Here is a 57,280-nt window from a genome sequence, read left to right as displayed (position 1 = left end):
GAGGGCAAGGGTTTCGCCTATCTGCTGCACGGCCTGAACCCCGAGCGGGTCCTGTTCGGCGTCGAGGCCATCGGCCTGGGCCGCGCCGCTCTGGCCAAGGCCACGACCTACGCCAACGAGCGGATCGTGTTCGGCCGGCCGATCGGCAAGAACCAGGGCGTGGCCCATCCGCTGGCCAAGTCGTGGGCCGAGCTTGAGGCCGCCAACCTCTTGGCTTTCAAGGCCGCCGCACTCTACGACATGGGCAAGGACTGCGGGGCCGAGGCCAACGCCGCCAAGTACCTGGGGGCCGAGGCCGGCTTCCACGCCTGCGAGAACGCGGTCCTGGCCCATGGCGGCATGGGCTACGCCAAGGAATATGACGTCGAGCGCTATTTCCGCGAGGCGATGATCGCCCGCATCGCGCCCGTTAGCCGCGAGATGATCCTGAACTTCATCGCCGAGCGCGTGCTGGGCCTGCCGAAGAGCTACTGATCAAGGATATGGCCGGGTCGCGGGAAGGCTGCTGCGACCCGGCCACCGTCTCAACGCCGGAGGGATGGGCTTTAGGCGCCCGCGTTGAACCGGATCGGGATGCGGACGGTCGCGCCATCGACGGCACGGCCATCTTCCATCTGTGGCTTCATCTTGAAGAAGCGCGAGATCTTCAGGGCTGCATTGCCGAAACCCTCGTCGACAGGCGTTTCGGCCGCCACCACGCACTCGCGGACCGTTCCGTTGAGGGCGACCGTGCAACTCAGCGTCGCCGAGCCGGACAGGCCGCGCCGCTGGGCGCTTTCCGGATAGTAGCGTGAGACCTCGTCCGCCGACGGGGTGCGCAGCCAGTTGGCGCGGGTGATCACCTTGGGCTGCGGGGGCGTCGGGATGGCTGGCGGCGTGGCCGGCACGGTCGGAAGGGTGATCGGTCCGGGCGTCGGCGGTCCTTCGGAGATGTCCAGGGGCTTGATCGGCAACGGGTCCGGCGCGGGAATCGGCGTCGGGACGGGGGTGTGAAGCCGCATCTGGTTCGGCGGCGGATCCTTTGACGGCGGGGGCGGCGGGGGCGGCTTCGGTGTCAGCGGAATCGTTTCAATCTCGATCCCCTTGTCGGGCGTCATCGGCGGCATCGGCGTGACGTACTTCTGAAAGTACAGGTAGCCGATCAGGGCGATGTGCGCGGCGGCCGAGACACTCAAGCCGATCAGCAGCACCTTTGAAGGCTTGCGCGGCGTTTCGTCCAGGCCGGGGATGCCGGAGCCGTGAGGGTGGAGAGCCAGGTTCATGTCGATCTCCTACGCGGAATTACATCTGTAGGATTAGGTCAGCATGGGCGCTCGTTCCTGTAAATTGACAATCGTAATCTAGTTGTCGATTTTTCTTACAACTGTAAGACTGGGTGCGACATCTCGCCTCCCGGCGGGGCGCGGGGAACGTGGTTAATCGTGAATTAACCATAGTCCGTCAGGCATGAAGGCCATGCCCGCCGTCAGTTCCATTCGCAGCGTCGTCGAGTCGGCGATCCAGCGCGCTTCCAGCGCGACGGGGGTAGACTTCACGTTCCTGATGGGCGCGGCTAAGCGCGAGAGCGGCTTCAACCCCGCCGCCAAGGCTCGGACCTCCTCGGCCTCGGGCCTCTTCCAGTTCGTCGACCAGACCTGGCTGTCCACGCTCAAGAAGCATGGCGCCAAGTACGGCTACGCCCGCTATGCCGACCTGATCAGCCAGGGCTCCGACGGGCGTTACCGCGTCCAGGGCGACGAGGCCCGCAAGGCGGTTCTGGGTCTGAAGATGGACCCGCACGCGGCCTCATTGATGGCTGGCGAACTGGCCTCGGACCACGCCTCGTACCTGCGTGGTCGGGTCGGACGCACGCCCACGGCCGGCGAGCTCTACGCCGCGCACTTCCTGGGCCCACAGGGCTCGGCCCGCCTGATCCAGGCAGCGACCGCCTCGCCGACGGCCAGCGCCGCCGCCATGTTCCCGGAGGCCGCCCAGGCCAACAAGTCGATCTTCTACAGGGAAGGCCGCGCCGCCACGGTGGGCGAGGTCTATGCCAACCTGACTAAGACCGGCGGCGCCACGCGCATCACCGAACCGGCCGTGGTTCGCCAGACGGAGAACGTCGACCAGGGCTTCATGCAGTACGCCAGCGGCCGTCGCCTTGAGCGCATCCGCCAGCAGGAGGCGATGGTCGACCTGATCCTGCGCGGCTCGCAGGACGCCGGCAGCCCGTTCAGCGGCTCCAGCGGCAGCGGCGTCAATGTCGGCTCGGGCCAGCGGCTGGCCAGCTCGATGTTCTCGGCCGAGATGCTGCGCGTGCTGGCCGACGCCAACGACAAGGTCAAGCAGCGCTAGCAGCCGTCAGCGCTTCTACCTGCTCGTCCGACCACCCCAATTCCCTGAACACCGCCGCCGTATCCGCGCCTAGCTTGGGCGCTGGGCCACGGGGACCGTCCTGCGCGCCCGGAAACCGGGCGGGAGCGGCCGGCGCCTTGAACGTGCCGCCCGCGCCGTCCGGCGTGTCGACGAAGCAGCCGGCCGCCTCCGCCTGGGCGTCGACGGCCAGTTCGCGCGGCGTCTGATAGGGCGCCCAGGTGATGTCGCCGGCGTCCAGCGCCTCGGCGGCGTCCGCATAGGCCATGGCGCCGAAGGCCTCGTCCAGGATGTCGACCAGGGCCTGGCCGTGCTCGCGGCGGGCCTTGGCGGACAAAAAGCGCGGGTCGTCGACCAGTTCGGGCTTGCCGGCGGCGGCGGCGATGCGCGGCCAGTCGACCGAACCCTGGCGCGGCAGTAGGCAGATCCAACGGCCGTCGGCGGTCTTGTAGAAGTTGGCCAGCGGCTGAATCGCCTCGCGTCGGCCGCGTGTGGAGGCCAGCTTCCCGAAGCGCAGCTGGATGGCCATGTCCGAACCGATCGCATAGACGCCCGCGCGCAGCAGCGAGGTCTCGACCAGGCGACCGACGCCCGTGCGTTCGCGCTCATAGACGGCGGCCAGGATCGCCGAGACCGTGGCCAGCGAGGTGACATGGTCGCCCATGCCGGTGCGGATCGGGAAGGGCTCGGACCCCTTGGGCGCGGTGATCGACCCGACCCCGGCCCGCGACCAGAAAGCCGCCACGTCCATGCCGGGCTTGTCGGCGTCCGGCCCGGTCAGGCCATAGCCGGTCAGGCTGCAATAGATCAGGCGCGGATTGACCGCCCTGAGCGTCTCGTGGTCGAGGCCGGCGCGGGCCAGGGCGGCCGGGCGGACATTGGTCAGGAAGACGTCGGCGGTCGCCGCCAGCGCCATCAGCGCCTCGCGGCCCAGGTCCGAGCGGATGTCCAGCACCACCGCCTTCTTGCCCCGGTTGTCGAGCTCGAAGATCGGGTTGGCGTCCTGGTCGGAGCCGATGGTGTCGAAGAAGCGCCGCATCGGATCGCCCTCGGGCGACTCGACCTTGATCACCTCGGCGCCCCAATCGGCCATGATCCCGGCCGCGCCGGGGGCGGCGATGTAGGTCGCCAGTTCGATGACGCGCAGTCCCTCGAGCATCGCACCCTCCCACCTTTTCTCGTTGGCGGGAGCATGGGGGAGGGCGGCCGTCGGGGGAAGGCTTACCCTACGGTATCGAGTTGCTGGTCAGGCTCTAGGCGGCCTTGGCCGTGTCGGTGCGGACCAGGGCGGCGGCGTCGGCCAGAGCGCGGGCCACGCCGGCCACGCTGACCGGTTTGCGCAGGATGATGTCCGCGCCGGCTTCGAGGAATTCCGACGCCTCCTCTGCGTCGCCGTCGATGATCGCGACGATCGGCGTGTGACGGTTGGGGCCGTCGGCGCCGCGCAGCAAGGCGGCGGCGGCCGGTCCGTCCATCAGCGGCATGCGGTGGTCGAACATCAGCAGGTCGAACTCGGCGATCTTGGCGAGGTCGGCGGCGCGGCGACCGTTCTGGGCGTGGACCACCTGGTGGCCCAACTGCTCCAGGACGGCGCGCAGCATGGCCGCGTTCAGGGCGTCGTCCTCGGCGATCAGCACGCGCAGGGTGCGTGGCGCGCCGGGGGTCTCGGTGGTGAAGGTTTCCAGCTCCTCCTCGATTTCGCACTCAACGGCGTGATCGAACGGGAGGGTCAGGGTGAAGCAGCTGCCGACGCCCACGGCGCTTCGGGCCTCCAGCGCGCCGCCCATCAGGCGGGCCAGCTGACGCGACAGCGACAGGCCAAGGCCCGCTCCGTTGACGCCGGCGCCGGTGCGCTCGATGCGGCGGAAGGGCTCGAAGGCCTGCTCCATTTCCTCGGCCGACAGGCCAGGACCGGTGTCGGCAACCTCGACGGCGACATGGTCGCCGCGCAGCTCGACGCGGATCTCGATGCGGCCGCGGACCGTGTACTTGACCGCGTTGCCCAGCAGGTTGGCGATGATCTGGCGGGTCCGCAGGGCGTCGGCGACCGTCGCGCCCTTGTCGCGACCGCGCAGCAGCGGATCGACGTGGACGGCCAGTTCGAGGCCCTTGGTCGCCGCGTGCGGCTTCTCCAGTACGACGAGGTCCTGAATCAGGCGCACCGGATCGAACGGATGGGTGTCGACGTTCAGGCGGCCGGCTTCGGCGGTCTCGGAATCGAGGGTGGCGTTCAGGACCGAGATCAGGTCCTGGGCGGCGTCGAGGGCGGCGTTCAGCTGCTCGCGCGACGGCGCGGCGCGACCGCCCCGGCCGGCGGCGGCGGCCAGCACGTGGGTGACGCCGGTCAGGCCGTTGCGGATTTCATGGCTGAGCGTGGCGACGATATCGGACTTCGAGCGCGCCGTGCGTTCGGCCGCTTCCAGCACACGCAGGCGTTCGTCCACCAGGCGCTCGTGCGCGACGGTCAGGTCGTGCTGGCGACGGAACATGCGGTTGAGGATCATGGCCAGGGTCAGGGCCAGGGCGGTCGCGCCCCAAGTCAGTTCGCCGGCCTGGCGGCTGTCCGGATGCGAGAACTGGGCGATCAGCGGGCCGGCGGCGGCGATCGGCGCGACGATCAGCAGCGCGGGCAGGTAGGGCGCGGAGAAGAAGGCGCACAGCACCGCTCCGCCGGTGGCCATCAGCAACAGGGTGTCGCGCGCCGGTCCCGCGCCTTCGGCGAAGGCGGCGATCTGGGCCACGGCCAGCGCCCAGAGCACGCCGCAAAGGATGTGAACCCGGGCCCTACGGTTAAGATCTTGCGACCCTTCGTCGCGCAACCAGTTCACGGCGGCGTAGAAGGCGCCCAAGTTGATCGCGAACACGGCGAAGCTGGCGGTCATCCACACGCGGTTGGCGGCGAACGATCCGACCCAGACGAACAGCGGCAAGGTGACCGCGAAAACCCCAAGCGCGTAAGGCAGAAGCGCTGCCTGGGCGTCCAGCGCCTTGGACACGTGGGCGCCGTCCATCGGATTATCTTTAGGGCGGCGCTCGGCGAGCAAGGGTGGCGCTCCTCTCGGTTGAGCGGGCACCGTAATCGAGCGTGGTTTGCACTAGGTTACGGGGTATCGTTAATCCACAGGCTTCTGGCGCAAACAATCATTAAGCCTAACCGTGGAGGATGCGACTCCACGCATAGACCCCGGCAGGCGACCCATGGCCACCACACGCGCTGCACTGACCGACTCCGACATCCGCATGCTCGTGAAGGGCGCGACGCCTGACGAGCGCGCTCTCGCGGCCCACAAGCTGTGTCGGAACATCGACCGCACCGTCCTCACCGACGAGGAGCGACAGGTCGCGCACGACATCCTGCGCGTCATGGCCGCCGACGCCGCCGAGCTGGTCCGACGGGCCCTGGCCGTCACGCTCAAGAATTCCACGGCTCTGCCGGCCGACGTCGCCAACCGCCTGGCGCGCGACGTCGAGAGCGTCAGCCTGCCGATCATCAGCTTCTCGCCGGTCTTCACCGACACCGACCTGGCCGAGATCGTCCGCGTGGGCGGTCCGGTGCGCCAGATGGCGGTGGCCAAGCGTCCGAAGCTCTCCAGCCGCATCACCTCGATGCTGGTCGAGCAGGGCGGCGAGGACGTGGTCGCCACGGCTTGCGCCAACGACAACGCCCGCTTCTCGGAAGTGACCCTGCAGAAGGCCCTGGACCGGTTCGCCAAGTCCGAGCAGGTGCTGCAGGCCGTCGCCTATCGTACCGCCCTGCCGCTGGCGATCAGCGAGCGCCTGATCGACATGGTCGGCGAACAGCTGCGCGACCACATCCTGACCAACCATGCTCTGTCGGCCGAACGGGCCCTGGAGCTGATCATCGGCGCCAAGGAACGGGCGACGATCGACCTGGTGGACCAAGCCGGGCGTTCGACCGATCCCAAGGGGTTCGTCGCGCACCTGAACAAGATGGGGCGCCTGTCGCCGTCGCTGGTCCTGCGCGCCCTGGCCCATGGCCACATGACCTTCTTCGAGTGGGCCGTCGCCGAACTGGCCGGCGTGCCGCATCACCGTACCTGGCTGATGATCCACGACGCGGGCCAGCTGGGTCTGAAGGCGATCTGCGAGCGCGCGGGCCTGCCCTCGCGCCTCTACTCGGCCTTCCGCGCGGGCGTTGACGCCTATCACGGCCTGGAATTCGATGGCGGCGCGCATGATCGCCAGCGCTTCCAGGAGCACATGATCCAGCGCTTCCTGACCTCGTCGCACATCGCCTCGCGCGAGGACAGCGAGTACCTGCTGGAGCGGATGGACCGCAGCGCGAACAAGCGCCGGGCGCAATCGGCCTAGCCGAGGCCGCCGGGCGTCCAGCCGAACGGATGTTCGAAAGAAGTCTGGGCAAGGCCGCGCGCCGGCGCCAGACTTGCCTCCATGTCTGACTCATCGCCGGGCGCGATCCGTCCCGCCGCCACCATACTGCTGCTTCGAGACGCGCCTTCGTTCGAGGTGTTGATGGTCAAGCGGCATCACCAGATCGACTTCGCGGGCGGGGCCCTGGTCTTTCCCGGCGGCAAGAGCCACCAGGGCGACAGTGATCCGCGCTGGAGCGAGCTGGCCATCGGCTTCGACGTCGCCGGTCAGGACGGCGTGGCCCTGCGCATCGCCGCCATCCGCGAAGCCTATGAAGAAGCCGGTGTGCTGCTGGCCCGCGACAAGAACGGCGCCTTCTACGCCGGTGAGGCCGCCAAGGACGTCCGCGAGGCGGTGGCCGAGGACAAGGTGGCCTTCATCGACGTGGTCGAGGACCTGGGCTTGAAGCTGGACCTCTCGGCCCTGACCGTCTTCGCCCGCTGGATCACGCCCAAGCTGATGCCCAAACGGTTCGACACCTGGTTCTACGTCGCCCACGCGCCCCTGGCCCAGCAGGCCATCTGTGATGGCCACGAAGCGGTCGACGCCGAATGGATCGGGCCCGGTCAGGCGCTGGAACTGGCGGCGATCGGCGAGCGCAAGGTGATCTTTCCCACGCGAATGAACCTGCAGCTGCTGGCCGAGAGCGCCAGTCCCGCCGACGCGGTGGCGCGAGCCTCGGCGCGCGAACTGGTCACCGTCGAGCCCTGGATCGACGGTCAAGTCCTGCGGATTCAGGAAAACGCCGGCTACGGCCCGGTGACGGAGCCCATGTCGGCGCTTTGAGCCTTCGCCCTAGCTCTTGATGCCCGGACCGGCGGCGTTGACCCACCCCACGACGTCACCGAGCACCTTGGCCACGGCCTGGTCGTAGGCGGGAACGATGGCCGAAACGCGGTTGTCGGCGGCCTTCACGCGGGCCTCGAACACCTGGTCGCCGACCAGGGCGCGGTCCTGGTTGCGGTTCAGCACGCCGCGAACCCGGACCACGACTTCCGGCGCGGCCTTGGGGCCGTCCACATAGTCGGTCTCGAAGGTTCGCACCTCCAGGCGCAGGACCAGATCGACCTTGGCCACCTCGCCGCGGCCGATCAGACGCGCGCGACCCGGATCGTTCTGGAAGGCGCGGGCGACCGCCTCCTCGAACAGCACGAAGGCCGGCGAGACCCAGCGCGCGTCGGCGACATAGGCGACCTCGCCGTTGGCGCTGGTCAGGATGCGGTCGCCGGCGGCCGCGCGGGTGAAGGCGGACGGCGCCTTGAGCACGCCGAACATCGCGCCGGGCGGCCCCTTTTGCGCGCTGATGTTGGCCTCGCCGAAGCGATAGAGCGTGGAGGGCTTGGACTTCGGAAAGACGCTGATGCAGCCCGACAGGCTGAGCGCCAGGGCGGTTACCGCCAGGACGCGGCAGGCTGTCCGGGCGGTGTTGCGGATCGGGCTCACGGCTTGACCTCCACTTCCTTGGCGGGCGGCTTGCCGACCACGCCACGGGGGTTTTGTTCGACGTCGGCGACCAGACGGTCGAGGGATTCCGCGGCCGACTGCAGGGTGACGATCGCCGCCGACAGTTGCGGCAGGCCGGTGGTGGCGAAATCGCTGGTCGGGCCTTCCAGCTTCGAGACCATGCCGCGCGCGTCCTTGGCGGCGGCCTTGAGCTCGGCGGCGGCGTCGCCCAGTTCCTTCATGGTGCGCTTGGCGTCGCCCTCGACCAGGCCGTTGGCGCTCTTGGTGAGTTCGGTGATCGACTGGGCGGTCGCGTCGATGCTCTGCAGCGCCTTCTGGGCGTCGGCGATGATCTCCTTGCGCTCGCGCAGCTCGGCGGTGACCGCCTGGACGTCGCTGAGCGAGGCGCTGAAGGTCTTGATGTTCTTGTCGGACAGCACGCGATTGACGCGGTCCAGGGCCTCGATCGTCCGGGTCAGCACCGTGCCGCCGCCTTCCAGCAGGTCGGAAAGGGCGCTGCGCTGGCTGCGCAGCACCGGCACCTTGCCGTTCTTGACGGTGTCCTTCAGCAGCTCCTTGTTCGGTGAGCCAGCGGTGATCTGGACGTAGTTGACGCCGGTGATGCCCTGCGGCTCCAGCGTCGCGTAGCTGTCGATCTTGATCGGCACGTCCGAGGTGACCCGGGCGCGGGCGATCACCCGGTTGGGGTCGCTCTTGTCCAGCTCGATGCGGGCGACCTCGCCGACCTTGATGCCGTTGAAGTGGACCTCGCCGCCCTCGGACAGGCCGCGGACCGGACCCACGAACAGGATGTCGTAGAGGTCGTAGTCGCGGCTGAAGCTGAGCTTGGCCAGCCAGACGACGAAGATGACCAGGCCCATGAACAGCGCCAGGGATATGGCTCCGACCAGGGCGTAGTTGGCGTTTCTTTCCATCAGAAGTCGGTCCTCGCCTCGGCCGGATCCTCGGGGGTCGCGGCGGCGCGTCCCCGGGGGCCCAGGAAGTACTGTTTGATCCAGGGGTGATCCGAACGCTCGAGTTCGCGCACGGGCGCCACGGCCACCACCTTCTTGTCGGCCAGAACGGCGACTCGGTCGGTGACGGCGTAGAGGCTGTCCAGGTCGTGGGTGATCATGAACACGGTCAGGTCCAGGCTGTCCGACAGATCCTTGATCAGGGCGTCGAAGGCCTCGGCGGCGATCGGGTCGAGGCCCGCCGTGGGCTCGTCCAGGAACAGCAGCTCGGGGTCCATGGCCAGGGCGCGGGCCAGGCCGGCGCGTTTGCGCATGCCACCCGACAGCTCGGCGGGCTTCAAGGTCGCGGCGCGGGCGGGCAGGCCGACCATCGCGATCTTGAGCTCGGCCAGTTCCTCGACCTCGCGCCGAGGCAGGCGGGTGTGCTCGTAGAGCGGGGCGGAGACGTTCTCGCGAACGGTGAGGTTCGAAAACAGCGCGCCCTGCTGGAACAGCACGCCCCAGCGTCGCTCGACGGACGACCAGCGGCGGCGCGAGGCCGTGCGCATGTCGCCGCCGAACAGCCGCACCGTGCCGCCGTCGGGCGCCTTCAGGCCGATGATGGTGTTGAGCAGCACCGACTTGCCGGTGCCCGAACCGCCCACGACACCCAGGACTTCACCGCGCTCGACCTTCAGGTCCAGGCCGTCATGGATGACGTTGTCGCCGAAGCAGGACACCAGTCCCCGGACGTCGATCGGATGCTTCTCGGCCTCGGCGGTGTCGATGGCGGCTGTAGGAGCGGCTGCGGGGGCGGGGCCGGTCATATGTCCAGCTCCATGTAGATCAGGGCGAAGATCGCATCGATCAGGATGATGGCGAAGATGGCGTGGACCACCGCCGCCGTCACGCGCCGCCCCAGGGATTCGACGTCGTTGCCGACCTCCATGCCTTGCCGGCAGCCGATTGCGGCCACCACGGCGGCCATCACGGGCGCCTTTGAGAGGCCGATCCAGAAGTGCGTCGCGCCGACATAGTCGATGATCCGCTGCAGGAAGAAGGTCGGTGACAGGTCCAGCACGGCCCAGACGACCAGTATGCCGCCGGCCAGGCCCGCGATGGTGGCCACGAAGGTCAGCAGGGGGATCGTGACGAGCAGCGCGGCGAACCTCGGCAACACCAGGGCCTCGTACGGATCGACGCCCATGACCTGCATGGCGTCGATTTCCTGGTTCATCTTCATCGAGCCGATCTCGGCCGCGAAGCTGGACGCCGAGCGGCCGGCCAGCAGGATGGCGGTGATGAGGATGTTGAACTCGCGCATGACGGAGATGCCGATCAGCTCGACCGAATACACTTGCGCCCCGAAGTCGGTGAGCATGTTGGCGCCCAGCAGGGCCACCACCGCGCCGATGAAGAAGGTGGTCGTCGCCACGATCGGCATGGCGTCCAGCCCCGCGCGCTCGCACTGGGCGACGATGGGCGCCCAGCGGATACGGCGCGGATCGATGATGCTGCGTCCGAGGGCCACCAGCAGGTGTCCCAGGAACACCATGGTGTTGTAGGCGTCGGAGAACAGGCCGAAGACGCCGCGCCCGATCCGCTCCAGCAGCGCCTGGAAGCCGCCCGGACGCACCATGGGCTCGGGCTCGACCTGGATGGCGGCGCGGACCAGCTCCAGCAGGCGCAGGACCTCGCGGCGCGCCTCGACATGCTCCTGCTGGAGGCGCTCGCCGCCCGCGCGGATGATGGCGTAGGCGCCGGCCGTGTCGCAGCGATTGACGCCGGTGAGATCGAGGGTCAGGGCGCTGGCCGCGGCTAACGCCTTGTCCAGACGCAGGCCAGCGTCGAACAGACCTCGGGCGGTCCAATCACCCGACAGGACCGCCGTGGTCCGGCCGTCCTGATCGGTCAAGGTGAAGTCCGCCGGAAGCGCCATGAAGTCCTTGGGGTTCTTACCCGGTTATATCCAAGCCCGGCCGTGGACCTGACAAGTCCTAAACGCGCCAAGGCGCAGCTTGTTTCTATTCAAGGCGCGAGCGTGGCCGGGCGGTCCGAAAACTCGGCCGTTCCGGGTCGTCCTCGAGACCGGTGCGTCCACGGGGCGCATCGTCTTGAGCTTCAATCTTGGTTAACAGATTCCAGTCACGAACATGGTCAACCAATCCTTACCATCGAGTCGGAGTTCCGAAGGCATGACCGCGCAAGCGAAGCTGGACAAGCGGATGGCCTTCATGCGCTTCGACGAGCGCTCCCGCTCGGCTCTGCGCGCGATCAAGCCGGTGATCGACGCCGAAATCTCGGCCGCTCTGGGCAAGTTCTATGGTCAGGTTCGCCTGTTTCCCGAGACGCGCGGCAAGTTCGACGAGGCCCAGCTGGCCGGCGCCGAGCGCGCCCAGGCGGCCCAATGGCGCCAGATCGCTCAGGCTGACTACGGCGACACCTATGTCCGGGACGTCGAACGGATCAGCCGCGCCTATGCTGACGCCGACCTGGAACCCCAGTGGTACATCGGCGGCTACGCCCTGGTGGCCGAAGACCTGATCCGGGCCGTGGTCGCCAAGCGCGCCAAGGGTCTGTTCAGCAACGCCGCCAAGTCCGACGCCGAGCTGGCCGACGGTCTTTCGGCCCTGACCAAGGCCGTGTTCCTGGACATGGAACTGGCCATCTCCTGCTATCTCGACCTGCTGCAGGAAGAGCGCGATGCGCTCGAGGCCGAGCGCGAAGCGGCTGAGCAGCGCCAGGCCCAGGCCGTGAAGGCCATCGGCGAGGCCCTGTCGCGCCTGGCCGCCGGCGATCTCGCCACCCGCGTCGAGGGCGACCTGGCGCCTGAGTTCCAAGGCCTGAAGGCCGATTTCGAACAAGCCGCCGGCGCCCTGGCCGAGGCCATGCGCGCGGTCGAGCACTCGGCTGGCGGCATCCGCGCCGGGGCGGACGAGATCGCGCGCAGCGCCGTGGATCTCTCGCAGCGCACCGAGCAGCAGGCGGCCACGCTGGAGGAGACGGCCGCGGCCGTCGAGGAACTGACCAGCGCCGTCGGCAAGACCGCCCAGAGCGCCCGCGAGGTCTCCTCGCGCGTCGGTGAAGCTTCGGCCGAGGCCGAGCGCTCGGGCCAGATCGTCACCCGCGCCGCCGAGGCCATGACCAAGATCGAGGCCCAGTCGCAGCAGGTGAACCAGATCCTGGGCATGATCGACGAGATCGCCTTCCAGACCAATCTGCTGGCTCTGAACGCCGGGGTCGAGGCCGCCCGGGCCGGGGACTCCGGCAAGGGCTTTGCCGTCGTCGCGCAGGAAGTCCGGGCCCTGGCTCAGCGTTCGTCTCAGGCGGCGAGCGAGATCAAGTCGCTGATCACCGAGAGCAGCCGCCAGGTCAAGGAAGGCGTGGATCTGGTTGGCCAGACGGGGGAAGCCCTGCGCGGCATCCACGAGAAAGTCGGCGGCATCGATAGCCTAGTGAACGCAATCGCCGCCTCGGCCAGCGAGCAGGCGACGGCCCTGGGCCAGGTCAATTCGGCCGTGAACCAGCTCGATCAAGTGACCCAGCGCAACGCCGCCATGGTCTCGCAATCGACCGAGGCCACCCACGCCCTGCGCGTCGAGGCCGCGGACCTGTCGAACCGCGTCGGCGCGTTCCGCCTGGGCTCGCGTCCGCAGACCCAGACCTTCCAGTCGACCTATCAGGAACGTCCGGCCGAAAACCCGGTGCACGCCGCCCGAGCCCGCGTGGCCGCCTTCGCTCGCCCGGGGCGCTAGCCGGTCTCACCTCTGCGCGTGATGGCCGCCGAAACCGGCGTCCACTTTCGACTGTCACGCGCCTAGCGCGGCGGCGGGGCCGTCGAGGCGCGGTGGATCAGTTCGAACGGCAGCAACTCGTCCACCAGCTTCTCGGGCGCCTCGTTGCTCTTGGCCCGGGCGATCAGCAGCTTGGCCGCCACCGAGGACATTTCCGCCACCGGCTGACGCACCGTCGTCAGCTGCGGTCGGCTGAAGCGCGAGCTGGGGCTGTCATCGAAGCCGGCCACCGAGATGTCGCCAGGGATCATCAGGCCGGCTTCCGCGATCGCGGCGATGCAGCCCAGCGCCATGTCGTCATTGCTGGCGAAGATGGCCGTCGGACGGTCGGGCAGGGCCAGCAGGGCCTTGGCCTGCTCCAGACCGGAGTGGAACGTGAAGTCGCCCTGGCCCACCAAGCCGTCGGCGACGGGCAGGCCGCGAGCCTTCATGGCCTGCAGATAGCCTTCGCGTCGGGCCTGGCTGGCGCCGTAGCGCGGTTCGCCGACGATGAAGCCGATGCGCTTGTGACCCAGATTGGCCAGGTGATCGGTCATCTCGCGGGCGGCCGCGACGTCGTCCATGTGCACGCGGGGGCCCAGGCCGTCGGCGCGTTCGGGGCCGACGCGGACATAGGGGGTGCCGGCCTTGTCGAGCAGTTCCAGCACCACTTCGTTGTCCGAGGACGGTGGCGTGAGGATCACGCCGTCCGGCTTCAAGGCGGCGAGGAAGGCGGCGACGTCCTGCCGGACCTGCGGGCCTTCGTGGTCCACCAGCTCGATCAGCAGATGATAGCCGGCCTCGCGACACTCCAGCGTCGCGCCCAGCTGGATGCGGCTGAGGTAATCGGCGCCGCGCTCGCTCTGCCAGTGGTCGATGGTCAGGGCGGCGTCGACGAAGACCGCGATGACGAACGAGCGCGAACCGGCCAGGCTGCGTGCCGACAGGTTCGGGCTGTAGCCGAGCTCGCCCGCCGCCTCCAAGACGCGGTCGCGCATGGCGGGCCGAACGTTCGGCTCCTTGTTCATCACCCGCGAAACGGTCTTGATCGAGACGCCCGCCTTCGCGGCGACGTCGTAGATCGTCACCGAAGCCATCAAACCGCCCCGACTATTTTCAGACTCACGCCCATTCGCACAACCTAGAGCCTGTCGGCGTCCGAGGGAAACTCCCTGCTTCACCATACTGGGCCCCTTGTGTCGCAAGGAAGGCCCGGCCACTGTGCCTTCGAACGCGGCGCAGACCGCGTAAGGGGAGGTGAGATGCGGCCTGATGATGGGGCGCGGCCCAAGGAGCCGGTGCGCGCGAGCTTCATCGCCGCCTATACCCTGGCCCAGATCGGGGCCTTCGTTTCGTTTCAGCCGCTGCTGCAGGTCCTGCTGCCCTTGAAGGCGGCGGCCATCGACCCTGCCTCCAAGGCCGTGGTCCTGAGCCAGGTCGCCTTCTGGGGCGCGCTCGTCGCCAGCATCGCCAATCTGCTGGCCGGGGCGATCAGCGACCGAACCACCTCGCGCTTCGGCCGCCGGCGTCCCTGGATGGTGGTCGGCGCCATCGGCGCGTCTCTGGCCTATCTCGCCATCATGCACGCCAAGACTCCGCTGGCGCTGATCGGCGGGGTGATCCTTTTCCAACTGACCTTCAATCTCTGCTTCTCGGCGCTGGTGGCGGTGATGCCCGACCGGGTGCCCGATAATCAGAAGGGCATGGTCGCCGCCTTCCAGAGCCTGGGAAACCCCATCGGCACGGCCGCCGGGGCGGTGCTGATCGGCGGGTTCCTGGTGGTCGAGTGGCAGCGCTATGCGACCATCTCGGCGGCGCTGCTGCTGGGCCTGGCGCCGTTCGTCATCAAGCTGCGCGATCCGCCGCTGTCCAAGGCGGACGTGCCGCCGTTCAAGCTGCGGGAGTTCATCGCGGGGCTCTGGGTCAGTCCTCGCAAGCATCCGGACTTCGCCTTCGCCTGGGCCGGCCGGTTCATGGTGCTGGTCGCCCTGAGCCTGGTGCAGTGCTACATGCTCTACTTCCTCCAGGACGTGATGGACTATCCTAAGCTGTTCCCCGGCCGCCGCGCCGAGGAGGGGCTGGCGATCCTGACGACGGTCTCGACCATCTCCAACGTCGCCCTGGCCATGCTGGGCGGTATGCTGTCAGACCGACTGCAGCGTCGGAAGCTGTTCGCCTTCGGAGCGGCGACGGTGATCGCCGCGTCCATGGTGGTGTTCTCGCTGTCGCCCAGCTGGCCGGTGCTGGTGGCGGCCTATGTCGTGTTCGGCTGTGGGGCCGGGTGCTTCTGCGCCGTCGATATCGCGCTGGTGACCCAGGTGCTGCCCTCGCAGCGCGACGCGGGCAAGGACCTGGGCGTGATCAACCTGGCCAATACCCTGCCTCAGGCCCTGGCCCCGGCGCTGGCGGTCTGGAGCCTGGGACCGAGCCACGAGAACTTCCATGTGTTCTTCCTGATGGCCGCGGGCCTGGCCTTGGCTGGCGGTCTGGCGATCCTGCCGATACGAGGGGTGCGCTAAGCCTCTCCGAGATTTGTCGTGCCTCAGTTCCACATCGTCACCGATCCCGACGATCCCGCCGTCGCCCCGTTCCGGGCGATCAAGGAGCGCGACCTGGTGGGGCGCGAGGGCCTGTTCATCGCCGAGGGCGAGACGGTGTTGCGGGCCTTCGTACGCGACGCGCCCGAGCGGGTGGTCTCGCTGCTGATCGATCCCAAACGCCGGGACAAGCTGGAGGAGGTCTTCGCCGGGCTGCCGAAGGATACGCCTGTTCACTTGGCCGAGCAGGCCGTGGTCGACGCGATCGCCGGCTTCCACCTGCATCGCGGCGTGCTGGCCGTGGGCCGGAAGCCCGAGCCGGTCGCCGCGCGGGACCTGCTGGCCAGCCTGCCGGCGCGCGCCGTCGTGCTCGTGCTATGCGGCATCGCCAATCACGACAACATCGGCGGCATCTATCGCAACGCCGCCGCGTTCGGGGCCGATGCGGTGGTCCTCGACGCCGACTGCTGTGATCCGCTGTACCGCAAGGCCATCCGGGTCTCGGTCGGCGCGGCGCTCTCGGTTCCCACGGCGCGGCTGGCGCGGGGCGAGGACATCGCTGAACTTCTGGCGGCGACCGGCTTCGAGGGCCTGGCTCTCAGCCCCTCGGCGACCGAAATCCTGGCGCATCTAAAGCCCGCGCCGCGCACGGCGGTGCTGCTGGGCGCCGAAGGGCCGGGCCTGACGCCGGAGGTGATGGCGCAAGCGCGGACGATCGGCATCCCGATGGCCGGCGGTTTCGACTCGTTGAATGTCGCCACGACCAGCGGGATCGTGCTGCACCATCTTCGGTTCTCTCCCGGTTAGGAAACCGGTTTCCAAATCGCCCGAACCGGCCTTAGGGTCCCGCGGAGAACAACCCGTTAGAAGGCTCGAACCCATGCTGAACCGTCGCGGCGCCCTGGCCGTCTTCGTCACCGGTGTCCTGGGTTCGCTGACCGCGCGCAAGGCCGAGGCCGCCGTGGACAAGGCGCCCAAAGCCCCCAAGTCGCTGCCGGATCCCACCGAGATCATCACCCTCTGGCCGGACGGCGCGCCGGGCGGGGAGGGCGTCACGGCTGAAGAGAAGATCGTCGATCGCACCACGCCAGACGGTCCGCGCGATCGGGCCCAGGTCCACACCCGCACGCCGACGCTGGTGGTCTTCCGTCCGAAGAAGCCGAACGGCGCGGCGGTGATGCTGATGCCGGGCGGTGGCTACGAGCGCGTGGTGGTCGACAAGGAAGGCTACGAGATGGGCCGGTGGCTGGCCGATCGCGGCTACACCTGCTTCGTCCTGTTCTACCGCATGCCCGGCGACGGCTGGGCGGCCGGTGGCGATGCGCCGCTACAGGACGCCCAGCGCGGCGTCCGCGTGATCCGCTCCAAGGCTAAGGCGATGGGATTCTCGCCGGACCGCGTGGCGATCATGGGCTTCTCGGCCGGTGGTCACCTGGGGGCCAACCTGACTGTCCGTTTCGACGCCCCGACCTATGCGCCGATCGACGCCGCCGACCAGCTCCCGGCCAAGCCGAATTTGTCCGCCCTCATCTATCCGGTCGTCAGCCTGGACCCGGCCTTCGCCCACGGCGGCTCGCGCAAGCAGTTGCTGAAAGAGGCCGACGGGCCGGAACGCGTCCTGGAGCTTTCGCCCGAGACGCAGGTGAGGGAAGGGCTCTCGCCGGTGTTCCTGCTGCACGCCGTCGACGACAAGACGGTGCCGGTCGCCAACACCCTGGCCATGTTCGCCGCCCTGAAGGCCAAGGCCGTGCCGACCGAGATGCATGTCTTCGAGGAAGGCGGCCACGGCTTTGGCCTGCGCTTCACGGTCGACAAGCCGGTGGCGGCCTGGCCGGGCCTGTTCGAAGCCTTCGCCAAGCGCCACGGGCTCTAGGTCAGCACGCGGCCTTTTCCTTGGCCTTCCAGGCGGCGATCTCGGCGTCGCGGAACTTGATCCACTCGCCGCGCAGAACCGCCGGGCGCTTGCCGTGGCGCTCTTCCAGGAACTCGGCGCCGACCACGCGGTCGGTGCGGAAGGTGCGGAAGGCCGTGCGCAGCTCGCACCAGGCGATGATCATGCGGATGGTCTCGCGGTAGCCGACGGTGACCGGCCAGATCACGCGCTCGCTGACCGCTCCCGCCTCGTCGCTGTAGTTCAGGCGGATCTTGCGGCCGGCGTGAATCCAGGCGCGGACCTGGGCGACGTCGATGCGGTCGGTCTGCGGCCTCCAGGCCGGCGCGGCGCCGGTCGCGGGTTCCAGCACATACGGGCGCAGGCGATCCGGCACGGCCGAGGCGATCTTGCTGATCAGGTCGCTCGCGGCCTTGGCCAGGACCGGATCGCCCCGTCCGGCCACCCACTGCGCGCCCAGAACCGCCGCCTCGATCTCGTCAGGGGTCAGCATCAGGGGCGGCATGTCGAAGCCGGCCTCCAGCACATAGCCCACCCCGGCCTCGCCGCGGATAGGCGCCCGCTGGCCGACCAGGGCGGCGATGTCGCGATAGACGCTGCGTTTCGAGGTCTCGAGCTCGGCGGCGATGGCGTCGGCGGTCACCGGCGCGCGGCTGCGGCGCAGGATCTGGATGATCTGGAAAAGGCGTTCGGCGCGTCTCATGGGCTTCACTATCCAGGATCGATGCTGACAGCATGCTGGCAGTAGCCTGGCGGTAGCAAGTCGTCACCACGACATTCGGGATGGAGAGGGATGATGATCACGCTATTCGCCGCCGGGGCCGGGTTCGGGCTACCCGAGATCAGCCCCTATGTGACCAAGACCGAAGTCCAGCTCATGATGGCCGGCCTGCGGTTCAGGAAGACCAAGGGCAGCCGCGAGACCGCGCCCAAGGGGCAGTTGCCGTGGATCGAGGACGCCGCCCAGGCGATCGGCGACTCCACCTTCATCCGCGCTCACATCGAGCAGAAGTACAATGTCGACCTCGATATCGGCCTGACCGGCAAGGAGCGGGCCCAGGCCTGGGCGATCGAGCGCATGATCGAGAACCAGCTGGGCTGGGTGTCGAGCTACTTCCGGTTCCTGGATTCGGCCAACTTCGCCAAGGGGCCGGGGCGCTGGTTCGACCAGGCGCCCGAGCATCTTCGCGACGAGCTGCGCAACGGCCTGCTTGACGCGGTGGCGACCAATGTCCGGGCTGTCGGGGTCGGTCGGCACCTGCGCGAGGAGGTGGCCTGGCTGGGCAGCCTGTCGCTGCGGTCGCTGGACGAACTGCTGGAGGACAAGGCCTACCTGATGCGCGACAGCCATCCGGTCGGCGTCGACGCCACGGCCTTCGCCATGCTGGCCGCGATCATGACGCCCTTCTTCGACTCGGCGCTCCGCCGCGAAGCGGAGAGCTATCCGCGGCTGGTCGACTATGTCGGCCGGATGATGGCCCAGTTCTATCCGGCCCATCCCTGGGGGCTTCGCCAAGCGGCCTAGGGTGGCGATAGCGCTGTCAAATTGGTCGTACAAGTGGTCGCGATTTGAGTGGATTGGTCAGGCCATTTTTCGTTGCATGGCTGGCCAATTTCGTTAGTGTGCTTGAGCGCGACGGAATGGAGCTTGTGCTCCGTTAAATCGTTTGCTCGTCGACCACAGGCGCTGCGTACCTTGCGCCAACCTCCTCCCGGGGCGGACGACGATGGCGGCCGGAGTCCTTACCCTCCGGCCGCACCGCACCTTGGTAAGGCCACTTGTTCGCGGCGCCTTGTGACGGGGCGGGACGCGCGCTAGTCCTTGGGACGCGCCGATCCTCGCGCCTGTCTGTGGCCCCGTAAGATGTCGACCCTCTCGCAGGACACCCCGTCCACGGACTCCACCCGGCTCTATCAGCAGGTGGCGGCGTCCATCAGCGGCACGATCGCCGACGGGACGTATCAGCCGGGTCAGCGCCTGCCGTCGGAGCGGGATCTAGCCGACGAATTCGGCGTCAGCCGTCCGACCGTGCGGCGCGCCGTCATCGCTCTGGAAATGCGCGGTCTGCTGGAAGCGCGCCAGGGTTCCGGCGTCTATGTGAAGCTCGATCAACCGCCGCCGCCGGCCAAGGACCTCGACATCGGGGCCTTCGAGCAGGCCGAGGCGCGCCGCCTGTTCGAGGGCGAGGCCGCGGCCCTGGCCGCGACCCTGATCACCGACGACGAGCTGGCCTATCTCGAGGCGCTGGTCGCCGAGATGAATAGCGAGGAGTCCACCAAGGAGCAGAGCGAGCTGGCCGACCGCCAGTTCCACATCTCCATCGCCCAGGCGACGCGCAACAACGCGGTGGTGCGCATTGTCGAAGGCACCTGGGACCTGCGCTATCGTTCGCGGCTGTGCATGCAGATGCTGGAAAAGGCCCGGCACGTTCGCAAGCGTCCGCTGAAGGACGAGCACCAGGAGATCATCGAGGCGTTGCGGACACGCGATCCCAAGGCCGCGCGGGGCGCCATGCAGGCTCACCTGGGCGGACTGATCGAGAACCTGCTGCTGACCGCCGAACTGGAAGCGATCGAACGCACCCGCGAGAGCTTGGCGGCCAAGCGCGAGGAAATCGCCCTCCGCGCGGCCAGCGCGGCGAAGTAGTCCCCCGTCTCCTCCCCAAAAAAGAGGCCGGATCCCCGAAGGGACCCGGCCAGCAGGAGGGGACCGAATGATGGGGAGGGCGAGGCCTAGAAGTTCACGTCCAGGCGGGCGCCGAAGTAGCGGAAGGCGTCGCGGCCCGGGAACCAGGTCCGTCCCAGCGCCGTCGGAATGGCCGGGTTGCTGTAGCCGGACGTGCCGTTACCCAGGCCCTGAGCGTAGCGCTTGTCGAACAGGTTGTTGGCGAAGACCGAGACCTTGTAGCGATCGCTAAGGGCGTTGATCCCCAGCTTCAGGTCGACGATCCCGTAGGCCTTCTGCACCTGGCGCGGGTCCTGGCTGAGGCCGAAATTGATGTCGTCCTGCCAGCGATAGGTCGCACCGACGAAGCCCTTGAACGGCATGCCCGGCAGCGCGATGTCATATTGGCCGCCGATATTGAACTTGAACTTGGGCACGTTGTTCAGGCGCTTGCCGTGCAGGTTCTGCACGCGGCCGTTGGTGCGCGGGGTCGTGTAGCACTCGCCCGGTGCGCCGACGAAGTTAGGGTCCGTGCTGGTGGTCGTGACCTGGCCGCTGAAACACGGACCATTGGGGAAGTCGATCACCGTGGCGTCGGTATAGGCGAAGGCGCCGTTGATGCGGAGGTTCGAGGTCAGGCGCGCCACGCCGTCCAGCTCGATCCCCTGCGTGCGCAGATGGCCGACACTGTTCAGGAAGGTCAGGAAGGTGCCGTCGGGCAGGAACGAGGTCACCGAGGTCTGGAAGCCGCGATAGTCGGCGCGGAAGGCGGTGGCGTTGAAATAGACGCGGCGGTCGAACAGGCTGCTCTTGAAGCCCAGCTCATAGTTCTTGGCCGTCTCGGGCGGCACCGGCATCTGGGCGGCGATCCGCGCGTCGAAGGTGCTGACCAGGTCGTAGGCCTGGCCCTTGTAGCCCGTCGAATAGGTCGCGAACGTCATGATGTCCGGCGTGACCTTGTACTGCACGCCGATCTTGCCGGTGAGGGCGTCGTCCTGGTCGGACTTGCCGAACAGCAGGTGGCTGGTCGCCGCGCCCGGGGTGGTGCTGGCGAAGACGGTCTTGTCGAACCTGTAGCTGATCTTCTGCCGGTTGATCCGCGCGCCGCCGGTGACGCTGAGCTTCTCGGTCAGGTCCAGGGTGCCGTTGGCGTAGGCCGAATAGTTCTCGTTGGTGCTTTGCGCCAGATAGCGGGCCAGCTGCAGCACCGGGCCGCGATCCAGGAACCGGTCGAGGTCGTTCTTGGCGTACCAAAGACCCGCCACATAGCGGAGCCGCGAACCGCCCGGGGAGGTCAGGCGGAACTCGTGGGTCCACGAGTCGGCGTGGAAGTAGCCGTTGATATGCGCGCCGCTGTTGATCCCCGACGGATTGGCGACCGGAAAGCCGAGCAGGAAGGGCTGGTCGGTGCCGTCGATGTCCTGGAAGTCCACCATCTTCCAGCGGTCGTGCGAGGTGATCGACGAGAAGGTATGGCCCTGCAGGAACGAGCCGTCGCCGAAGTCGTAGTCGAGGCGTGCCGTCGTGCCGAACACGTCCGAATTGCCGCCGCCGATCCGGTCGTCGGCGCGGATGAAGTGATTGTTCTTGTCGATCGTGACGCCGCGTAGCGTCAGGGTGGCCGGGAAGGCCGGTTCGCCCTGGTAGAGCAGGCCTGGCGTCAGTTCGCTGATCGGGCTGGTGCAGCAGGTCGAGACATTGTGGTTGTAGCGCGGGGCGACGCTGAGGGTCAGGTTCTCGGTCGGGGTCCAGACGAACTTGGCGGTGGCGGTGAAGCCCGAGCTGCCGTTGACGTTCTTGCCCGTGGTCAGGTTCTTGACGTTGCCGTCGTAGTCGCTCTTGGCGACCGTCAGGCGCACCAGAAGGTCGTCGTTGATCGGGCCCGAGACGGTGAAGCCGATCCGCTTCTCGGCGTCGTCCGTGGCCAGCAGCATGGCCTTACCGGAGAACGTCTTGGTTGGGGCGGCCGTGGCGATGTTGAGCACGCCGGCGATGGCGCTCTTGCCGAACAGGGTGCTCTGCGGTCCACGCAGGACTTCCACCCGTTCGACGTCGATCAGGTCCTTGAAGGCGGCGGCCTGGAAGCCGACCGGCACGTCGTCGATGACCACCGCGACGTCCGACTCGACGGCGATGCCGTTCGAGAAGGTGCCGATGCCGCGCATGTTGATGCTGAAATTGCCCGGCTGGCTGCCGTAGTTGATGACCAGGCCCGGCGACAGCTTCACCAGGTCGCCCAGCTCGCGGACGTTGTTGCGTTCCAGGACGTCGGCGGTGACGGCGGTCACCGAGACGGGCACGTCCTGCAGACGCTCGGCGCGCTTGGTCGAGGTGACGATGATTTCCTCGAGCTGAGCGCTGTCGCTGGAGGTCTGAGCCAGCACCGCACTCGGGGCGGCCGCCAGCACCGCCGCCGCCGAGGGGGCGAGCAGCCAGAATCGAATGTTGGTCATGGTCCTTACGTTTCCTGCGCTAGCGCCGGTTCGTTGCCGACGCCTAATTGGTATGCCCAACTGATGGCGCCTGGTCAGGCCACTTGTCAAGTAGCGCTGTTATCTTCGCTATAATGGTCTGGGTGATTGAAATCATTGTCCTATCGGACAAAGGGCTGGCGGGGTCGGGCCTGATGACAACGTAGGACATCCAATCCTTGCGCGTTCGGTCTTTACGGCCTTGCCTTCAGATTGGTAATGTCAGTTTAGAAACCACAAATGAAACGGGGGATGGATGCGCACCAGGGAGCGACCGCCGATGGCGGCGGCCGGTGATCGAGCGTTCCGATCCGGGGCCGTGACCCGCCGATGAGCGTCGAAATGGACTATCGCGAGAGCACCGACCGCGCCGGCATGAGCCGCATGACGGTGCGCGAGTTGCGCGACACCTTTGTCATCGACAGCCTGTTTCAAGCTGGCCGGCTGGGGCTCAGCTATCTCGAGATCGAGCGGGCTGTGGTCGGCTCGGCCATGCCGACGGAATCGGACCTGACCTTGCCGACGCACAAGGAACTGGCCTCGCGGTTCTTCTGCGAGCGCCGCGAGGTGGGGGTGATCAATATCGGAGGGGCGGGCTCGATCACCCTGGACGGGGAACGCTTCGACCTGGCCCGGCACGACAGCCTCTATGTCGGGCGCGGCGTCGAGCGGGTCAGCTTCGCCAGCGACGCCCCGGCCGATCCGGCCAGGTTCTATTTCGTCAGCTACCCGGCCCACGCCAGCCACCCCAGCAAGCGGGTGCGGCGGGAAGAGGCCCGCACGATCTTCGCCGGCGAGGCCCATACGGCCAACCGCCGGGTGATCCGCCAGAGCATCCGCCCCGGCATCGTCGAGACCTGCCAGCTGGTGATGGGCTTCACCGAGCTGGAAGAGGGCAACGTCTGGAACACCATGCCGCCGCACACCCATCGCCGGCGCAGCGAGATCTACATGTATTTCGACGCCGCGCCGGGCCGGGTCATGCACCTGATGGGCGATCCGTCGGAGCCGCGCGCGGTGTTCATGGACGACGGCGAGGCCGTGTTCTCGCCCAGCTGGTCGATCCACAGCGGCGTCGGCACCGCCAATTACAGTTTCGTCTGGTCCATGGGCGGCGAGAACCTCGAGTTCGACGACATGGACGTCCTGGCCGTCTCCGATCTCGGACCGGGCGCGTAAGAGAGAGCCTTCAATGACCCTCAAGATCCTTCTGAAGGCGGCCGTCGCCGCCGCCCTCCTGACCGGAACCGCCGCGCCCGCCATGGCCGCGCCGAAAGCCGCTGTGGTCGGCGTTCCCGCCTCGGCGGTCGACGCCGCCGGCCGCAAGGTCGCGGCCTGGCAGCTGGCCCACATGGACAATTTCGACTACGTGCCGGTCACCTCGTTCCGCAAGGACACCGAGGCGCGGCGCGACTGGATCCAGGCGGCGTTCTACATCGGCCTCTACAGCTTCGCCGACGCGACCCAGGATCCGTACCTGGCCACGGCCGTCCTCAAGCATGGCGAGGCCGAGGGCTGGGGCTTCGACCACCGCCCGCGCCATGCCGACTCCGACGCCACTGGCGCGGTCTGGGTCTGGGCCGCCGGCCGCACCAAGGACCAGAGCAAGCTCGGTCCGATCCGGGCGCGCTTCGACGCCGTGCTGGCCGACCCGTCCAAGGTCTCGCTGGACTTCACGCCCAAGCCGGCCAAGGGCGACCCCTATTGCCAGGTCCGCTGGTGCTGGAGCGACGCCATCTTCATGGCCCCGCCGGCCTGGACGACCCTAAGCAAAGTCAGCGGCGACAAGCGCTATCTGGCCCATTCCGATGCCGAGTTCTGGGCGACCACCGACTACCTGTTCGACAAGACCGACCACCTCTATTTCCGCGACAGCCGCTTCATCACCCGTCGCAGCGACGCCGGCGCCAAGATCTTCTGGGGACGTGGAAACGGCTGGGCCTTCGCGGGCATCGCACGGATCCTGCAGGACCTGCCGGCCAATCACCCCAGCCGTCCGAAGTACGAGAAGGTCTTCAAACAGATGGCCGCCAAGATCGCGACCTTGCAGGGTGCGGAGGGCTACTGGCCCGTCTCACTGCTGGAGCCGCAGAAGACGCCGGAAACCAGCGGCACCGGCTTCTTCATCTACGGCCTGGCCTGGGGCGTGAACCATGGCCTGCTGCCGCGCGCCAAGTATGGCCCGGTCATCGACAAGGGCTGGAAGGCCCTCGACGCGGCGATCGAGCCGGACGGTCGCCTCGGTTGGGTGCAGCGCGTGGGCGTGGCGCCGGACCAGGTGGGCCGTGACGACACCCAGCTATACGGCGTCGGCGCGTTCCTGCTGGCGGCCAGCGAGGTGCGTAACTTGGCCCAAGGTCAGACCACGCGCTAAGATGGATTCCCAGAATCCAAAGCGAGGCTCGATGCGCGGCGCGCCCGACCCCCAGAAGCTCTACCAGCAGGTCGCCCGCTCCATAGCGGCCTCGATCGCCGAGGGACGCTATGTCCCCGGTGACCGCCTGCCGTCCGAGCGGGGCCTGGCCGACTCGTTCGGCGTCAGCCGTCCGACGATCCGCGACGCGATGATCGCCCTGGAGTTCCAGGGCTTGGTCGAGGCTCGCCAAGGGTCCGGCGTCTATGTGATGGCGCGGGGCAAGCCCGAGGACGACGCCCTCGAGGCCGAGGTCAGCGCCCTGGAGCTGACCGAGGCCCGTCGCCTGTTCGAGGGCGAGGCCTGCGCCCTGGCCGCCGCCGCCGTCAGCGACGAGCAGGTGGCCGCCCTGGAACGCATGGCCCGCGACCTGGCCAACCTGGCCGGAACCGAGGACGGCGAGCGCTTGGAACACGACTTCCACCTGGCCGTGGCCCATGCCACGCGCAACGCCGCCATCGTCGCGGCGGTGGAAGAGATCTGGACGTTGCGCCGGCAGTTCGCCGACTGCGGCTACCAGCTGCGCCGCGTGCGGCTGGCTGATCCGCAGGGCTTCGCCGACGATCACCACCGGATCGTGGCAACCCTGCGCGACCGCGATCCCAAGGAGGCGCGGCGGGCGATCCACGAGCATCTGAACCGCACGGTGGAAGCCCTGCTGTCGATGGCCGAGCGCGATGCGCTGGAGCGAACCCGCCAGGAGATGGCCGATCGTCGCGACGAGCTGCTCCGCCGAACCGCCATCTAGCGTTGTCTTCGGCGGTTTCCATGCGGGAAGCGCGATAATTCGCCGCACAAATCAAGGCCTTGCCGTCGCGGCCCGGCGCGTGCTGACCTCTCCCTCTGGAATCAGGGGGAAGTAATGTCGGATAAGCTGGCGCCCGCGAGCGTTGAGACGGTGCTGAAGGCGATCTCTTCGGAGATGTCGATGGCCGCCGTGGCGTGCGGACATCTGGACGTGGCGCTGGGCAAGATCCTTGACGTCGTACCCGCCGAACACCGCCTGTCGGTGATGCAGGAGCTGCACACCGTCGATCTGCTGGCCCAGCACATCACCGCCCTGACCGACTTCACCGGCAACCTGTCGCAGCAGCACGGCCAGGGCGTTCTCGAGGTCAACGACTCGCTCAACGCCATTACCCTGGGCGACGTCGCCGCGCGTCTGCGCGCCTCGATCACCCCCGAGTAACGGCCGGGCTTCCGAGATTTAGCTAAACAGCGGCACCGGTCCGCGCCCGCCGCCATTCCAGGTCGACCAGTTCGGAAAGACGTAGGGCAGGTCCGAGGCGCTGACGCCGTACCACCGGGCGACGGCTCCGACATATTCCTCGGTGGCGATCCCGGGGATCCAGCGGCCGTCGTTGGACGAGTCGTCGGCGCCGCCGAACGCCAGGTCCGGATAACGGCCGTGGACCTTGCCGGCGGTGACCGCGCCGCCGATCACCAGGTGGTTCGAGCCCCACGCATGGTCGGTGCCGGCTTGGCTGTTGCCTTTGAACACCCGGCCGAAGTCCGACATCGTGAAGGCGGTGACATTGTCCTGCAGGCCCAGCGCCTTCATGGCGTTGTAGAAGCCCGCCAGCGCCATCGAGAGGTCGGCATAGCTGGCGTTGTGCGACGCCAGCTGGCCGACGTGGGTGTCGTAGCCGCCCTGGCTGACGAAGAAGGTCTGCTTGGCGTGGCCCAGGCTGCTCCGCGCCTCGATCATCCGCGCCACGCGCAAGAGCTGGCGGGCGATATCCGAGTTCAGGGTGGCGTTGTTGTTGGGATTCACGAAGTACTTGTCGACCGTCGACGTCGCCGCCGACACCACGGTGTTGGCCGCCACGGCCTGGGCGTAGGCCGAGGATATCCCCTTGCCGGTCAGTTCGGTGACCGCGCCATAGGACGCGCCGTCGGCGAAAACGCTCATGGCCGCCTGGCGCGCCTTCACGGCCGCATCGGTGCTGGCGGCGTTGTAGCCGTTGCGGACGATGGCGCCGGTCGAGGGCAGGATCAGTGGCGAGGAGCTGTCACCGATCAGGCACAGTTGCGAACCGGCGATCGAGATCAGCGACGGCAGGCCGGTCGTGACGCCCGTCCGGTCGTTCAGCCGTCCCAGGAAGCCATCCTTGTTCTGGGCGCGCACGCGCATGCCCTGCCACTGGTTCTGCTGGTCCTCGTGGGACATCAGGCTCAGCGGTCGCAGGTCAGGGCGGCTGGTGTAGAGAGCCTTGGTCAGCGGCTCGACCAGGGTGCCGGTGTTCAGCACCACGTTCAGCGCGCCTTCGTCCCAGGCCGTCTTCAACGAGGCGAAGGAGGCGTGGAGGCCGAAGGGCGTGCCCGTCAGCGGCACGAGGCTGCTTTGGGCCAGGGCGATGCCCGAGCCACGCTGCTTGGCGTAGTCGGCGTAGCGGCTGTCGGTAGGCACGACCATGTTCCAGGCGTCGTTGCCGCCGAACAGGAAGACCCCGACCATGGCCCGATAGCTACCGGCGTCGGCGGCCAGGGCGCTGGAGACGCCAAGCTGGCCTAGGGCCGCGGCGGCCGAGCCGCCCGCGACCAGCTGCATGAGTTCACGTCGTGAAATGGCCATGGGACGCTTACCGATCGACTTGGAAGTGGGGGGAGGAGGCGACGATGTAGAGCGCCGTCTGGGCGCGCCTACGAGCCTGCAGGGCGGGGTCGGTGTTCTTGATGGCGGCCATGGCCGTGACCAGAGCCTGGCGCTGGGCCGGCGTCATCGTGCCGTTCAGCATCACCAGGTTGATCCGATCGATGGTCTTGGCGTCGTCGGTTCCGTTGACTTCCCAGCTGGCCCAGTTCGGCGTTGTGCCCGTGGACCACGAGATCACCGTCTGCGCCTTGAACTCGGTGCGCGTGGCGTCGCCGCCGACCGTCCAGTCGTAGAGGAAGTTGTGGCGGTTGATCACCGTGGAGATGGTGATCAGCTTGCTGACAGGGCTGACCAGACCGTCGCCCTGGGGCAGGGGGAATTCGTACGGATAGAAGTTGAAGACCGTCGGCGCGCGGAAGGGCGCCTGGCCCATGCCGGCGTCACGCGTGGTGAAGGCGTAGCCGTCCGAGGTGTAGCCGATGGCGCGGGCCAGGGACGTGGCCAGCAGCACGGGCTCCTTGAGCTTGCCGGGCAGCTGCGAAACCACACGAGCCTCGCTGTCGGTGTAGATCGCCCGGATCACGGCCTTCATGTCGCCGCGCACGCCCGCGCCGTTGTCGGCGAAGGCCGCCGCGACCCGCTCGACATAGGCCGGCGTCGGATTGGCCACGGTCAACTGCTGGATCAGGCGCTTGCAGATATAGGGGCCGGTGTTGGGGTGATTGAACATCGTGTTCACCACCGTGTCGACATTGGCCTGCTGGGCGGTATTAGCCGCGATCGTCCTGCCCAGGAAGGTCTTCGCGCCGGTGTCGAAACGGGTGGCGATGACCACCATCGGCTTGGACCAGTCGCGCTTGTTGTTGTCGGTCAGCGCCGCATTGTCCAGGCGCGCATAGGTCCAGCCGGTCAGAGCCCGGGCGACTTCCTTGACGTCGTTGTTGCTGTAGCTCGCGATCGCCGCGCCGGTATTGTCGATCTGGGGCGTGCCATCGGGATTGAGCATCACCGTGCCGATCGAGAACAGCTGCATCAACTCGCGGGCATAGTTCTCGTTCGGCTGGGTCTTGTTGCTGTCTGCCATGTCCAGGTAGTCGCCCATGTACGGGTTCAGGGTGACCGCCGCGAGGATGTCCCGGTAATTGCCGAAGGCGTTGGACATCAGGATTTCGTTGAACGCCGCCAGGCCCGAGGTGTTGTGCACGTCGACCTCGGACGCGACGACAATCTGCGAGAGGGCGAAGGCCACGCGCTGACGAAGCTGATCCTGGCCGCCGATGGCGTTGGAATAGAACCGCATCTGCATCGGCGTGGCCGTGAAGTTGTCGCGGTTGCAGTTGGTCGAGTCCTGGCCCGTCAGGCCGGTGCAATAGTTGCCCGGCACGGCCTTGAAGGCCAGGTCGGCATAGGAGCTGCTCGCTGACGCGAACTGGCTGTCCAGCCAGGCGTCGACGGTTTTCATCGCGACCATGCTGTTGATCAGCTCAGGCGTCGGGCCGAACGAGGCCTGCTTGGCCAGACGCGCGGCTTCCTCGGCGGTCATGCCGGTCTGTTCGACCGGAATGCCGAAGAAGCCGCCACCGCTGCTCGAGCCGCCGCTCGAACCGCTGGAGCCGTCGCCGCCGCTGCAGGCGGAGAGCAGGATCGTGAGACTCAGCGCCGCCGAGCCTAGGGGGTGAATACGCATGACAACATCCTTGACGCTCGGCGGGAACCGCGCGCCTGAAGCTGGAAACCAGAAGACGAAAAAGGGGCGGGGTTAGCGGTCCTGGAAGGCCACCTCCCGAACTGTGCGGACGCCGTTCTGGCGATGAAGCTGGACGAAGATGTCGACCACCCGCTGGACATGCTCGACCACGTCGGCGCGTCGCAGATTGGCGCCGGCCTGCAGGGCCATCAGGGCCAGCTGGTCGACGGCGGCGGCCGGATCATCGGCGTGGATGGTGGTCATGGAGCCGGGGTGGCCACTGGACACCGCGCGCAGGAAGCTGAACGCCTCCGCCCCGCGCAGCTCGCCCAGAATGATGCGGTCGGGCCGCAGGCGCAGCGAGGCCTGCAGCAGGTCTTCGGTCGTGACGCGCGCCTCGCCCTGATCGCCGCGCGCGGCCACCAGGCCGACGGCGTTGGGGTGGGACAGTCGGATTTCCGGCGTGTCCTCGATCAGCACCAGGCGCTGGTCGAGCGGGACCTCCTTGAGGAGGGCGTTGAGGAAGGTGGTCTTGCCGGTCGAGGTGCCGCCGCTGATCACGATGTTCTTGCCGGCGCGCACGGCGGCGGCCAGGAAACCACCGACGTCGCCGGCGTCCAGCAGGGCGCGCAGGGCCAGGTCGGGGCCGGCGACGGGCTTCAGGGTTTCGGCGAAGGCGCCGGCCTGGGCGTAGTCGGAGAGCGAGAGATCGCTGACCACGTGCTTGCGGATCGCCAGGGCCAGCCCATCGCGCGTCGCCGGCGGAGCCACGACCTGCACGCGGGCGCCGTCGGGCAGCACGGCCGAGAGCAGGGGATGTTCGCGGCTGACGCCTTGGCTGGAGAGGCTGGCCACCTGACGCGCCAGGCGCCAGAGGTTGGTCTCGTCGAGGGCGGGAACCTCGATGCGCTCGGCGACGCCGCCCAGGCGTTCGACCCAAAGCTCGCCAGGACGGTTCACGTAGAGGTCCGTAACCGACGGATCCGCCAGCCACGGGGCCAGCGGGGCCAGGTAGGCCTCGAGATAGACGCCCATTCTTGAAGAGGGGAGCTTCGAAACGGGAGCGGTCAATTGCGCACTCCCGAGAAGTCGAGGTCGCGGGCGACGAAGATCGTCACCGGCGCGCCCTGGGTGGTCTTGATGGTCGGGGCGATGTTCTGGTCGGTCTGGGCGACCGTGCCGGCCAGGTTGGCGGCCTCGACCGCCGAGCCGATATAGATCTGCGAGCTTGAGCGGGTATTGCCGACGGCGGCGACACCGGCGTTCAGCACCGACATCAGGATCGATCCGCCGAAGCGGCTGAAGAAGTGGCGGTCGACCTTGCCCTCCAGGCCGCCACGACCCAGCGGGTCGGCGGCGGGAGACGCGATCTGGATGGAGACGCCGTCGGGACGGATCACCCGGGTCCAGATCACGAAGACGCGCGAGGCGCCCATGGCGACGCCGGACTTGTACTGGCCGATCACCCGGCTGCCGCGCGGGATTAGCACGGTCGAACCGTCGAAACTCTTGATGTCGCGCGTGACCATGGCGCGGGCCAGGCCCGGCAGGTCCGAATTGATCGCCGTCTCCATCACCGCCGGCACCACCGCGCCTTGCGGGATGAGCGCGTCGAGGTGGCGCATGGCCGTGGCCTTGGCGGGCTCGGCGTCGCCGGCGCCGATGCGGTCGGCGAAGCGCTCGTCGGGGTTCAGGCCGGCGGCGGTCGCCTGGGCGGCCTTGGCCATCGGCGAGGCCGGTTCGACCTGGGCGCTGGTCCGGATCAGGGCCGGGGCGCCGCCAAAGTCGACCACCAGGGTCGGGGCGCGGCGGCGCTGGTCGGGATCGACGGCGGGCGCGGCCGGGGCCGGCGCGGCCATGGCCGCCATCTGGGCCGGGGTCGGCGGCGGCAGGCTGTTGTTCTCGGTGAACTGCGGACCCGGGATGACGGTCGGGACCGGCGCCGGGGCCAAGGCGGACGCGGCGGCCGTCTGGGGCGCCGTGGCGACGGGCGCGGGCGCTTGCGGCGCGGTCCGGTTGCCGGCCATCCACAGGAAGACGGCCACGCCCAGAACGCCGAAGCCGGCGAGGATCGCCCAGGTCGGCAGGCCCTCATGCGCGCGGGCGATCATCGGGCGCACCTGGGCGTCGGCGGCGGCGAGGTCTTCGGCCACTTGCTGGGTCTGGCGCGGGTCGAGGCGGGGATCGCTCATTGGGCGGCCTCCCCACCGGTCGAGAAGGCGGCGTTGGTGATGGTCAGGCTGGACTTGCCCGAGCGCAGCACGAAGCGCGGGGCCAACTGGTCAACGACCAGATAGCCGTCGCGGACCGCCGCATTGGCCAAGCCCTCGACGCCATCGGCGCCGACCACGAACACGGCCGGCAGATCGGCCTGCTGCGGCCAGGCGAAATAGGTCGCCACCCCGTCGTCGAAGATACGGGTCGGCTGGATATTGGCGTCGCCCTTGATGCTGTAGGCGCTGTTGCGGGCTACCGGCGGAGCGGGAGGCGGCGGTGGCGGCGGCGGGGCGGCCGTCACCTGAACGGGGGCCGGAACCAGGAAGCGGACGACATAGGCCAGGTCCTTCGCCGAAGCCTTGGGCGGCGCGACGACCAGTTCGAGGATGTAGCGGCGCCGGTCGGTCACCACGGTCATGTTGGTGGCGGCCGTGCGATCCAGCGGCTTCAGGAACAGCAGGTTGGCCTTCTTGTTCGGCGTTACCTGCCAGCCGAGGGAGTCGCCAATCGAGACATTCTCGATGCGCTCGTCGGCGGCGAACTCCAGCATGGTCTGGATGCCGAAATAGCCGGTCAGACGCACGACCTGGTCGGGATCATAGGCCACGGTGCGGATGCGTGGATCGGTGGCGCCCGGGCGCGGGGTCTGGGTCGCCCAAGCCGCTCCACCGAGCATCGAGCCGGTCACGGCGGCGCTCAGGGCCAGGGCGGCCAGCAGCGCGCGAGGGGAGGGGTACGCGAAGGTCACTGGTCTCTCCGGGCGCCCGAGGCGGCGCGGCGGGGGGCGGGCGTGCGGCGATAGCTGTGGCCGAGCGGAGTGCTCGCCGCGGCCTGGCTGGATTGAGCCGCGGCGCCACGGTCCGAAATGACCGTGAGATTGCGCGAGCCGATGGGGTCGGACGCCGGCGGGTTGGCGTCGCGTCGATCAAGCGCGACGGCGGCGGCCGCGATCGTGGCGGCGCGGCTCATCGGCTCGATCTGCGAGCTCGCATAGCGGGGCGCTTCGCCGGAAGCCGCTTGGTTCGACCAGGCCGCGCCGGCCAGGCCGCGCGGGAGGCGCAGGCCGCCGGCGATGACGCCCAGGGCGACTACCGCCAGGACCACGACCAGGGCGAAGACCAGGCTGAGCACCAGCACGGTGACGGCGGGATTGATGTCGAAGGCCGCGAACTGCTGGGCCGCTCGGGTCTCGGCCAGGGCGCGCAGGGCCGGCGTCATCATGGCCAGCTCCAGCGACAGGGCCAGGGTGATCATCAGAGGGGTCAGGGCCAGGGCGATCATCGCCTTCAGCCAGCCCTCGACCAGGCCGCGCGTCGCCTCGAACAGCGTCAGGCCGGCGATCAGCGGCGCCAGGGCCAGCAGGATCGCCAGGACCACCTTGCTGGCCAGCAGCACGCCCAGGGTCGACAGCACCAGGGTCATGGCGCCGGTATTGGCCGCGAAGGCGCCGAAGCCGGGCCCGCTCTGCATCGCGGCCGCGCCCGGTCCGGCCCGGCTGGCCATAAGGGTCGCGGCTTGCTGGAGCACGTCGAACGCGTCCTGCAGCACGGCGAACGGGTTGGCGGGCTGGCCCTGCAGGCCGCCCAGCAGCAGACCGCCGACCTCGGCCGGGGCCTTGGTCAGGAGGTCATAGACCAGGGTCTGGAACAGGGCCCAGTTGGTGGCCAAGGCCAGGACGACGCCGATCTTGATCACCGACAGAGTGACGTCGCCGACCCGAAGACCGCCGCGCCCCAGCAGCAGGCGGTAGCCGATGAACACGACATACAGCGTCAGGAAACCCGTCAGCAGCAGTCCGACCGGAGACCCCGGCGCGGCCAACACGCCATAGCCCGTCTCGGCCAGGTCATGCACCCGGCAGTCGACCGAGCCGATCAGGCCCTCGACCATCGGGGCGTCGACGGGAAGTTGCGCGCAAGCCGCCATCGTCACGCGGCCTCCAGCAAGCGGGCCATCCAGGCCCGCGGATCGTCGCCCAGCTCTTCGCGCAGGGCGTCCAGCTTGCGGACGGTGGTCTCGCGGCCCGACAGCACGAGCAGCAGCTCGGGCGAGCCGGCCAGGTTCAGGCGGGCCACGACGCTGTCGGTCCCGTGCTTGATCAGGAAGCAGCGGGCCGTGTCGGGCAGGCTCTTGACCAGCTCGAACTCGTGCTGCGTCAGGCCGAAGCCCTCGCAATAGTCCTTCGCCTGGGCCTTGGGATTGGCCATGAAGATCTGGGTCGCGGCCTGCTCGATGATCGCGCTGGCGATACGGCTCTCCAGGGCGTCCTGGGCGCTCTGGGTCGCGAAGCCGACCACGCCGTTGCGCTTGCGCAGGGTCTTTTCCCAGTCGCGGATGCGGGCGACGAAGACGTCGTCGTCCAGGGCCTTCCAGCCCTCGTCGATGACGATCAGGGTCGGGTGGCCGTCCAGGCGCTGTTCCACGCGGTGGAACAGGTACATCATGGCCGGGGTCCGCAGCGTGGGATCGTCCAGCAGCTGGGTCATGTCGAAGCCCAGGGTGGGCTCGTCCAGGTCCAGGCCGTCGGCCTCGTTGTCGAACAGCCAGGCGTGCTCGCCGGTCCCGTGCCAGGGCGCCAGGCGCGCGGCCAGGTCGGCGGCGTTCGGGCGGCGCGAGCCTCGGAACAGCTCGGCGAAGAACCGCAGGCGGCGCAGGGCGGGGGTCTGGTCGAAGCTGGCGTCGACCGCGTCCTTGATCCGCGCGGCGTCGTCGGCCGACAGGGTCTCGCCGGGAACGGCGACCAGCCGGGCGACCCAGTCGGTCAGGAAACGGCGGTTGGCCGCCGTGTCGGCCATGGCCAGGGGGTTGAAGCCGGTCGGCTGACCCGGACGCAGGGTTTCGTAGCGGCCGCCGATGGCGCGCAGGAAGATCTCGGCGCCGCGATCCTTGTCGAAGAAGACGATGCGCGGCGCGTACTTGCGGGCCTGGGCCAGCAGGAAGTTCAGCACCACCGTCTTGCCCGAGCCCGACGGGCCGATGACCGTGAAGTTGCCCAGGTCGCCCTTGTGGAAGTTGAAGTGGTACGGACCGGCCGAGGTGGTCTCCAGCAAGGTCACGGCCGGACCCCAGTGGTTGTTGTCGGCCTGGCCCACCGGGAAGTTGTGGCCGCTGGCGAAGCCGGCGAAATTGGCCGTCGAGATCAGCGCCTTGCGAGCGATGTCCTTGAAGTTGCCCGGGAACTGGGCCCAGAAGGCGGGCTCCAGATTGATGTCCTCGCGCACCGCGATGGCGCCCATCTCGGTAAAGGCCGACAGCACCTCGGCGGTCGAGCGGTCGAGGCCCTCCAGGGTCTCGTGGCGCACCAGGACGGTCAGGTGATGTTCGCCGAACGCGGCGCGGCCCGAGACGACATCGTCCTTGGCGCGGGTCAGGTCGGCGCGCAGGGAGAGGCCGTCATCATCGGCGGCCTTCATGCGGCGCAAGGCCAGGTTCATCCGTTCCAGCGTCGGCTGGCGGTCGACGAAGCCGAAGCTCTGGGTGACGACCATCTCGCACGGCAGGCGCAGCAGGTCGTCCAGCATCCCCGGGGTGGTCTGGGCCGGATAGTCCTTGACCGAAACGACCGAACCGAAGCTCCGCGCCAGGGCGCCGGCGCGCGACAGTTCCAGCGTCTCCAGGCCGAAGCTGGCGCGACGATAGGGCAGGTACTCGCCGGCGTCGCCTTGCGGGACCAGAACCGGGCGCATCTCGCCATTGTAGAGGCAGGAGAGGAATTCCAGCGGCTCGGAGCAGCGGCCTGCCGCGCCATCGTAGACGCCCAGCACGCGGGCGCCGTAGGGGGCCAAGGCCGAGATCAGGCTGTCGCGGGCGCTGTCCAGCTCGCGCCGGTCGGCGGCTTGCAGGGCGGCGGCCTCGGCCTTGCCGGTGCCCTTGAGGGCGCGCAGGAAGCCGTCGATCAAGCCGCCATGACCCTGCAGCGGGCGGCGGACGATCGTCAGGAACAGGTCGTTGACGTACAGCTTGCGCGTCGCCAGGCGCTGGCTCCAGGTGGCGTCGAGATCGGCGCTGAAGGCGTCCGGGAACGCGCCCTGGGTGTTGGCGTCGACCTGGCGGCGGACCACGTGATGGTAGATGGCGAAACGCGAACTCGCCAGGCCCCGCAGCATCACGTCGCGCACGGCCTTGCGATAGTTCAGTTCCTCGCTGTCCGCCGTCTCGAACGGCAGGCCGGCCAGGTGGATCACCTGCATCAGCAGGCCATCGCGCGTCTCCAGCGTGACGTCGTCCAGGTGGCGGGCGTACGGCAGGCGTTTGCCGGCCGTCGCTTCCTTGCTGGCCTTGGGGCGGGGGGTCATGCGCTGTAGCTGTTGCATCGCCAGGCCCGGAAGTTGGGGACGCGAGGGCAGCGGCTGACCTTGGTCAGCCACAGGTCGAAGATGCGCGGTTCGCGCAGGCAGGCCGCGTAGCCGATCGCGTGGATCACCAGCGCGGCCGCGATGGCCCAGAACGACTTGGTGATCAGAAAGAGTTCGGCGGTCACCACCCCGTTGATCACGAAGTAGCTGTAGGTCACGCCCGCGAACATCTGCGGGCGCGTCAGGGCGCCGAACACCACGTCGCGATCCAGCGGCGCGGCCATGGCTCAGGCCGCTCCGGCGGCGGCGCGGATGCCGCCGACGATGGTGGCCGCGCCGAACAGGATGAAGCAGCCCAGGATCACCGTCGCGCCGTAGCGCCAGTTCATCCGGCCGGTCAGCATCATGAAGCCGACGGCGGCCACGGCCATGACGGCCACGGCGGTGGCGACATTGCCCATCAGCGTGCCCTGCAACCACTGCACGCCCGCCAGCAGGGCGCTGGAGCCTTGCGGATCGGTCTGGATGGCCTGGGCGTGAGCCTGCGACGCGGCGGCGGCGAGGGCGGTCGCCAGGGCCAGCGCTCTGGTGTTGAGGGTCTTGCGCATCAGCGGGAAGCTCCGAGAACAGGAACGGCGAGGACGGCGCCCGAGGCGGCCATCCGACCGAGGATAGAGGTCACATAGGCTTGGGTTTCGGCATAGGGCGGCACCCCGCCGTGCCTGCGGACAGCGGCCGGGCCGGCGTTGTAGGCGGCCAGGGCCAGGCTGACGTCGCCGCCGAACTCGGAAAGCATGCGGCGCAGGTAGAGCGCGCCGCCGCGAATGTTCTGGCCGACGTCGAACGGATCGACGCCAAGGTCGCGGGCCGTGCCGGGCATCAGCTGCATGACGCCGACCGCGCCCTTGGACGAGACCGCATTGGCGCGAAACCGGCTCTCACGCCAAGCGACCGCCTCGACCAGTTTCGGGTCCAGGGCATAGGTGTCGGCGGCGGTGGACAGCTGTTGGCGCACGGCCTCGACGTCGGGCGACGATGCGGCGATTGGCAGGGCGGGCGGCGCGATCGCCTGGACGCCGTCCTGGGTGAACACCGACGGGCCGTCGAAGCGCGTCACGGCGCCGTCGGCGCCGATCTCCAGCACTTGGGCCGCGACCGGATTGGCGAACAGGCAGCAAATGGACGCCGCCGCCAATAACGTCGCCTGGCGGGCGATATCGAACGTCAATGACGCCCCCTAATCCGTGGGTTCAGATAATGTGGTTAATTGTGCATCCGGACACGTCGAAGATGTAATGCGGCATGTCACCGCATTACGTTTTACTCGCAGTGTCAAAACTGCTGATAAATAACGATAATCTGTGCTTAAGCCTGTTTGGCGCCGTCTACTCGACTTGGCCAATTAACAATTGCGAAGCTGTTGTTTGTGCTCAAGCTTCGCGATTCGGCCTGTTGTCGAGCTTCCAGCGTCGAGCAAGCTCGGCCACGGGTTGATCTCCTGTCAGGAGAGGGTCACCCGGATCGACGATTCTAGGAAGTCTGAAGCCGTACGCCGCCCCCGACACTCGACTTGTCGCGCCGCGCTCGGCTTGGCGCGGCCGGCGTCGTGTTATCGTTATCATTCTCTTTGGCCTGCACAGCCTGGGTTGGGGTCGCCACGGCGCCAACGGTCACGGCGACTTTTGGCGCCGCAGGGCCCTCCGGATGCTCAAAACCTCAGGCTGTGGGCGCGCGCTCGCTCATCTTATTTGTCTTACAAATACCTTGCCATCGCCGATTGTTAACGATATCAAGCTGGCGTGGCCGGATAAGATCGTCTCCTAAGGCGACCCGCCGGCCCGGGAGTGAACGCGGCGCGCGTGACGCGCCTAATCGCCAATGGAATGCCCGCCTCAGGCGGGACCAGGAGCGCGCCGGCGTATCGGGCGCTGTTCCGCGGAGGGGAAACATGAAGCCGAAGATCCAATCGCGCCGACGCTTGTTGCTGGGCGTCTCGACCGCCGCTGTCGCCTTGGGGGCGCTGGGCGTGGCCCAGGCACAGACCACCGCGCCGCCACCAGGCCCGGACGCCGCCGTCGAGGAGGTGGTCGTCACGGGCATCCGCCAGAGCCTGCAGTCGGCGGTGCAGATGAAGAAGAACACCATGGAGGTGGTGGACTCCATCCGGGCCGAGGATATCGGCAAGCTGCCCGATCCGAACGTCGCCGAGACGCTGACGCGGATCCCGGGCGTCCAGGGCTATCGCTATGGCGGCGAGGGCGCTTCGCCGGTCGGCGTCGGCTCGGGACTGACCATTCGCGGGCTTTCCGGCCAGACCGCTTCGCAGGTCGACGGCCGCTCGTACTTCACCGCCGGCGGTAGCGAGTTCAACATCGAGGGCGCGATCCCGGGGATGGTCGCGGGCCTCGACGTCTACAAGAACCCGTCAGCCGAACACATCGAGGGCGGCATCGGCGGCCTGATCGACATCCGCACCCGCAAGCCGCTGGACATGCCGGACTTCTCGGGCAGCGCGGCGATCTCGGGCCGCTACAACGACATGGTCAAGCGCTGGCAGCCAGAGTACTTCGCCCTGGTCTCGCACCGCTGGAATGTCGGCGACGGCGAGATGGGCCTGCTGTTGGCGGCCAACTACCAGAAGAGCTGGAACCGCTCGGACAATGCGCCGGGGCCCGGCGGCGCCAACCTGCGTCGCGTCGTGCGCGCCGACAGCGCCGAATACATCGGCAACGCCGCGTACAACCAGACCTATGCCGGTCGAAGCGACGTGGCGTTCCTGGCCGACGTGGCCGATCCTCTGGCCCTGACCGCCGCCCAGCGTGCGGGCCTGGTCAACATGGCCGGCGTGCAGATCAACGTGAACGAGGAAGACATTCAGCGCACCCGCAAGGGCGTGTCGGGCGCCTTCCAGTGGAAGCCGCGCCCCGGCCTCGAGTTCTATGTCGACGGCAACTACAACTCGTACCTCTACCATCAGGGCTATCGGTTCCTGAACGGGTCCGACAGCCGCTATGTCCAAGGCCTGCAGACCTCCGCCTTCAACACCAGCGAAGGCCTGACGATCCGCAACCGCAATGGCGGCGAGGACGTCTCCCTGGCCGGCCAGCGCTTCGCCAGCGGCACGTTCCTGGGCTCCAGCTTTTCGTCGACCGGCGGCGACGAGCACCGCCTGTATGAAACCTACATCCTGGCCGGTGGAGCCAAGTGGTCGCCGACCGATGACCTGGACCTGCGGGCCGACCTCTCGTACGTGAAGGCCGACCAGGAGCAGGACAACCGTTCGGTCAACATGACGCCCCGCGCCGGCGTCACCTGGAACACGACCCGGACGGTCGGCCTGCCGCAGCAGGTGTCGATCAGCGGTCCGGGCTTGGACAATCCCGCCAACTGGGTGTTCCAGAACTACGGCAACGGCATCGAGAACATCTATGACGATCTCGGCTACGCCGCCCAGTTCGACGGCAAGCTGCGCATCCATGACAGCTTCATCGAGGCCGTGAAGTTCGGCGCGCGGTACTATCGGAAGAAGTCGCGCTTCTACAACTACTCCTATACCGGCAAGAACCTGACGACCGACGGCCTGGCCCTGACGGCCAATCAGTCGAACGGCGTCCTGGCCAGCAGCGCCCAGGACCTGGTGGGCGGCTCGCACACCAATTGGTTCGACGGCGAGGCCGGGTATGGCGGTGGCTTCCTGACCTTCGTTCCGGACGCCCTGCTGGGCGACAACGTCCGCAACCGCTTCCCGCTGGCGGGGATCCCGGCCGAGGACGCGATCCCCGAAGTGCTGCTGTCGCGCCGCAAGGCCGTCGAGCAGACCTATGCCGGCTACGGCGTCGTCGACTTCGCGTTCCTGAACGACCGGATCCGCGGCAACGCCGGCGTGCGGGTGGTGCGCACCGAGGTGGAGGCCGAGGCGCGGATCACCGACTCCAGCGGCGCGACGCCGATCATCGTGCCCAACAGCAAGAGCAACAGCTACACCGACGTCCTGCCGACCCTGAACGTCACCGGCTACATCCAGGACGACCTGCTGCTGCGCTTCGGCTTCGGCAAGGGCATGACCCGACCCGGTGTCGGCGACATCAACCCGTCGGTCACGGTCAACAGCACCAATGGCACCGGCAGCCAGGGCAATCCCGACCTGGCTCCGCTGCGGGCCACCAGCTACGACCTGTCTCTGGAGAAGTACTTCAACAAGTCGGCCTACGCCTCGGCGGCGCTGTTCTACAAGAGCGTCGACGGCTTCGCCCTGGGCGTCGAAAGCTGCCAGACGGTGCCGACGGCGGCGCCCTATACCGGCGCGACCCCGAACAACTGCGCGACGGGTCAATACCGGGTCACCCAGTCGGTCAACGCCGACCCGGGCTACGCCAAGGGCGTCGAGTTCGCCGCCCAGACCTTCTTCGACTACGACTTCGTGCCCGGCTTCCTGCACAATTTCGGGGTCCAGGGGTCGTACACCTGGGTCAAGACCGAGCTGCCGGTGCTCCTGGCGGGCGCCAAGGTCAATGTGCGCCAGCCGTTCCAGTCGGATCGCAACTGGAGCCTGGCGGGTCTCTATGAGAACAAGTTGATCTCGGCCCGCCTGGTCTACACCTACCGCTCCGACTACGTGCTGTTCGGGATCTCGGCCAATCCGATCGATGGCCGCTACCTGAAGGGCTACGGCCTGTTGGACGCGTCGGTGAACGTCAACCTGCGCCAGGACCTGACGCTGTCGTTCACGGCGTCGAACCTGACCAACAAGGCCCCGATCCGCTACGTCGGCGAACCGGACAACGGCTACGACACCGACATCCTGCGCCAGTACTTCGCGAACGGCCGGATCTACGGCGTGAGCCTGCGCTACAAGTTCGGCGGCTAGCCGTCGGGCCTTTGTCCCACTCGGGCGCCGTCGTCGACGGCGCCCGTTTGTCCTCTAGCCGAGCGAACTTTCGGTCAGCGACGCGGAAATGCGGCAGACCAGACCGTCGGCGGCGAAGTCGAGGCTGCAGGACCCGCCGACCTCCGCACCGACGCCGCGTTCCAGGAGGCGCGTGCCGAAGCCGCGCCGCTTGGGTTCGCGCACGGGCGGCCCGCCGGTTTCCCGCCAGACCAGGGTCAGGGTTCGCGGTTCCGAAGGCGCGCGCTCCCAAGTGACCTCGACGACGCCATCGGGCGTCGACCAGGCGCCGTACTTCAGGGCGTTGGTGGCCAGTTCCTGCAGCGCCATGGCGAACCCCAGGGCGATCTGGGGCGGCAACGCGACGCTCGGCCCGTTCGTGACCAGCCGCGCGGACTGGCCCACGACATAGGCCCGGGCCGCGACGTCGACGATCTCGGCGAGATCAGCCGCTTCCCAGTTGCGGCGGGTCAGCACGTCGTGGGCGCGCGAAAGGGCGACCAGCCGTCCCTCGATCGCGGTTTGCAGGTCCGGGTCCGCTCCCCCGTTGCGCAGGGTCTGGAACGTGATCGACTGCACCGTGGTCAGGGTGTTCTTGACCCTGTGATTGAGCTCGTTGATCAGCAGGGACTGCTGCTGAATCCAGCGCTTCTCCTGGGTGATGTCGCGAACGACGCGCACGCCGTAGGGCGGCCTGCCGTCCGCGCCGTCGACCCGTGAAGCCCGAAGCTCCACCCAGGCGGTCTGGCCGTCGGCCCGGGTGAAGGCCTTCTCGACCGTGTAGCTGTCCAGCGTGCCCGCCATCTGCTGGGCGAAGAGCACGCGTTCCTCGGCCTGGCTTTCGGGCGAGCTGTCGTCCCAGATCGTCATGTTCAGCAAGGCCCGGCGATCGCGGCCGGTGATCAGGCAGAGTTGCTCGTTGACCTTGAGGATGCGGCCGTCCCGATCGACCTCGGCGATGCCGACCGAGGCGCGGTCATAGGTGGCTTGCAAGCGCTGGTCCTGCTCGGCCAGCCGTTCGCGCGCGGCCACCTGCTCGGTCAGGTCACGCATGTAGGCGGTGTAGTGAAGTCCGTCGGCCAGCGAGACCGCGTTGATCGACAGCTCGACCGGAAAAGCCTCACCCTTGCGTAGGGCGTGCATCTCCAGTCGATGGCCCAGGATGGTCGATCGTCCCGTTGCGATGTGACGCTCCAGGCCGCGCCGATGCGCCTCGCGAAACGCCGGCGGTATGATCAGGTCGGCGAGATCGCGTCCGACCGCCTCGGCCTTGGTCAGGCCGAACATGCGCTCGGCCTCGCGGTTCCAATCCACGACGTGGCCGTTGGCCGACATGGTGATGATGGCGTCCAGCGCTGCGTCGAAGACGGCGGCCTTGGTCGCCTGGGCGCGCGCGAGCGCCGAATGGCTGCGGCTCTCGTCGGTCGCCGCGGCCAGCAGCAACAGGGTCGCGGTGGTGACGGCGATGAAGTCCTGAGCGTAGAGCGCGCTCGAGGTCGATCCGGCGATCAGTTCCGACAGCGGACCGATGCCGAGGCTCACGCTGATCAGGGCCGCGACGGCGGTCGCCACCAGGGCGAGGGTCACGCCGCGTACGCTGAAGGCGATCGCCACCCAGGCGATCACCGGGAACAGGTGCCAGGTCCGCAAGGGCAGGGGCGTCAGATCGAGGAAGACGGCGAACGTGGCGCCCACGCTGATGGCCACGCCGCCGACCAGCGGCCATGTCAGCAGGCCTGGCTCCGATCGAACGCGCGCCCAGGACAGGAGCAAGGGGGTGACGAGCAGGGCGCCGGTGACGTAGCCCAGAAACCATGTGAAGGCCGCCAGGGGCGCGGCGGTCGGGGAACTGACGCCGCTCAAGACCAGCGCCGCCATACCTGGGATGACCGAGATCGCGCCGCCGACAAGCGCGGCGGCGATCACGATCAAGATGTCGCGCATGCTCCTCAGCTTGGGGTCGAAGTCGGTCCTGGCGTTGATCACCGAGACTGGCGCCACCGCGCTGGCCGCGCTGGCGAGCGCGATGACGACGTCCGCCCAGAACGGTGGGGCGCTGTCGACGATGATAGCGGCCGCCAATCGCCCCACCAGAATCGCCGGCCAAAGCCGCACGCCACCCAGAAGCAAGGCCGCGAAGGCGAGGCCCGAGGCCGGCCAGACCGCCGTGCTCGCGCCGCGATAGACGCCCCAGTTCAGGCCGGCCAAGGCCAAGGCCGCATAGGCCACGGCGATCAGGGCCAGCGCGGGGATATCGCGGCGTCTGGGGAGAAGGTCTGATGCGGTCAACGCGGTCTCCGCCAGGGTCGGAAACGCAGCATGCCACGAGCGTGAAGCGGCGCGCGAGCAAATCTCGGCCTTATCGGGCGTTATAGCCGGACAATTAGCCTAGTCATCAACGCCAGGCCCCATGCTGCCTATGTCACCACTTCAGTTATAGGAGTCGCTGGTCAAAGATATATGTTCAATAAAATCAGTTCGTATTGACATCCATATCGCCTGTTGTCCCGGTGGGCGTCGTGTTTGACAGCTGTTTCATTTTGTACGAGGAATATAAACCACCTCTACCGCACCGTGGTTCTGGGCGCTCGATCGCGCTGTCTTGGCCGCTGCCTGGGACGCGTTCGGTCCGTCAGTGTCTTTCCCGTGTGGGGCCGCCAGGGAGAGTTGCTTTTGCTTGCGAAGGTCGTGGGGCTGATCGGCCTGGCTCTGGCGCTGTGGACCTCGCCGGCGAGCGCTCAGCCGGCGGACCCGGCGACCGCCTCGCGCACCTGGACCGCCGACAATGGCGACGGCAGCTTCACCAATCCGCTCTTCTACGACGAGTTCTCCGACCCGGACATGATCAAGGTCGGCGACGACTTCTATCTGACCGGCACGACGATGCACGCCATGCCGGGCCTGCCGATCCTGCGCTCGCGCGACCTGGTGAACTGGCGTTTCGTGGCCTACGCCTCGGACAAGCTGGACCTGGGTCCGCGGTTCCGGCTGGAGAACGGCCAGCAGATCTATGGCCAGGGGATCTGGGCGCCGAGCTTTCGCCACCACAACGGCGTCTTCTACATCTTCAGCAATGTGAACGGACAGACCACCCAGGTTTTCCGCGCGACGAACCCCGCTGGTCCGTGGACCCGGACGCCGATGAAGGTATCGCTGCACGATCTGTCGGTGCTCTTCGATGACGACGGCAAGGTCTATGTCGTCTGGGGCTATGACGAGGTTCTGTTCGCCCAGTTGAACGACCAGCTCACGGACATCGTGCCGGGCACCCAGCGGATCATCGTTCCCAAGGGCTCGGGAATGGGCGAGGGCTCGCATTTCTACAAGATCGACGGTCGGTACTTCATCACCAGCGCCATCTGGGACGGCCCGATGCGGCTCGCCGCCGCCCGGGCCGATCGGCCCGAGGGCCCCTACGAGATCAACCGCGCCATCAGCATCGACGAGGACTTTGGCCTCGCCCAGGGCAATCAATTGGCTGGCGGCAAGATCCTGCCGGGCGATCCCAGGTCGCGGGGCAGGCTTTCGCTGCACCAGGGCGGCGTGATCCAGACGCCGGCCGGCGAATGGTGGGGCTATTCGATGATGGACTACAACGCCGTGGGCCGGCTCACCGCGCTCTCGCCGGTGACCTGGAAAGACGGCTGGCCCTACTTCGGGCTTCCCGGAAATCTGGGTCGTACGCCGCGCACTTGGACGAAGCCGAAGACGGCCCAACCGTCGCCGATCTCAGCGCCCTATGAGCGGAGCGACGATTTCTCGGCCCCGACCCTCAAGCCGGTCTGGCAATGGAACCATGTTCCCGTCGACGACAAATGGTCCCTCGCCGCCAGGCCCGGCTTCCTGCGCCTGAGCACGCAGCCGGCCAAGAGCTTCTGGGAGGCGCGCAACAGCCTGACCCAGCGCGCGATCGGCCCGCGATCCTCGCCGGTGACGAAGCTCGACCCGACAGGCCTGCGCGCCGGCGATGTCGCCGGCCTGGCGCTGCTCAACAAGCCTTACGCCTGGATCGCGGTGGAACGCGACAGCGACGGGCTGAGCCTCGTCCAGTTCAACGAGTACACCGGCGACCGCGTGCGGGTTCCGGCTCCCCCCGGCCCGATCTGGCTCAAGGCCGATAGCGACTTCCTCACCGAGAAGAGCCAGTTCAGCTACTCGGTCGATGGCGAGCATTTCCAGCCCCTGGGCGGCCCGTTCGACATGGTCTTTCAATTGAAGACCTTCCAGGGCGTTCGCTATTCGCTGTTCGCCTATAACCAGGATGGACAGGCCGGCGGTCACGCCGACTTCGACAGCATCAGGGTGCATGAGCCCAATCCCCGTGGATTGATGCGACCGATCCCCTATGGCGAGGCGGTGCGCCTGACCGGTTTGGGCGGCGAGACGGGCCTTGGCGCCGACGGCGGGCGTCTGCGCGCGGGTCCGCCGACCCCGTTCACCGTCGTGGACCTGAAGCTGGGCCGCGTGGCGTTCAAATTCGGCGAGGCCTACCTCGCGGCGAACGCCGACGGTGCTGTTGGTCTGTCGCGTGGCCGCCCGAGCGCCGCCCAGAGCTTCCAATGGAGCGAGACGCCGACTGGCGAACTGGTCCTGATGTCGCTGGCCACCCATCGCTATCTGCGGATCGACCCGGCGACCGGCAAGGTCTTCGCCGACAGCCCAGGGCCGGCGCCGGATGGGCGCGACGGTGTGCGCTTCGTCTGGTCGACTGACGGCGGGAGCCGGCCGGTCCATTGACCGCCGGAGTGACGAGCAGCTCCAGGCGGTGTCGAAGGGGCAGGGGGCTGGGCGCGTTCGGGGCGTCGCCGATCCGACCCATTCAGGCCCGATCCCGGTTATCCCGCACCGTGATTTCTGGATGGGAAAGAATGGTGGATGCTACAGGGATTGAACCTGTGACCCCCTCGGTGTGAACGAGGTGCTCTCCCGCTGAGCTAAGCATCCGCCGTGTCGGTTCGGGCCGTGAAGGACCGATCCGCGAGAGGAGGGGGCCTATAGCCCGGTGTTCGGCGCGGGGCAAGAGGCCAAAAGCGCGATACAGGCCTGGGGCACATCCAAAAAGCTGTGGATGACCAGATCGGCTCCCAGCGTCTCAACCGGATCCTCGGTGTAGCCGAAGCTGACCAGCACGCTGGGCACGCCGGCGTTGCGGGCGCCCAGCGCGTCGTTGACGCTGTCGCCGACCATGACGGCGCGCGCGGGGTCACCGCCGACGGCCGCGATGGCGGCGGCGACGTGGCGACCGTCGGGCTTGGCGGCGGGGGCGAGGTCGGCGCCGATCACCGCGTCGAAGAACGGCGTCAGGCCCACGGCGTCCAACAGCGCGACCGACAGGTTGGTCAGCTTGTTGGTGCAGACCACCAGCTTGGCGCCGGCGGCCTTCAGCTGGGTGAGGACCTCGACCACGCCGGGGAAGGGCGCGCTCTCGTCGGCGATGCGGTCCAGATAGACGGCGATGAAACGCTCGACCAGGGTCGGGGCGCGGTCGACGCCCAGCGGCGCGCCGGCGGCGGCGAAGCCGCGCTCCAGCAGGGCGCGCGCCCCACGGCCGACCATCAGCCGCACTTCGTCGAAGGGCAGGGGCGGCAGGGTTTCCTGGGCCAGGATCGTGTTCAGCGCGCCCACCAGGTCGGGGGCGGTGTCGACCAGGGTTCCGTCGAGGTCGAAGGCGATTGTCGCCCCGTTCAGGTCATGAAGCTCGCTCATGGGTCTGGCGTTTCGGCCAATTGCGCGGCTAATGCAACGCTGGAACGCCCACCAGGGAGTCGCCAAGGCGCATGACCGAATCCGTTTCCAAGCCGACCCCCTCCATGGTGACGAGGCCGCGCGCAGCCGTGATCCTGGCCGCCGGCCAGGGGACGCGGATGAAATCGCCGACGCCCAAGGTGCTGCACAAGGTCGCCGGGCGCACCTTGCTGGACCACGCCATCGACGCGGCCCAAGGCCTCGGCTGCGAGCGGATCGTGGTGGTGGTGGGCGCGCACAGCCCGCAGGTCGGCGAAAGCGCCCGCAAGCGCCTGGGCGAAGGCTCGACCGTCGTCCAGGATCCGCCGCTGGGCACCGGACACGCCGTGCTGGCCGCCAGGGAGGCCCTGGCCGACTTCGACGGCGACGTGGTCGTGACCTATGCCGACTGTCCGCTGACCACCGCGGCGGTGATCGCGCCGCTGTTCGACCTGAGGTCCGGTGGAACCGACGTCGCCGTGCTGGGCTTCGAAGCGGCAAACCCGTTCGGCTACGGCCGCCTGATCCTGGCGCCTGGCGACGTGCTGCTGCGCATCGTCGAGGAGAAGGACGCCGACCTTGGCGCCAAGCAGGTCAAGCACTGCAATTCCGGCGTCCTGGCCGCCGACCGTGCGACGCTGTTCGACATCCTGGCCAATGTCCGCAACGACAACGCCAAGGGCGAGTACTACCTGACCGATGTGGTCGGTCTGGCGCACGAGCGTCACCTGTCGACCCGTGCGACCTTCGCGCCGGAAGCCTCGGTGCAGGGCGTCAATTCTCAGGCCGAGCTCGCCGCCGCCGAGGCGGTCTGGCAGAAAGCCCGCCGCAAGGCCCTGATGGTCGAGGGTGTCACCATGCCCGCGCCCGAGACGGTCCATCTGTCGTGGGACACCAAGATCGCCAGCGGCGCGGTGGTCGAGCAGTTCGTCGTCTTCGGCCCCAGCGTCAGCGTCGCCAGCGGCGCCGTGATCAAGGCCTTCAGCCACCTGGAAGGCGCGACCGTGGGCGAGGGCGCCCTGATCGGCCCCTATGCCCGCCTGCGTCCGGGCGCCGAGATCGGGCCCGAAGCCCACATCGGCAACTTCGTGGAAGTAAAGAAGGTCAAGGTCGGCGCCGGCGCCAAGGCCAACCATCTCAGCTATCTGGGCGATGGCTCGATCGGCGAGAAGGCCAATATCGGGGCCGGCACGATCTTCTGCAATTACGACGGCTTCGAGAAGTTCGAGACCCATGTCGGCAAGGGCGCCTTCATCGGCTCCAACAGCGCCCTGGTCGCGCCCGTTCGGGTCGGTGACGGCGCGATGACGGGCTCGGGCTCGGTGATCACCAAGGACGTCGAGGACGGGGCCCTGGCCCTGTCGCGTAGCGAACAGACGGCCCGGGCCGGATGGGCGACGAAGTTCCGCGCCCTCAAGCAAGCCCAAAAAGACAAGAAGAAGGACAAGACGAAATGAGCGCTGACGATCAGAAGCGCGCCTCGGGCGAAGCGGCCGCCGCGCTTGTCGAGAGCGGCATGGTGGTGGGCCTGGGCACCGGCTCGACCGCAGCCTGGTTCGTCAAGGCGCTGGCCGCCCGCAATCTGTCCGATATCCGCGGCGTGCCGACCTCGGACGCCACCGCCGCCCTGGCCCGCGAGCTGGGCATCCCGTTGGCGGCGCTGGACGACGTCAAGACCATCGACCTGACCGTGGACGGCGCCGACGAGGTGGGTCCCGGTCTCAGCCTCATCAAGGGCGGTGGCGCGGCCCTGCTGCGCGAGAAGCTGGTCTGGGAAGCCTCGAGCCGCTGCGTCGTCATCGCCGACGCCGCCAAGAAGGTCGACGCCCTGGGCAAATTCCCGCTGCCGATCGAGGTCGTCCGCTTCGGCCACGTCCACACCAGCTGGCGCCTGGCCGACATCGCCGCCGAGTTCGACCTGCCGCCGCCGCGCCTGCGCATGGCCGAGCGGGGCGTGGTGGTCACCGACGGCGGCAACCTGATCTACGACATGGCCTCGGGCCGCATCGAAGAGCCGGCGGCCCTGGCCACGGCGCTGAAGAGCGTCACCGGCGTGGTCGACCACGGCCTGTTCCTCGACCTCGCCGACGAAGCCCTGATCGGCACGGACGGCGGTGTGGTGCGTCTGGTTCCCTGACGTCCTACATAGAGCCGTTCAAAAGCTTGCGTTCCTCCGGAGGCCACCGTGGCTGACTACGACTTCGATCTCTTCGTCATCGGCGCCGGCTCGGGCGGCGTGCGCGCAGGGCGGCTGGCGGCGATGAGCGGCGCCAAGGTGGCCGTGGCCGAGGAGTATCGGGTCGGCGGCACCTGCGTGGTGCGCGGCTGCGTGCCCAAGAAGTTCATGGTCTATGCCAGCGAGGTCACCAGCCAGCTGAAGACGGCCAAGGGCTACGGCTGGACCGTCGAGGGCGCCAAGTTCGACTGGAAGACCTTCCTGCACGACAAGGATGTCGAGATCGCCCGCCTGTCGGGGATCTATGTGACGAACCTCCAGAAGGCCGGCGCGCACCTGCTGCACGGCCGCGCCCAGATCGTCGACGCCCACACCGTCGAGGTGCTGCCCAAGGAGGGTAGCAAGGACGGGGGGACCTACACCGCCAAGAAGATCCTGATCGCCACCGGCGGCCGCCCCGTGAAGCCCGACTTCCCGGGCGCGGAATTCGGCATCACCTCGGACGAGGCCTTCCACATCCCGACGCTGCCCAAGAGCATCCTGATCGTCGGCGGCGGCTATATCGCCGTCGAGTTCGCCGGGATCTTCAACGGCCTGGGTGTCGAGACCACGCTGCTCTATCGCGGTGCCAACATCCTGCGCGGCTTCGACGACGACGTCCGCTCGCACCTGGCCGACGAGCTGGAAAAGCGCGGCATCAAGGTGGTGCTGGGTTGCTCGCACAAGAGCATCGAGAAGGCCGACGATGGCACGCTGGTCAGCACCCTGACCAACGACCTGACTTTCGAGACGGAGGCGGTGATGTTCGCCACCGGCCGCGAGCCCTATGTCCAGGGCCTCGGCCTGGAGAAGGCCGGCGTGAAATTGAACGAGCGCGGCGCGATCGCGGTCGACAAGCACTCCAAGACCAATGTCGCCAGCGTCTGGGCCGTGGGCGACGTCACCGACCGCATCAATCTGACGCCGGTCGCGATCCGCGAGGGCGCGGCCTTCGCCCAGACCGAGTTCTACGACAACCCCACCACCTTCGACCACGACATGGTCGCCTCGGCGGTGTTCTCGCAGCCGCCGGTCGGCGCGGTCGGCATGAGCGAAGCCGAAGCCCGTCAGGCGTTCGGCAAGGTCGATATCTACCGCTCGGTGTTCCGTCCGATGAAGGTCACCTTTTATGGCGGCCAGGAGCGGTGCCTGATCAAGCTGGTGGTCAAGCCGGACGACCAGAAGGTGGTCGGCGTCCATGTGGTGGGGCCGGACTCGCCCGAGATCATCCAGATGGCCGCCATCGCCGTGAAGATGGGCGTGACCAAGCCGCAGTGGGACTCGACCTGCGCGGTCCATCCGACCTTGGCCGAGGAACTGGTCACGATGCGTGAGAAGTACGTCCCGGTCGAAGTCGGCGGGATTGGATGACGCAGACGGGCTCCTTGGCGGACGCTCCGGAACGACGGACGCGGTGGCTGGGCGCGCTCGCCGTCTTCATGGCGGTGATGACGCCGCTGATCGGCTATCTGATCCCGAACTGGTTCGCGGGACTGGTCACCTTGGTCGGCTTGTTGAGCATGCCGGCCCTGGCGCGCTCGCGCCCGCCGCTGCTGCCGATGTTCTCCCTGCTGCTGCTGGTGCTGTGGGCGCTGATCAGCCTGACCTGGAGCCCGGCGGCGCCGCACCTCGTCGACCTGCGTCGCGACGGCGACGTCGAGAAATTCACGGCGATCAAGCTCGTGATGCAGCTGGGCTTCTATGGCGCGGCCGTGGTCGCGCTTGGCGGGATGTCACAGCGTTCGGCCCGGCTGAGCGGCAGGGTGCTGCTGGCGGGCGTGGTGCTGCTGGCCGTCGTCAGCTTCCTGGACGGCGTGCTGCGGGCGGCGATCTACCAGGTTCTGCACAACCTGACCGAAGAGCCGATCCGTCCGGACCAGGCCTTGGTGAAGGTCTCGCAGGCGACCTATCCGCTGGTCCTGCTGTTCTGGCCCTGCGCCCGGATACTCGACGCCTGGAAGTTCCAGGGACGCAACTTGCTGATCGCCCTGATCGCGCTCTGCACGGTCCTGGCCGCGCATTTCACCGGGGCCGACGCGCCGATCGCGGCCCTGGTGCTGGGCGGATTGACCTGGCTGGGCGTGCGCGTGATCGGAAAACCCTTCGCCCGCGCCCTCATTCCCATCGTCGTCGCGCCGTTCATCTTCGCGCCCATGGCGGTGCTGTGGGGCGTGCGCTCGGGCCTGTTCGCCTGGCTGCACGTGATCGCCCCGCCGTCATGGGACCATCGCCTGAACATCTGGGCCTTCACCGCCAACCAGATCGTCGAGCACGCCCTGCGCGGCTGGGGGATCGACGCCAGCCGGACGTTCGGAACCGCCATCCCCCTGCACACCCACAACGCGGCCCTGCAGCTGTGGCTGGAACTGGGATCGGTCGGCGCCTCGCTGGCGGCGGCCTTCTTCGCCTGGATCGTCTACCGCATCGTGGCCTGGACCGGCGAGAACCGGCGGGACGGGGCCATGGCGGCCGCGGCCCTGGTTTCCTATCTGGTGATCGGCGGCCTGAGCTTTGGGGTCTGGCAGGAATGGTGGCTGGCCCTCGGCGCGATCGCCGCCATCGCCTGCGCCGTTGCGCAAAAATCCAGCGCTCCACAGCGGTAGCGCGACAACGACTTTTCCCGCTTTGGCGGATCGGCGGTGTTCAGCCGCACGATTTTGCCTTTTTATTCCAATCGCGGTATCTACGCCGCCCTTTGCAGTTATCGAGCCTTTGTCATGACCGCCCGTTGGACGCCCGCCACCTGGAGAGCGAAACCCGCCAAGCACATCCCGTCCGATTATCCGGACGCGAGCGCGGTGGAACGGGTCGAGCAGACGCTTCGCCAGATGCCGCCGCTGGTGTTCGCCGGCGAGGCGCGCCGCCTGAAGAGCCTGCTGGGTGAAGTCGCCGAAGGCCGAGCCTTCCTGCTGCAGGGGGGCGACTGCGCCGAGAGCTTCAAGGAATTCCACGCGGACAATATCCGCGACACCTTCCGCCTGATCCTGCAGATGGCGGTGGTGCTGACCTTCGCCGGCGGCAAGCCGGTGGTGAAGGTCGGCCGCATCGCCGGTCAGTTCGCCAAGCCGCGCTCGGAGCCGATCGAGACGATCGGCGACGTGACCCTGCCGTCGTATCGCGGCGACATCATCAACGGCATGGACTTCACCAACGACGAGCGACAGCCTGATCCGGACCGCCTGCTGAAGGCCTATGGCCAGTCGGCCGCGACCCTGAACCTGCTGCGCGCCTTCGCCAGCGGCGGCTATGCCGACCTCTACAACATCCACCGCTGGACCCTGGGCTTCGTGGGCGACAGCCCGCAGGGCGCGCGTTACCGCGAGCTGTCGGAAAAGATCAGCGAAGCCCTGACCTTCATGTCGGCCGTCGGCGTTACCCCCGACACCCAGCCCGACCTGCGCCGGGTGGAGTTCTTCACCAGCCACGAGGCCCTGCTGCTGGGCTTCGAGGAAGCCATGACCCGCGTCGATAGCACCTCGGGCGACTGGTACGACACCAGCGCCCACCTGCTGTGGATCGGCGAGCGCACCCGTCAGCTGGACGGCGCGCACATCGAGTTCATGAAGGGCGTGAAGAACCCGATCGGTTTGAAGTGTGGCCCGACCATGGAGGGCGACGACCTCCTGCGTCTGATCGACGTCCTGAACCCGAACAACGAGCCGGGCCGCCTGACGCTGTACGGCCGTTTCGGTTCGGACAAGATCGCCGACCGCCTGCCGCGCCTGATGAAGGCGACCAAGGCCGCCGGCCGCTCGGTCGTCTGGGCCACGGACCCGATGCACGGCAACACTCTGAAGGCTTCGACCGGCTACAAGACCCGTCCGTTCGACCGCATCCTGTCGGAAGTGAAAAGCTTCGTGGAGATCGCCCAGGCCGAGGGCGTCCATCCGGGCGGCGTCCACCTGGAAATGACCGGCCAGAACGTCACCGAATGCCTGGGCGGCGCCCGCGCGGTGTCGGAGACGGACCTCGCCGATCGCTATCACACCCATTGCGACCCGCGGCTGAACGGTGAACAGGCCCTGGAGCTGGCCTTCCTGGTGGCCGAGAAGCTGAAATCGGCCCGCGACGACCAGCGTCGTCTCGCCGGCTAGAGCCTGTCCATTTCGGATGTTCCATCCGAAATGGATAAAACAGGCTCGCCCTTCCAAAGTTAGAGCGTGGCGGGCGCCGAAACCGCTCACACTTTCGGCTGCCACGCTCGGCTAGGTTTGTCGCACGGCGAAACGTCGCTCTCTGGCGCGGGTTCGCCGGTCCGTATAGCGTCCTCTCCATGGGGAGGACGTGAATGGGCGCATCAGGCGTACAGCGTCGCACACTGATCGGGTCTTTGGCCGCCACGGCGCTCGCGCCGGCCGCCGCGTGGGGACAGCAGGCGCCGCCGCCGTCTCCGGATTCGCTCCGTTATCTCGACAAGGCCCGGCGCCTGACGGCCAAGACCATGGTCAATGGCCAGGGGCCGTTCGACTTCATGATCGACACCGGCGCCAACAGCTCGGTGATCGCCGCCGAGGTGGCCGACCAGCTGGGCCTGCCGCGCGGCCCCCGCAATGAGATGCACGGCATCGCGGGCGCCCAGAGCGTCGACACCGTGGTCGTGGATAGTCTCGTCGTCGGCCGACGCGCGCGCCAGCGGATGACCCTGTCCGTGCTGCCCCGCGCGAGCCTGAACGTCGACGGCATATTGGGGCTGGAGTGGCTGGGTCGCGCCAGCCTGCTGCTGGACTTCAAGCGACGGCGCATGACGGTCGGCGAGGGTCTGCCAGTGCTCGACCCCATGACTTTCGTGGTCAAGGCGCGCGTCCAAAAGAGCGGCCTGACCCTGATCGACGCCTTCATGCCCAGTCGGCGGATCATCGCCTTCGTCGACAGCGGTTCGACCACCACGGTCGGCAACCTGGCCTTCCTGCAGGAGGCTCAGGCGCGCAACTCGCTGGTCGGTCCGATCACCGACACCGAATTGCGCAGCGTGACGGGACAGGTGTTGTCCGGCCGGCTGGTGACCATGAGCAGCCTCACCCTGGGCAAGGTCATCTTGCGCCGCGTGCCGATGGTGATCGGTCCGATCCACACCTTCGACTTCTGGGGCATGCATGCCGAGCCCGCCATCCTGATCGGCTCCGACATCCTCCAGAATTTCGAGAGCGTCGCCATGGACATGAAGGCCGGCGAAGTCCGCTTCAAGGTTTCCGGGTCTTCCTGGAGCGGTGTCGACTGATCGAACCCCGTAAGGTTTGCGTTGCAACACTCGGCGTCTTGACCGGCTGGGCGGGGCTCTCCAATGGTTGTTTCAAGGGAGAGCCGAATGCGTTTGCGTCAGAAGATTAAGCGGGAAATTCGTTTCCTGAAGGGCCTGACCCGGACGCTCAAGCGCGTGAAGTCCATTGCTCCCGACAGCCCCAACCTGATCTGCGACGACCTCGAGGCCGCCGTCGACAAGTGGCGTGATCGCCCGGCGATCACCTTCGAGGGGAGGACAGTCAGCTACGCCGAGCTGGACGCCATCGCCAACCGCTATGCCCACTGGGCCAAGGGGCTTGGACTGACGCGCGGCCAGACCGTGGCGCTGTTCATGCCGAACCGCCTGGAATACCTGGCTATCTGGTACGGCCTGACCAAGGTCGGGGTGTCCACCGCCTTGATCAACAACCAGCTGACCGGCGCGGCGCTGGCGCATTGCCTGAACATCTCCCAGGCCATGCACTGCATCGTCGACGCCGAGACCTCGCCCTGTTTCGAGGACGTGAAGGGCCAGCTGGATCGCCACATGAACCAGTGGGTGCTGGGGCCGGTCCAAGGCGAGCAGCGCGATCTGGTCAAGGCGCTGAAGAGCTGCAGCCAGCTGCGCCCCGACCGCGAGACGGCCCGCGACGGCATCACCGCCAAGGAAACGGCGCTCTACATCTTCACCAGCGGCACCACGGGCCTGCCCAAGGCCGCGCGCATCACCCACATGCGCGCCCAGCTCTACATGCGCGGCTTCGCCGGTTCGACCGGCGCCAATTTGAGCGACCGCATCTACGTCACCCTGCCGCTGTACCACGCCACCGGCGGCCTCTGCGCCCTGGGCGCGGCGCTGCTGAACGGCGGCTCGGTCCTGCTGCGCAAGAAGTTCTCCGCGACCCATTTCTGGCCGGACGTCGTGAACGAGAACTGCACGATGTTCGTCTATATCGGCGAGCTGTGCCGCTACCTCGCCAACCAGCCCGAGCACGAGCTGGAACGCGCCCACAAGCTCCGCCTGATCTTCGGCAACGGCCTGCGCCCCGACGTCTGGAACGACATGATCGACCGCTTCAAGGTCGGCGAGGTGCTGGAGTTCTATGGCGCCACCGAAGGCAACGTCTCGCTGTTCAACTTCGACGGCAAGCGCGGCGCGATCGGCCGGCTCCCGAGCTATCTGAAGAAGAAATTCAACATCCGGATCGTCAAGTTCGACGTCGAGAACGAGACGCCGGTGCGCGGCGTCAACGGCAACTGCATCGAGGTCGCGCCGGGCGAGGTCGGCGAGTGCATCGGACACATCGGCAGCGACGCACGCTCGAACTACACCGGCTACGCCGACAAGGCCGCCACCGAGAAGAAGGTGCTGCACGACGTCTTCCAGAAGGGCGACGCCTGGTTCCGCACCGGCGACCTGATGAAGGTCGACCACGACGGCTACATCTATTTCGTCGACCGCATCGGCGACACCTTCCGCTGGAAGGGCGAGAACGTCGCCACGTCCGAGGTCGCCGAGCGCCTGGCCGGCTTCGAGGGCGTCCAGGAGATCAACGTCTACGGCGTCAAGGTCGGCGACCTGGATGGCAAGGCCGGCATGGCCGCCCTGGTCACCGAGGGCGAGTTCGACATGGCCGCCTTCGGCAAGCACGTCGACGAGCACCTGCCCAGCTATGCGCGCCCGCTGTTCGTGCGCCTGCAGAAGGCGATCGAGACCACCGGCACGTTCAAGTACCGCAAGATCGACCTGGTCACCGACGGCTTCGACCCGACCAAGACCAAGGATCCGCTGTACTTCCGCGATCCGGCCAAGGGCTATGTGAAGATCACCAAGGCCGTGTACGCCAAGATCGAGGCGGGCGGTTTCAAGCTCTAGCGCTTGATGGGCGATCACGCCCCGTAGATGCACAAATTCCTCGTCATCCCGGAAGCCTCGCAGAGGCTATCCGGGACCCAGGGGGCCGGCGCGGTGCGGTGGCCCCTAGGTCCCGGCTCTTCGCTTCGCTACGGCCAGGATGACGGGAAGGGGGAGCTCGACTGGGTTCCGTTTCTGACGCTTTGCTCTCCGCGCTTTACGTCGCAAAGTGACGCGGCTCCCGACGGAGGATTCGCCGTGACCGAAGACGTCAAAGCCATTCGCGACGACCTGGCCTTCCTGCGCGCCCTGGCCGAGGACGGTCGGCGCACGCCCCTGCTGGGCGGATCGCTGCTGGCGGCGGCCGGGGCCTGCTACGGCCTGGCCAGCCTGGTGCAATGGCTGATCCTGGCGAGGATCGTCGCCGTGCCGCCCGTGTCGGTCTTCGGCGTGTGGGCGGTGGCGGGGGCCGTGCATCTGACCCTTCAGGCGATGCTGGTCCGTCGTCTGGCGGGCAAGCCGGGCATGAGCTCTCACACCAACCGCGCCAGCCGCGACGTCTGGACGGCGGTGGGCGTGGGCTGCTTTGTCCTGATGACCGCCGTCGCCGTGGCCAGCTGGAAGGCCCGCACCGGCCTGCTGATCGGCTTCGCGCCCTCGATCATCCTGGTGCTGTACGGCGCGGCCTGGTGGGTGGCGGCGTCGGTGTCGAAGCTGGCCTGGATCCGCGCGGTGGCGCTGGCCTCATTCGCCGCGGCGATCGCCATGGGGCTGCTGATCGGCTCCACCACGGTCTGGCTGGCCTATGCCGCGGCCCTGTTCCTGCTGGCCTTCGTCCCGGGCCTGGCGCTGATGCGCCAGGAGCCTTCGGGCGGCTGAGAGGACTGGCGTGGACGCGTTCGAGATCGATCGTCTGGACGAGGTGATCCACGGCCGCGTGCGGCTGGGCGTCATGGCCTATCTGACCAGCGCGGGCGGCGCCGACTTCAACACCCTGAAGGCCAAGCTGTACCTGACCGACGGCAACCTGTCGGTCCACCTGCGCAAGCTGGAGGAGGCCGGCTATGTGGCGATCGCCAAGAGCTTCGTCGGCCGCAAGCCCCTGACCCAGGTGACGCTCACCGAGGCGGGACGCGAGGCCTTCGCCGCCTATCTCGACGCCATCGCCAAGCTGGTCGAGGGGCGGCCGTGAAGTCCTGATCCGCCCCGCGAGCGGCGAAGGCCTTCCGTCACGTCATGTTGCAGTGCGATTGAACCCTCGCGGGTTCGTGGCTATATGGCGGACCTGACTTGCGGGCCCTGTGTGTGGCGGTCCGGAATATCCTCTCTAATTCAAAGGGATAGATTTCCCCGCCATGATGCTCACCATGCTGAAGGCCAAGCTGCACCGCGCCACGGTGACCCAGGCCGACCTCGACTATGAGGGTTCGATCGCCATCGACCGCGACCTGCTGGACGCCTCGGGCATCCTGCCGAACGAGCAGGTCGACGTGCTGAACATCACCAACGGCGCGCGCTTCACCACCTACGCCATCGAGGCCCCGCGCGGCTCGAAGGTCATCGGCGTCAATGGCGCCGCCGCCCGCCTGGTGCAGAAGAACGACCTGGTGATCGTCGTCACCTATTGCCAGATGCCGGCCGAGGAGGCGCGCAACTACGCCCCGACCGTGGTGTTGCTGGACGAAGGCAACCTGAT

48 protein-coding genes and 1 tRNA gene (2 of these 49 cut by a window edge) are annotated in these 57,280 nt (G+C 67.9%); 26 read left to right on the top strand and 23 right to left on the bottom strand.

Translation table 11 applies throughout. From position 1 onward, the window contains the following. Positions 1 to 474 carry the final stretch of an acyl-CoA dehydrogenase family protein gene (locus AC1RRV_RS14505; RefSeq protein WP_492860359.1) on the top strand. Its footprint begins 690 nt before the window's first position, so 474 of the gene's 1,164 nt are visible here — the last part of the coding sequence; the start codon falls outside the window, past its left edge; the stop codon is at positions 472 to 474. A 71-nt stretch (positions 475 to 545) separates the two neighbouring features. On the opposite strand, the gene AC1RRV_RS14500 is transcribed toward AC1RRV_RS14505, so the two are convergent. Continuing rightward, entirely contained in the window at positions 546 to 1,262 is a 717-nt protein-coding gene (locus AC1RRV_RS14500; protein ID WP_492860358.1) for an energy transducer TonB family protein, read from the bottom strand. A gap of 193 nt (positions 1,263 to 1,455) precedes the next feature. On the opposite strand from AC1RRV_RS14500, the gene AC1RRV_RS14495 reads away from it, so the two are divergent. Then, positions 1,456 to 2,334 (top strand): transglycosylase SLT domain-containing protein, encoded by an 879-nt coding sequence (locus AC1RRV_RS14495; RefSeq protein WP_492860357.1) that lies wholly within the window; start codon positions 1,456 to 1,458, stop codon positions 2,332 to 2,334. Here AC1RRV_RS14495 and AC1RRV_RS14490 read toward each other — a convergent pair. Next, the gene (locus AC1RRV_RS14490) at positions 2,321 to 3,511 is read right to left on the bottom strand and encodes a CaiB/BaiF CoA transferase family protein (RefSeq protein ID WP_492860356.1); all 1,191 of its coding nucleotides are present in this window, start codon (positions 3,509 to 3,511) and stop codon (positions 2,321 to 2,323) included. The genes AC1RRV_RS14495 and AC1RRV_RS14490 overlap by 14 nt on opposite strands. Before the next feature lie 94 nt (positions 3,512 to 3,605). Continuing rightward, a complete protein-coding gene (locus tag AC1RRV_RS14485; protein WP_492860355.1) occupies positions 3,606 to 5,396 on the bottom strand; it encodes a hybrid sensor histidine kinase/response regulator in 1,791 nt (596 codons plus the stop codon). A 154-nt stretch (positions 5,397 to 5,550) separates the two neighbouring features. On the opposite strand from AC1RRV_RS14485, the gene spbR reads away from it, so the two are divergent. Together spbR and AC1RRV_RS14475 are read left to right on the top strand one after the other, a co-directional pair. After that, entirely contained in the window at positions 5,551 to 6,684 is a 1,134-nt protein-coding gene (gene spbR, locus AC1RRV_RS14480) for a pole-localized protein SpbR (RefSeq protein WP_492860354.1), read from the top strand. 81 nt (positions 6,685 to 6,765) lie between these two features. Further along, positions 6,766 to 7,530 (top strand): NUDIX hydrolase, encoded by a 765-nt coding sequence (locus AC1RRV_RS14475; RefSeq protein ID WP_492860353.1) that lies wholly within the window; start codon positions 6,766 to 6,768, stop codon positions 7,528 to 7,530. 9 nt (positions 7,531 to 7,539) lie between these two features. Here AC1RRV_RS14475 and AC1RRV_RS14470 read toward each other — a convergent pair whose 3' ends face one another. Genes AC1RRV_RS14470 through AC1RRV_RS14455 form a run of 4 tightly spaced genes read right to left on the bottom strand, consistent with a single transcriptional unit; the run spans position 7,540 to position 11,079 of the window. Then, positions 7,540 to 8,187 carry an ABC-type transport auxiliary lipoprotein family protein gene (locus AC1RRV_RS14470; protein ID WP_492860352.1) on the bottom strand — a complete coding sequence of 216 codons (648 nt, stop codon included), beginning with the start codon at positions 8,185 to 8,187 and terminating at the stop codon, positions 7,540 to 7,542. Then, positions 8,184 to 9,122: an MlaD family protein gene (locus tag AC1RRV_RS14465; RefSeq protein WP_492860351.1), complete on the bottom strand. Its 939-nt coding sequence runs from the start codon at positions 9,120 to 9,122 to the stop codon at positions 8,184 to 8,186. The genes AC1RRV_RS14470 and AC1RRV_RS14465 overlap by 4 nt, the downstream gene beginning before the upstream one ends. After that, positions 9,122 to 9,967, bottom strand: coding sequence for an ABC transporter ATP-binding protein (locus AC1RRV_RS14460; RefSeq protein ID WP_492860350.1), 846 nt, complete (start codon positions 9,965 to 9,967; stop codon positions 9,122 to 9,124). Before AC1RRV_RS14460 ends, AC1RRV_RS14465 begins: the two co-directional genes overlap by 1 nt. Then, positions 9,964 to 11,079, bottom strand: a complete 1,116-nt coding sequence (locus AC1RRV_RS14455) for an MlaE family ABC transporter permease (RefSeq protein WP_492860349.1) — start codon at positions 11,077 to 11,079, stop codon at positions 9,964 to 9,966. The genes AC1RRV_RS14460 and AC1RRV_RS14455 overlap by 4 nt, the downstream gene beginning before the upstream one ends. 256 nt (positions 11,080 to 11,335) lie before the next feature. On the opposite strand from AC1RRV_RS14455, the gene AC1RRV_RS14450 reads away from it, so the two are divergent. Then, the gene (locus tag AC1RRV_RS14450) at positions 11,336 to 12,895 is read left to right on the top strand and encodes a methyl-accepting chemotaxis protein (protein ID WP_492860348.1); all 1,560 of its coding nucleotides are present in this window, start codon (positions 11,336 to 11,338) and stop codon (positions 12,893 to 12,895) included. Positions 12,896 to 12,957: 62 nt separating this feature from the next. Here the strand turns inward: AC1RRV_RS14450 and AC1RRV_RS14445 are convergent, their stop codons facing one another. Then, a complete protein-coding gene (locus AC1RRV_RS14445; protein WP_492860347.1) occupies positions 12,958 to 14,010 on the bottom strand; it encodes a LacI family DNA-binding transcriptional regulator in 1,053 nt (350 codons plus the stop codon). A 165-nt stretch (positions 14,011 to 14,175) separates the two neighbouring features. Between AC1RRV_RS14445 and AC1RRV_RS14440 the strand changes: the two genes are divergently transcribed. From AC1RRV_RS14440 to AC1RRV_RS14430, 3 genes are all read left to right on the top strand, one after another. Further along, a complete protein-coding gene (locus tag AC1RRV_RS14440; RefSeq protein WP_492860346.1) occupies positions 14,176 to 15,432 on the top strand; it encodes an MFS transporter in 1,257 nt (418 codons plus the stop codon). Positions 15,433 to 15,450: 18 nt separating this feature from the next. Further along, a complete protein-coding gene (locus AC1RRV_RS14435; protein WP_492860345.1) occupies positions 15,451 to 16,257 on the top strand; it encodes a TrmH family RNA methyltransferase in 807 nt (268 codons plus the stop codon). Between the two features lie 73 nt (positions 16,258 to 16,330). After that, the gene (locus AC1RRV_RS14430; protein ID WP_492860344.1) at positions 16,331 to 17,323 is read left to right on the top strand and encodes an alpha/beta hydrolase; all 993 of its coding nucleotides are present in this window, start codon (positions 16,331 to 16,333) and stop codon (positions 17,321 to 17,323) included. Between the two features lies 1 nt (position 17,324). On the opposite strand, the gene AC1RRV_RS14425 is transcribed toward AC1RRV_RS14430, so the two are convergent. Then, positions 17,325 to 18,044 carry a helix-turn-helix transcriptional regulator gene (locus AC1RRV_RS14425; RefSeq protein WP_492860343.1) on the bottom strand — a complete coding sequence of 240 codons (720 nt, stop codon included), beginning with the start codon at positions 18,042 to 18,044 and terminating at the stop codon, positions 17,325 to 17,327. A 93-nt stretch (positions 18,045 to 18,137) separates the two neighbouring features. Between AC1RRV_RS14425 and AC1RRV_RS14420 the strand changes: the two genes are divergently transcribed. Continuing rightward, a complete protein-coding gene (locus AC1RRV_RS14420; protein WP_492860342.1) occupies positions 18,138 to 18,866 on the top strand; it encodes a glutathione S-transferase family protein in 729 nt (242 codons plus the stop codon). A 339-nt stretch (positions 18,867 to 19,205) separates the two neighbouring features. Then, positions 19,206 to 19,988: a FadR/GntR family transcriptional regulator gene (locus AC1RRV_RS14415; protein WP_492860341.1), complete on the top strand. Its 783-nt coding sequence runs from the start codon at positions 19,206 to 19,208 to the stop codon at positions 19,986 to 19,988. An 86-nt stretch (positions 19,989 to 20,074) separates the two neighbouring features. On the opposite strand, the gene AC1RRV_RS14410 is transcribed toward AC1RRV_RS14415, so the two are convergent. Further along, the gene (locus AC1RRV_RS14410; protein WP_492860340.1) at positions 20,075 to 22,459 is read right to left on the bottom strand and encodes a TonB-dependent receptor; all 2,385 of its coding nucleotides are present in this window, start codon (positions 22,457 to 22,459) and stop codon (positions 20,075 to 20,077) included. Positions 22,460 to 22,807: 348 nt separating this feature from the next. On the opposite strand from AC1RRV_RS14410, the gene kduI reads away from it, so the two are divergent. The 4 genes from kduI to AC1RRV_RS14390 all read left to right on the top strand — a co-directional run bounded on the left by kduI (position 22,808) and on the right by AC1RRV_RS14390 (position 26,079). Then, positions 22,808 to 23,656 (top strand): 5-dehydro-4-deoxy-D-glucuronate isomerase, encoded by an 849-nt coding sequence (gene kduI / locus AC1RRV_RS14405; RefSeq protein WP_492860339.1) that lies wholly within the window; start codon positions 22,808 to 22,810, stop codon positions 23,654 to 23,656. A 13-nt stretch (positions 23,657 to 23,669) separates the two neighbouring features. Then, complete coding sequence (locus tag AC1RRV_RS14400; RefSeq protein WP_492860338.1) at positions 23,670 to 24,851, top strand: glycoside hydrolase family 88/105 protein; 1,182 nt, start codon at positions 23,670 to 23,672, stop codon at positions 24,849 to 24,851. A gap of 31 nt (positions 24,852 to 24,882) precedes the next feature. Then, complete coding sequence (locus AC1RRV_RS14395) at positions 24,883 to 25,638, top strand: FadR/GntR family transcriptional regulator (protein ID WP_492860337.1); 756 nt, start codon at positions 24,883 to 24,885, stop codon at positions 25,636 to 25,638. 114 nt (positions 25,639 to 25,752) lie between these two features. Next, entirely contained in the window at positions 25,753 to 26,079 is a 327-nt protein-coding gene (locus AC1RRV_RS14390; RefSeq protein ID WP_492860336.1) for a DUF8776 family protein, read from the top strand. Positions 26,080 to 26,097: 18 nt separating this feature from the next. Here AC1RRV_RS14390 and AC1RRV_RS14385 read toward each other — a convergent pair whose 3' ends face one another. The 10 genes from AC1RRV_RS14385 to AC1RRV_RS14340 form a co-directional block, all read right to left on the bottom strand. After that, positions 26,098 to 27,465: a DUF1501 domain-containing protein gene (locus tag AC1RRV_RS14385; RefSeq protein WP_492860335.1), complete on the bottom strand. Its 1,368-nt coding sequence runs from the start codon at positions 27,463 to 27,465 to the stop codon at positions 26,098 to 26,100. A 7-nt stretch (positions 27,466 to 27,472) separates the two neighbouring features. Continuing rightward, a complete protein-coding gene (locus tag AC1RRV_RS14380; RefSeq protein ID WP_492860334.1) occupies positions 27,473 to 29,173 on the bottom strand; it encodes a DUF1800 domain-containing protein in 1,701 nt (566 codons plus the stop codon). Between the two features lie 72 nt (positions 29,174 to 29,245). Then, positions 29,246 to 30,208 carry a P-type DNA transfer ATPase VirB11 gene (gene virB11 / locus AC1RRV_RS14375; RefSeq protein ID WP_492860333.1) on the bottom strand — a complete coding sequence of 321 codons (963 nt, stop codon included), beginning with the start codon at positions 30,206 to 30,208 and terminating at the stop codon, positions 29,246 to 29,248. 32 nt (positions 30,209 to 30,240) lie between these two features. Continuing rightward, positions 30,241 to 31,365 carry a type IV secretion system protein VirB10 gene (gene virB10, locus AC1RRV_RS14370; RefSeq protein ID WP_492860332.1) on the bottom strand — a complete coding sequence of 375 codons (1,125 nt, stop codon included), beginning with the start codon at positions 31,363 to 31,365 and terminating at the stop codon, positions 30,241 to 30,243. Beyond that, positions 31,362 to 32,138: a TrbG/VirB9 family P-type conjugative transfer protein gene (locus AC1RRV_RS14365; protein ID WP_492860331.1), complete on the bottom strand. Its 777-nt coding sequence runs from the start codon at positions 32,136 to 32,138 to the stop codon at positions 31,362 to 31,364. The genes virB10 and AC1RRV_RS14365 overlap by 4 nt, the downstream gene beginning before the upstream one ends. Beyond that, positions 32,135 to 33,316 carry a TrbL/VirB6 family protein gene (locus AC1RRV_RS14360; protein ID WP_492860521.1) on the bottom strand — a complete coding sequence of 394 codons (1,182 nt, stop codon included), beginning with the start codon at positions 33,314 to 33,316 and terminating at the stop codon, positions 32,135 to 32,137. Before AC1RRV_RS14360 ends, AC1RRV_RS14365 begins: the two co-directional genes overlap by 4 nt. A gap of 2 nt (positions 33,317 to 33,318) precedes the next feature. Further along, positions 33,319 to 35,685: a VirB4 family type IV secretion/conjugal transfer ATPase gene (locus AC1RRV_RS14355; protein WP_492860330.1), complete on the bottom strand. Its 2,367-nt coding sequence runs from the start codon at positions 35,683 to 35,685 to the stop codon at positions 33,319 to 33,321. After that, positions 35,682 to 35,969: a VirB3 family type IV secretion system protein gene (locus AC1RRV_RS14350; protein WP_056045755.1), complete on the bottom strand. Its 288-nt coding sequence runs from the start codon at positions 35,967 to 35,969 to the stop codon at positions 35,682 to 35,684. Before AC1RRV_RS14350 ends, AC1RRV_RS14355 begins: the two co-directional genes overlap by 4 nt. 3 nt (positions 35,970 to 35,972) lie before the next feature. Further along, positions 35,973 to 36,293: a TrbC/VirB2 family protein gene (locus tag AC1RRV_RS14345; protein ID WP_492860329.1), complete on the bottom strand. Its 321-nt coding sequence runs from the start codon at positions 36,291 to 36,293 to the stop codon at positions 35,973 to 35,975. Further along, complete coding sequence (locus tag AC1RRV_RS14340) at positions 36,293 to 36,913, bottom strand: lytic transglycosylase domain-containing protein (RefSeq protein WP_492860328.1); 621 nt, start codon at positions 36,911 to 36,913, stop codon at positions 36,293 to 36,295. The genes AC1RRV_RS14345 and AC1RRV_RS14340 overlap by 1 nt, the downstream gene beginning before the upstream one ends. 720 nt (positions 36,914 to 37,633) lie before the next feature. Between AC1RRV_RS14340 and AC1RRV_RS14335 the strand changes: the two genes are divergently transcribed. Continuing rightward, the gene (locus AC1RRV_RS14335) at positions 37,634 to 40,552 is read left to right on the top strand and encodes a TonB-dependent receptor (RefSeq protein ID WP_492860327.1); all 2,919 of its coding nucleotides are present in this window, start codon (positions 37,634 to 37,636) and stop codon (positions 40,550 to 40,552) included. A gap of 54 nt (positions 40,553 to 40,606) precedes the next feature. On the opposite strand, the gene AC1RRV_RS14330 is transcribed toward AC1RRV_RS14335, so the two are convergent. Further along, positions 40,607 to 42,859, bottom strand: a complete 2,253-nt coding sequence (locus AC1RRV_RS14330) for a PAS domain S-box protein (RefSeq protein WP_492860326.1) — start codon at positions 42,857 to 42,859, stop codon at positions 40,607 to 40,609. Positions 42,860 to 43,243: 384 nt separating this feature from the next. On the opposite strand from AC1RRV_RS14330, the gene AC1RRV_RS14325 reads away from it, so the two are divergent. After that, a complete protein-coding gene (locus AC1RRV_RS14325) occupies positions 43,244 to 45,307 on the top strand; it encodes a family 43 glycosylhydrolase (RefSeq protein WP_492860325.1) in 2,064 nt (687 codons plus the stop codon). 132 nt (positions 45,308 to 45,439) lie between these two features. Here AC1RRV_RS14325 and AC1RRV_RS14320 read toward each other — a convergent pair. Further along, positions 45,440 to 45,514 (bottom strand) — tRNA-Val (locus AC1RRV_RS14320). Between the two features lie 48 nt (positions 45,515 to 45,562). Further along, a complete protein-coding gene (locus AC1RRV_RS14315) occupies positions 45,563 to 46,276 on the bottom strand; it encodes a phosphoglycolate phosphatase (RefSeq protein ID WP_492860324.1) in 714 nt (237 codons plus the stop codon). 71 nt (positions 46,277 to 46,347) lie between these two features. Here AC1RRV_RS14315 and glmU point away from each other — a divergent pair, with 71 nt between their 5' ends. The 10 genes from glmU to panD form a co-directional block, all read left to right on the top strand. Beyond that, a complete protein-coding gene (glmU, locus tag AC1RRV_RS14310) occupies positions 46,348 to 47,751 on the top strand; it encodes a bifunctional UDP-N-acetylglucosamine diphosphorylase/glucosamine-1-phosphate N-acetyltransferase GlmU (protein WP_492860323.1) in 1,404 nt (467 codons plus the stop codon). Beyond that, the gene (rpiA, locus tag AC1RRV_RS14305; RefSeq protein WP_492860322.1) at positions 47,748 to 48,431 is read left to right on the top strand and encodes a ribose-5-phosphate isomerase RpiA; all 684 of its coding nucleotides are present in this window, start codon (positions 47,748 to 47,750) and stop codon (positions 48,429 to 48,431) included. The genes glmU and rpiA overlap by 4 nt, the downstream gene beginning before the upstream one ends. A 48-nt stretch (positions 48,432 to 48,479) precedes the next feature. After that, positions 48,480 to 49,880, top strand: coding sequence for a glutathione-disulfide reductase (gor, locus tag AC1RRV_RS14300; protein WP_492860321.1), 1,401 nt, complete (start codon positions 48,480 to 48,482; stop codon positions 49,878 to 49,880). After that, on the top strand, positions 49,877 to 51,112 hold the full coding sequence (locus AC1RRV_RS14295) for an O-antigen ligase family protein (protein WP_492860320.1): 1,236 nt from the start codon (positions 49,877 to 49,879) through the stop codon (positions 51,110 to 51,112). The genes gor and AC1RRV_RS14295 overlap by 4 nt, the downstream gene beginning before the upstream one ends. A gap of 114 nt (positions 51,113 to 51,226) precedes the next feature. Beyond that, the gene (locus AC1RRV_RS14290; protein WP_492860319.1) at positions 51,227 to 52,603 is read left to right on the top strand and encodes a class II 3-deoxy-7-phosphoheptulonate synthase; all 1,377 of its coding nucleotides are present in this window, start codon (positions 51,227 to 51,229) and stop codon (positions 52,601 to 52,603) included. A 194-nt stretch (positions 52,604 to 52,797) separates the two neighbouring features. After that, the gene (locus tag AC1RRV_RS14285; protein ID WP_492860318.1) at positions 52,798 to 53,727 is read left to right on the top strand and encodes an aspartyl protease family protein; all 930 of its coding nucleotides are present in this window, start codon (positions 52,798 to 52,800) and stop codon (positions 53,725 to 53,727) included. Positions 53,728 to 53,814: 87 nt separating this feature from the next. Then, on the top strand, positions 53,815 to 55,605 hold the full coding sequence (locus AC1RRV_RS14280) for a long-chain-acyl-CoA synthetase (protein ID WP_492860317.1): 1,791 nt from the start codon (positions 53,815 to 53,817) through the stop codon (positions 55,603 to 55,605). Positions 55,606 to 55,842: 237 nt separating this feature from the next. Then, positions 55,843 to 56,463, top strand: a complete 621-nt coding sequence (locus tag AC1RRV_RS14275; protein ID WP_492860316.1) for a hypothetical protein — start codon at positions 55,843 to 55,845, stop codon at positions 56,461 to 56,463. 10 nt (positions 56,464 to 56,473) lie between these two features. After that, positions 56,474 to 56,776, top strand: a complete 303-nt coding sequence (locus AC1RRV_RS14270) for a winged helix-turn-helix domain-containing protein (RefSeq protein ID WP_492860315.1) — start codon at positions 56,474 to 56,476, stop codon at positions 56,774 to 56,776. Positions 56,777 to 56,939: 163 nt separating this feature from the next. Further along, positions 56,940 to 57,280, top strand: partial view of an aspartate 1-decarboxylase gene (gene panD / locus AC1RRV_RS14265; RefSeq protein WP_492860314.1) — the 5' portion only. Its footprint extends 16 nt past the window's final position; 341 of the gene's 357 nt are visible here — the first part of the coding sequence; the start codon lies at positions 56,940 to 56,942; its stop codon lies beyond the right edge, outside the window.

The organism is Caulobacter sp. GW821-FHT11E10 (assembly GCF_058808375.1).
The sequence above is the reverse complement of the archived record's forward strand: the minus strand, read 5'-3'. Positions and strand labels throughout refer to the sequence as shown.

Coding starts and splice junctions, on each gene's coding strand:
- AC1RRV_RS14500 (WP_492860358.1), bottom strand. CDS start 1,262: ATGAACCTGGCTCTCCACCCTCACGGCTCCGGCATCCCCGGCCTGGAC.
- AC1RRV_RS14495 (WP_492860357.1), top strand. CDS start 1,456: ATGCCCGCCGTCAGTTCCATTCGCAGCGTCGTCGAGTCGGCGATCCAG.
- AC1RRV_RS14490 (WP_492860356.1), bottom strand. CDS start 3,511: ATGCTCGAGGGACTGCGCGTCATCGAACTGGCGACCTACATCGCCGCC.
- spbR (WP_492860354.1), top strand. CDS start 5,551: ATGGCCACCACACGCGCTGCACTGACCGACTCCGACATCCGCATGCTC.
- AC1RRV_RS14475 (WP_492860353.1), top strand. CDS start 6,766: ATGTCTGACTCATCGCCGGGCGCGATCCGTCCCGCCGCCACCATACTG.
- AC1RRV_RS14465 (WP_492860351.1), bottom strand. CDS start 9,122: ATGGAAAGAAACGCCAACTACGCCCTGGTCGGAGCCATATCCCTGGCG.
- AC1RRV_RS14460 (WP_492860350.1), bottom strand. CDS start 9,967: ATGACCGGCCCCGCCCCCGCAGCCGCTCCTACAGCCGCCATCGACACC.
- AC1RRV_RS14455 (WP_492860349.1), bottom strand. CDS start 11,079: ATGGCGCTTCCGGCGGACTTCACCTTGACCGATCAGGACGGCCGGACC.
- AC1RRV_RS14450 (WP_492860348.1), top strand. CDS start 11,336: ATGACCGCGCAAGCGAAGCTGGACAAGCGGATGGCCTTCATGCGCTTC.
- AC1RRV_RS14445 (WP_492860347.1), bottom strand. CDS start 14,010: ATGGCTTCGGTGACGATCTACGACGTCGCCGCGAAGGCGGGCGTCTCG.
- AC1RRV_RS14440 (WP_492860346.1), top strand. CDS start 14,176: ATGCGGCCTGATGATGGGGCGCGGCCCAAGGAGCCGGTGCGCGCGAGC.
- AC1RRV_RS14430 (WP_492860344.1), top strand. CDS start 16,331: ATGCTGAACCGTCGCGGCGCCCTGGCCGTCTTCGTCACCGGTGTCCTG.
- AC1RRV_RS14425 (WP_492860343.1), bottom strand. CDS start 18,044: ATGAGACGCGCCGAACGCCTTTTCCAGATCATCCAGATCCTGCGCCGC.
- AC1RRV_RS14420 (WP_492860342.1), top strand. CDS start 18,138: ATGATCACGCTATTCGCCGCCGGGGCCGGGTTCGGGCTACCCGAGATC.
- AC1RRV_RS14415 (WP_492860341.1), top strand. CDS start 19,206: ATGTCGACCCTCTCGCAGGACACCCCGTCCACGGACTCCACCCGGCTC.
- AC1RRV_RS14410 (WP_492860340.1), bottom strand. CDS start 22,459: ATGACCAACATTCGATTCTGGCTGCTCGCCCCCTCGGCGGCGGCGGTG.
- kduI (WP_492860339.1), top strand. CDS start 22,808: ATGAGCGTCGAAATGGACTATCGCGAGAGCACCGACCGCGCCGGCATG.
- AC1RRV_RS14400 (WP_492860338.1), top strand. CDS start 23,670: ATGACCCTCAAGATCCTTCTGAAGGCGGCCGTCGCCGCCGCCCTCCTG.
- AC1RRV_RS14395 (WP_492860337.1), top strand. CDS start 24,883: ATGCGCGGCGCGCCCGACCCCCAGAAGCTCTACCAGCAGGTCGCCCGC.
- AC1RRV_RS14390 (WP_492860336.1), top strand. CDS start 25,753: ATGTCGGATAAGCTGGCGCCCGCGAGCGTTGAGACGGTGCTGAAGGCG.
- AC1RRV_RS14385 (WP_492860335.1), bottom strand. CDS start 27,465: ATGGCCATTTCACGACGTGAACTCATGCAGCTGGTCGCGGGCGGCTCG.
- AC1RRV_RS14380 (WP_492860334.1), bottom strand. CDS start 29,173: ATGCGTATTCACCCCCTAGGCTCGGCGGCGCTGAGTCTCACGATCCTG.
- virB11 (WP_492860333.1), bottom strand. CDS start 30,208: ATGGGCGTCTATCTCGAGGCCTACCTGGCCCCGCTGGCCCCGTGGCTG.
- virB10 (WP_492860332.1), bottom strand. CDS start 31,365: ATGAGCGATCCCCGCCTCGACCCGCGCCAGACCCAGCAAGTGGCCGAA.
- AC1RRV_RS14360 (WP_492860521.1), bottom strand. CDS start 33,316: ATGGCGGCTTGCGCGCAACTTCCCGTCGACGCCCCGATGGTCGAGGGC.
- AC1RRV_RS14355 (WP_492860330.1), bottom strand. CDS start 35,685: ATGACCCCCCGCCCCAAGGCCAGCAAGGAAGCGACGGCCGGCAAACGC.
- AC1RRV_RS14350 (WP_056045755.1), bottom strand. CDS start 35,969: ATGGCCGCGCCGCTGGATCGCGACGTGGTGTTCGGCGCCCTGACGCGC.
- AC1RRV_RS14345 (WP_492860329.1), bottom strand. CDS start 36,293: ATGCGCAAGACCCTCAACACCAGAGCGCTGGCCCTGGCGACCGCCCTC.
- AC1RRV_RS14335 (WP_492860327.1), top strand. CDS start 37,634: ATGAAGCCGAAGATCCAATCGCGCCGACGCTTGTTGCTGGGCGTCTCG.
- AC1RRV_RS14315 (WP_492860324.1), bottom strand. CDS start 46,276: ATGAGCGAGCTTCATGACCTGAACGGGGCGACAATCGCCTTCGACCTC.
- glmU (WP_492860323.1), top strand. CDS start 46,348: ATGACCGAATCCGTTTCCAAGCCGACCCCCTCCATGGTGACGAGGCCG.
- rpiA (WP_492860322.1), top strand. CDS start 47,748: ATGAGCGCTGACGATCAGAAGCGCGCCTCGGGCGAAGCGGCCGCCGCG.
- AC1RRV_RS14295 (WP_492860320.1), top strand. CDS start 49,877: ATGACGCAGACGGGCTCCTTGGCGGACGCTCCGGAACGACGGACGCGG.
- AC1RRV_RS14290 (WP_492860319.1), top strand. CDS start 51,227: ATGACCGCCCGTTGGACGCCCGCCACCTGGAGAGCGAAACCCGCCAAG.
- AC1RRV_RS14285 (WP_492860318.1), top strand. CDS start 52,798: ATGGGCGCATCAGGCGTACAGCGTCGCACACTGATCGGGTCTTTGGCC.
- AC1RRV_RS14280 (WP_492860317.1), top strand. CDS start 53,815: ATGCGTTTGCGTCAGAAGATTAAGCGGGAAATTCGTTTCCTGAAGGGC.